At 72.6% G+C, this 54,357-nt stretch carries 54 protein-coding genes and 1 pseudogene (2 of these 55 cut by a window edge); 25 read left to right on the top strand and 30 right to left on the bottom strand.

The features are described 5' to 3' along the window. A protein-coding gene (locus ACFXAE_RS15005) for a cysteine hydrolase family protein (RefSeq protein WP_384713555.1) crosses the window boundary here: on the bottom strand, positions 1-114 show its 5' portion. 423 nt of this gene lie to the left of the window's left edge; the window shows 114 of its 537 coding nt (coding positions 1-114); its start codon is at positions 112-114; its stop codon lies off the left edge, out of view. A 164-nt stretch (positions 115-278) separates the two neighbouring features. Between ACFXAE_RS15005 and ACFXAE_RS15000 the strand changes: the two genes are divergently transcribed. After that, positions 279-725: a type II toxin-antitoxin system PemK/MazF family toxin gene (locus tag ACFXAE_RS15000; RefSeq protein ID WP_384713552.1), complete on the top strand. Its 447-nt coding sequence runs from the start codon at positions 279-281 to the stop codon at positions 723-725. On the opposite strand, the gene ACFXAE_RS14995 is transcribed toward ACFXAE_RS15000, so the two are convergent. Then, the gene (locus ACFXAE_RS14995; protein ID WP_384713549.1) at positions 679-1,554 is read right to left on the bottom strand and encodes a TIGR02452 family protein; all 876 of its coding nucleotides are present in this window, start codon (positions 1,552-1,554) and stop codon (positions 679-681) included. The genes ACFXAE_RS15000 and ACFXAE_RS14995 overlap by 47 nt on opposite strands. Before the next feature lie 299 nt (positions 1,555-1,853). On the opposite strand from ACFXAE_RS14995, the gene egtA reads away from it, so the two are divergent. From egtA to egtD, 4 genes are read left to right on the top strand one after another with little or no spacing between them, the layout of a single operon-like run. Further along, positions 1,854-3,176, top strand: a complete 1,323-nt coding sequence (gene egtA / locus ACFXAE_RS14990; RefSeq protein WP_384713546.1) for an ergothioneine biosynthesis glutamate--cysteine ligase EgtA — start codon at positions 1,854-1,856, stop codon at positions 3,174-3,176. Then, positions 3,173-4,489 carry an ergothioneine biosynthesis protein EgtB gene (gene egtB / locus ACFXAE_RS14985; RefSeq protein ID WP_384713543.1) on the top strand — a complete coding sequence of 439 codons (1,317 nt, stop codon included), beginning with the start codon at positions 3,173-3,175 and terminating at the stop codon, positions 4,487-4,489. Before egtA ends, egtB begins: the two co-directional genes overlap by 4 nt. After that, positions 4,489-5,292 carry an ergothioneine biosynthesis protein EgtC gene (gene egtC, locus ACFXAE_RS14980; protein WP_384713540.1) on the top strand — a complete coding sequence of 268 codons (804 nt, stop codon included), beginning with the start codon at positions 4,489-4,491 and terminating at the stop codon, positions 5,290-5,292. Before egtB ends, egtC begins: the two co-directional genes overlap by 1 nt. Next, positions 5,289-6,251 (top strand): L-histidine N(alpha)-methyltransferase, encoded by a 963-nt coding sequence (gene egtD / locus ACFXAE_RS14975; RefSeq protein WP_384713537.1) that lies wholly within the window; start codon positions 5,289-5,291, stop codon positions 6,249-6,251. The genes egtC and egtD overlap by 4 nt, the downstream gene beginning before the upstream one ends. 19 nt (positions 6,252-6,270) lie before the next feature. On the opposite strand, the gene ACFXAE_RS14970 is transcribed toward egtD, so the two are convergent. Then, positions 6,271-7,521 (bottom strand): extracellular solute-binding protein, encoded by a 1,251-nt coding sequence (locus ACFXAE_RS14970; protein ID WP_384713534.1) that lies wholly within the window; start codon positions 7,519-7,521, stop codon positions 6,271-6,273. A gap of 185 nt (positions 7,522-7,706) precedes the next feature. Here ACFXAE_RS14970 and ACFXAE_RS14965 point away from each other — a divergent pair, with 185 nt between their 5' ends. After that, positions 7,707-7,922 (top strand): dodecin, encoded by a 216-nt coding sequence (locus tag ACFXAE_RS14965; RefSeq protein WP_384713531.1) that lies wholly within the window; start codon positions 7,707-7,709, stop codon positions 7,920-7,922. A 24-nt stretch (positions 7,923-7,946) separates the two neighbouring features. Here the strand turns inward: ACFXAE_RS14965 and ACFXAE_RS14960 are convergent, their stop codons facing one another. Further along, positions 7,947-8,438, bottom strand: coding sequence for an HAD family acid phosphatase (locus ACFXAE_RS14960; RefSeq protein WP_384713528.1), 492 nt, complete (start codon positions 8,436-8,438; stop codon positions 7,947-7,949). 61 nt (positions 8,439-8,499) lie between these two features. Here ACFXAE_RS14960 and ACFXAE_RS14955 point away from each other — a divergent pair, with 61 nt between their 5' ends. After that, complete coding sequence (locus ACFXAE_RS14955; RefSeq protein WP_384713525.1) at positions 8,500-9,522, top strand: LLM class flavin-dependent oxidoreductase; 1,023 nt, start codon at positions 8,500-8,502, stop codon at positions 9,520-9,522. A gap of 39 nt (positions 9,523-9,561) precedes the next feature. Here ACFXAE_RS14955 and ACFXAE_RS14950 read toward each other — a convergent pair whose 3' ends face one another. The 6 genes from ACFXAE_RS14950 to ACFXAE_RS14925 form a co-directional block, all read right to left on the bottom strand. Continuing rightward, entirely contained in the window at positions 9,562-10,509 is a 948-nt protein-coding gene (locus tag ACFXAE_RS14950) for a DUF2382 domain-containing protein (RefSeq protein WP_384713522.1), read from the bottom strand. A gap of 103 nt (positions 10,510-10,612) precedes the next feature. Next, the gene (locus ACFXAE_RS14945; RefSeq protein WP_384713519.1) at positions 10,613-11,413 is read right to left on the bottom strand and encodes a lysophospholipid acyltransferase family protein; all 801 of its coding nucleotides are present in this window, start codon (positions 11,411-11,413) and stop codon (positions 10,613-10,615) included. After that, on the bottom strand, positions 11,413-12,183 hold the full coding sequence (locus ACFXAE_RS14940; RefSeq protein WP_384713516.1) for a GNAT family N-acetyltransferase: 771 nt from the start codon (positions 12,181-12,183) through the stop codon (positions 11,413-11,415). Before ACFXAE_RS14940 ends, ACFXAE_RS14945 begins: the two co-directional genes overlap by 1 nt. Before the next feature lie 301 nt (positions 12,184-12,484). Next, entirely contained in the window at positions 12,485-13,234 is a 750-nt protein-coding gene (locus ACFXAE_RS14935; protein ID WP_384713513.1) for a succinate dehydrogenase/fumarate reductase iron-sulfur subunit, read from the bottom strand. Then, complete coding sequence (locus tag ACFXAE_RS14930; protein WP_384713510.1) at positions 13,231-15,180, bottom strand: fumarate reductase/succinate dehydrogenase flavoprotein subunit; 1,950 nt, start codon at positions 15,178-15,180, stop codon at positions 13,231-13,233. The genes ACFXAE_RS14935 and ACFXAE_RS14930 overlap by 4 nt, the downstream gene beginning before the upstream one ends. Before the next feature lie 2 nt (positions 15,181-15,182). Beyond that, positions 15,183-15,854 carry a succinate dehydrogenase gene (locus ACFXAE_RS14925; RefSeq protein WP_384713612.1) on the bottom strand — a complete coding sequence of 224 codons (672 nt, stop codon included), beginning with the start codon at positions 15,852-15,854 and terminating at the stop codon, positions 15,183-15,185. A 119-nt stretch (positions 15,855-15,973) separates the two neighbouring features. On the opposite strand from ACFXAE_RS14925, the gene ACFXAE_RS14920 reads away from it, so the two are divergent. Next, positions 15,974-16,858: a LysR family transcriptional regulator gene (locus ACFXAE_RS14920; protein WP_384713507.1), complete on the top strand. Its 885-nt coding sequence runs from the start codon at positions 15,974-15,976 to the stop codon at positions 16,856-16,858. Between the two features lie 6 nt (positions 16,859-16,864). Here the strand turns inward: ACFXAE_RS14920 and ACFXAE_RS14915 are convergent, their stop codons facing one another. After that, positions 16,865-17,326, bottom strand: coding sequence for a universal stress protein (locus ACFXAE_RS14915; RefSeq protein WP_384713504.1), 462 nt, complete (start codon positions 17,324-17,326; stop codon positions 16,865-16,867). Between the two features lie 146 nt (positions 17,327-17,472). Between ACFXAE_RS14915 and ACFXAE_RS14910 the strand changes: the two genes are divergently transcribed. Then, positions 17,473-18,306, top strand: coding sequence for a polysaccharide deacetylase family protein (locus ACFXAE_RS14910; protein ID WP_384713502.1), 834 nt, complete (start codon positions 17,473-17,475; stop codon positions 18,304-18,306). 30 nt (positions 18,307-18,336) lie between these two features. On the opposite strand, the gene ACFXAE_RS14905 is transcribed toward ACFXAE_RS14910, so the two are convergent. Further along, the gene (locus ACFXAE_RS14905) at positions 18,337-19,005 is read right to left on the bottom strand and encodes a class F sortase (RefSeq protein WP_384713499.1); all 669 of its coding nucleotides are present in this window, start codon (positions 19,003-19,005) and stop codon (positions 18,337-18,339) included. Positions 19,006-19,338: 333 nt separating this feature from the next. Here ACFXAE_RS14905 and ACFXAE_RS14900 point away from each other — a divergent pair, with 333 nt between their 5' ends. Beyond that, positions 19,339-19,836 (top strand): hypothetical protein, encoded by a 498-nt coding sequence (locus tag ACFXAE_RS14900; RefSeq protein WP_384713496.1) that lies wholly within the window; start codon positions 19,339-19,341, stop codon positions 19,834-19,836. 101 nt (positions 19,837-19,937) lie between these two features. Here the strand turns inward: ACFXAE_RS14900 and ACFXAE_RS14895 are convergent, their stop codons facing one another. Beyond that, complete coding sequence (locus tag ACFXAE_RS14895; protein WP_384713493.1) at positions 19,938-20,702, bottom strand: DUF4239 domain-containing protein; 765 nt, start codon at positions 20,700-20,702, stop codon at positions 19,938-19,940. Between the two features lie 36 nt (positions 20,703-20,738). After that, a complete protein-coding gene (locus ACFXAE_RS14890; RefSeq protein ID WP_384713490.1) occupies positions 20,739-20,876 on the bottom strand; it encodes a hypothetical protein in 138 nt (45 codons plus the stop codon). 670 nt (positions 20,877-21,546) lie between these two features. Between ACFXAE_RS14890 and ACFXAE_RS14885 the strand changes: the two genes are divergently transcribed. The 6 genes from ACFXAE_RS14885 (at position 21,547) to ACFXAE_RS14860 (ending at position 28,710) form a co-directional block, all read left to right on the top strand. Continuing rightward, positions 21,547-22,476 carry an SCO0930 family lipoprotein gene (locus ACFXAE_RS14885; RefSeq protein WP_384713609.1) on the top strand — a complete coding sequence of 310 codons (930 nt, stop codon included), beginning with the start codon at positions 21,547-21,549 and terminating at the stop codon, positions 22,474-22,476. A gap of 459 nt (positions 22,477-22,935) precedes the next feature. Then, complete coding sequence (locus tag ACFXAE_RS14880; protein WP_384713487.1) at positions 22,936-24,426, top strand: FG-GAP repeat protein; 1,491 nt, start codon at positions 22,936-22,938, stop codon at positions 24,424-24,426. Between the two features lie 59 nt (positions 24,427-24,485). Next, complete coding sequence (locus tag ACFXAE_RS14875) at positions 24,486-24,776, top strand: hypothetical protein (protein ID WP_384713484.1); 291 nt, start codon at positions 24,486-24,488, stop codon at positions 24,774-24,776. A gap of 411 nt (positions 24,777-25,187) precedes the next feature. After that, positions 25,188-26,000, top strand: a complete 813-nt coding sequence (locus ACFXAE_RS14870; protein ID WP_384713482.1) for an SAM-dependent methyltransferase — start codon at positions 25,188-25,190, stop codon at positions 25,998-26,000. Beyond that, complete coding sequence (locus ACFXAE_RS14865) at positions 25,997-28,138, top strand: putative bifunctional diguanylate cyclase/phosphodiesterase (protein ID WP_384713479.1); 2,142 nt, start codon at positions 25,997-25,999, stop codon at positions 28,136-28,138. Before ACFXAE_RS14870 ends, ACFXAE_RS14865 begins: the two co-directional genes overlap by 4 nt. 185 nt (positions 28,139-28,323) lie before the next feature. Further along, entirely contained in the window at positions 28,324-28,710 is a 387-nt protein-coding gene (locus tag ACFXAE_RS14860) for a DUF4440 domain-containing protein (RefSeq protein WP_384713476.1), read from the top strand. 22 nt (positions 28,711-28,732) lie between these two features. On the opposite strand, the gene ACFXAE_RS14855 is transcribed toward ACFXAE_RS14860, so the two are convergent. Further along, positions 28,733-29,548: an alpha/beta fold hydrolase gene (locus ACFXAE_RS14855; RefSeq protein ID WP_384713473.1), complete on the bottom strand. Its 816-nt coding sequence runs from the start codon at positions 29,546-29,548 to the stop codon at positions 28,733-28,735. Between the two features lie 57 nt (positions 29,549-29,605). Between ACFXAE_RS14855 and ACFXAE_RS14850 the strand changes: the two genes are divergently transcribed. Continuing rightward, complete coding sequence (locus tag ACFXAE_RS14850) at positions 29,606-30,079, top strand: MarR family winged helix-turn-helix transcriptional regulator (protein ID WP_384713471.1); 474 nt, start codon at positions 29,606-29,608, stop codon at positions 30,077-30,079. A 6-nt stretch (positions 30,080-30,085) separates the two neighbouring features. On the opposite strand, the gene ACFXAE_RS14845 is transcribed toward ACFXAE_RS14850, so the two are convergent. Then, positions 30,086-31,240 carry a CapA family protein gene (locus ACFXAE_RS14845; RefSeq protein WP_384713468.1) on the bottom strand — a complete coding sequence of 385 codons (1,155 nt, stop codon included), beginning with the start codon at positions 31,238-31,240 and terminating at the stop codon, positions 30,086-30,088. Positions 31,241-31,451: 211 nt separating this feature from the next. On the opposite strand from ACFXAE_RS14845, the gene ACFXAE_RS14840 reads away from it, so the two are divergent. The 3 genes from ACFXAE_RS14840 (at position 31,452) to ACFXAE_RS14830 (ending at position 33,448) form a co-directional block, all read left to right on the top strand. Next, complete coding sequence (locus tag ACFXAE_RS14840) at positions 31,452-31,997, top strand: sigma-70 family RNA polymerase sigma factor (protein WP_217131500.1); 546 nt, start codon at positions 31,452-31,454, stop codon at positions 31,995-31,997. Positions 31,998-32,133: 136 nt separating this feature from the next. Next, positions 32,134-32,643 carry a hypothetical protein gene (locus ACFXAE_RS14835; protein ID WP_384713465.1) on the top strand — a complete coding sequence of 170 codons (510 nt, stop codon included), beginning with the start codon at positions 32,134-32,136 and terminating at the stop codon, positions 32,641-32,643. Positions 32,644-32,794: 151 nt separating this feature from the next. Continuing rightward, positions 32,795-33,448 carry a zf-HC2 domain-containing protein gene (locus tag ACFXAE_RS14830; protein WP_384713462.1) on the top strand — a complete coding sequence of 218 codons (654 nt, stop codon included), beginning with the start codon at positions 32,795-32,797 and terminating at the stop codon, positions 33,446-33,448. Between the two features lie 39 nt (positions 33,449-33,487). On the opposite strand, the gene ACFXAE_RS14825 is transcribed toward ACFXAE_RS14830, so the two are convergent. Continuing rightward, the gene (locus ACFXAE_RS14825) at positions 33,488-35,584 is read right to left on the bottom strand and encodes a SpoIIE family protein phosphatase (protein ID WP_384713459.1); all 2,097 of its coding nucleotides are present in this window, start codon (positions 35,582-35,584) and stop codon (positions 33,488-33,490) included. 135 nt (positions 35,585-35,719) lie between these two features. Here ACFXAE_RS14825 and ACFXAE_RS14820 point away from each other — a divergent pair, with 135 nt between their 5' ends. Next, positions 35,720-37,141, top strand: coding sequence for a lipase maturation factor family protein (locus ACFXAE_RS14820; RefSeq protein ID WP_384713456.1), 1,422 nt, complete (start codon positions 35,720-35,722; stop codon positions 37,139-37,141). Here ACFXAE_RS14820 and ACFXAE_RS14815 read toward each other — a convergent pair. Genes ACFXAE_RS14815 through ACFXAE_RS14800 form a run of 4 tightly spaced genes read right to left on the bottom strand, consistent with a single transcriptional unit; the run spans position 37,129 to position 41,034 of the window. Continuing rightward, positions 37,129-37,968: an amidohydrolase family protein gene (locus ACFXAE_RS14815; protein WP_384713453.1), complete on the bottom strand. Its 840-nt coding sequence runs from the start codon at positions 37,966-37,968 to the stop codon at positions 37,129-37,131. The two genes, ACFXAE_RS14820 and ACFXAE_RS14815, sit on opposite strands and share 13 nt — an antisense overlap. Continuing rightward, the gene (locus tag ACFXAE_RS14810) at positions 37,965-38,945 is read right to left on the bottom strand and encodes an aldo/keto reductase (RefSeq protein ID WP_384713450.1); all 981 of its coding nucleotides are present in this window, start codon (positions 38,943-38,945) and stop codon (positions 37,965-37,967) included. Before ACFXAE_RS14810 ends, ACFXAE_RS14815 begins: the two co-directional genes overlap by 4 nt. Next, positions 38,942-39,697: an SDR family NAD(P)-dependent oxidoreductase gene (locus ACFXAE_RS14805; protein WP_384713447.1), complete on the bottom strand. Its 756-nt coding sequence runs from the start codon at positions 39,695-39,697 to the stop codon at positions 38,942-38,944. Before ACFXAE_RS14805 ends, ACFXAE_RS14810 begins: the two co-directional genes overlap by 4 nt. Continuing rightward, the gene (locus tag ACFXAE_RS14800; protein WP_384713444.1) at positions 39,694-41,034 is read right to left on the bottom strand and encodes an enolase C-terminal domain-like protein; all 1,341 of its coding nucleotides are present in this window, start codon (positions 41,032-41,034) and stop codon (positions 39,694-39,696) included. Before ACFXAE_RS14800 ends, ACFXAE_RS14805 begins: the two co-directional genes overlap by 4 nt. A gap of 181 nt (positions 41,035-41,215) precedes the next feature. Here ACFXAE_RS14800 and ACFXAE_RS14795 point away from each other — a divergent pair, with 181 nt between their 5' ends. Beyond that, positions 41,216-41,917: a FadR/GntR family transcriptional regulator gene (locus tag ACFXAE_RS14795; RefSeq protein WP_384713441.1), complete on the top strand. Its 702-nt coding sequence runs from the start codon at positions 41,216-41,218 to the stop codon at positions 41,915-41,917. Positions 41,918-41,922: 5 nt separating this feature from the next. On the opposite strand, the pseudogene ACFXAE_RS14790 reads toward ACFXAE_RS14795, so the two are convergent. Both ACFXAE_RS14790 and ACFXAE_RS14785 read right to left on the bottom strand, forming a co-directional pair. Next, a pseudogene (locus ACFXAE_RS14790) lies at positions 41,923-42,471 on the bottom strand (glycosyl hydrolase-related protein); the annotation flags it as partial. A 283-nt stretch (positions 42,472-42,754) separates the two neighbouring features. Then, on the bottom strand, positions 42,755-43,183 hold the full coding sequence (locus tag ACFXAE_RS14785; protein ID WP_384713438.1) for a DUF3291 domain-containing protein: 429 nt from the start codon (positions 43,181-43,183) through the stop codon (positions 42,755-42,757). Positions 43,184-43,268: 85 nt separating this feature from the next. On the opposite strand from ACFXAE_RS14785, the gene ACFXAE_RS14780 reads away from it, so the two are divergent. Continuing rightward, positions 43,269-43,922 (top strand): MerR family transcriptional regulator, encoded by a 654-nt coding sequence (locus ACFXAE_RS14780; protein WP_384713435.1) that lies wholly within the window; start codon positions 43,269-43,271, stop codon positions 43,920-43,922. 208 nt (positions 43,923-44,130) lie between these two features. Continuing rightward, entirely contained in the window at positions 44,131-44,526 is a 396-nt protein-coding gene (locus ACFXAE_RS14775) for a VOC family protein (protein ID WP_384713432.1), read from the top strand. A 30-nt stretch (positions 44,527-44,556) separates the two neighbouring features. Here ACFXAE_RS14775 and ACFXAE_RS14770 read toward each other — a convergent pair whose 3' ends face one another. Next, on the bottom strand, positions 44,557-44,730 hold the full coding sequence (locus ACFXAE_RS14770; RefSeq protein ID WP_384713429.1) for a hypothetical protein: 174 nt from the start codon (positions 44,728-44,730) through the stop codon (positions 44,557-44,559). 470 nt (positions 44,731-45,200) lie between these two features. Between ACFXAE_RS14770 and ACFXAE_RS14765 the strand changes: the two genes are divergently transcribed. Then, a complete protein-coding gene (locus ACFXAE_RS14765; protein WP_384713426.1) occupies positions 45,201-45,650 on the top strand; it encodes a hypothetical protein in 450 nt (149 codons plus the stop codon). An 18-nt stretch (positions 45,651-45,668) separates the two neighbouring features. Here ACFXAE_RS14765 and ACFXAE_RS14760 read toward each other — a convergent pair whose 3' ends face one another. The 6 genes from ACFXAE_RS14760 to ACFXAE_RS14735 all read right to left on the bottom strand — a co-directional run. Next, entirely contained in the window at positions 45,669-47,162 is a 1,494-nt protein-coding gene (locus ACFXAE_RS14760; RefSeq protein ID WP_384713424.1) for an SDR family NAD(P)-dependent oxidoreductase, read from the bottom strand. A 106-nt stretch (positions 47,163-47,268) separates the two neighbouring features. Then, complete coding sequence (locus ACFXAE_RS14755; protein ID WP_384713421.1) at positions 47,269-48,696, bottom strand: wax ester/triacylglycerol synthase family O-acyltransferase; 1,428 nt, start codon at positions 48,694-48,696, stop codon at positions 47,269-47,271. A gap of 233 nt (positions 48,697-48,929) precedes the next feature. Next, positions 48,930-51,557, bottom strand: a complete 2,628-nt coding sequence (locus tag ACFXAE_RS14750) for a PA14 domain-containing protein (protein ID WP_384713419.1) — start codon at positions 51,555-51,557, stop codon at positions 48,930-48,932. A 205-nt stretch (positions 51,558-51,762) separates the two neighbouring features. Continuing rightward, positions 51,763-52,983, bottom strand: a complete 1,221-nt coding sequence (gene glgC / locus ACFXAE_RS14745) for a glucose-1-phosphate adenylyltransferase (RefSeq protein ID WP_384713416.1) — start codon at positions 52,981-52,983, stop codon at positions 51,763-51,765. A 51-nt stretch (positions 52,984-53,034) separates the two neighbouring features. Continuing rightward, a complete protein-coding gene (gene glgA / locus ACFXAE_RS14740) occupies positions 53,035-54,186 on the bottom strand; it encodes a glycogen synthase (RefSeq protein ID WP_384713414.1) in 1,152 nt (383 codons plus the stop codon). A 38-nt stretch (positions 54,187-54,224) separates the two neighbouring features. Next, positions 54,225-54,357, bottom strand: partial view of a (2Fe-2S)-binding protein gene (locus tag ACFXAE_RS14735; RefSeq protein ID WP_384713411.1) — the 3' portion only. It continues 605 nt past the right edge of the window; 133 of the gene's 738 nt are visible here — the last part of the coding sequence; the start codon falls outside the window, past its right edge; its stop codon occupies positions 54,225-54,227.

Below are 54,357 nucleotides of genomic sequence, written 5' to 3'. Positions count from 1 at the left end.
CAGCAGGGCGGAGACGACCGGTACGACCGACTCGGCGGAGGGGATCAGATGCTCGGCGTCCGGATGGTCGTAGGTGTTGATCATGTCGATGACGATCAGCGCGGTCTTGCCCATGCCCCCCGGGTTCCACCCGCGAAGGCAGGTCAGACATGTTTGCACGCACGACCGTGACGGCGCCCCCGCGGCGCCGGCGCAGTCGCCGGGCCCGGCGCGCAGCGAGCCGTCGGTGTCCCCGGCCTCGTGGGAGGCGCCTTCCGGGGTGCCGTACGGTACCGCCTGTGACCGCCTTCAGCCCCGAGAACGCCCCGGGCCGCCACGGCCCTTCCGCCACCGTCGAGGCCGCGCCCCGTGAGGTGGGCCGGGTGCGCACCGAGTACTCGCCCGCGTGCGACGGCGACCCCGATCCCGGGGAGATCGTCTGGACCTGGGTGCCCTATGAGGAGAACGACGGCCGGGGCAAGGACCGTCCGGTGCTGGTCGTGGCCCGTGAGGCGGGCGGGACGTTCCTCGCCGTGCGGTTGTCCAGCAAGGGGCACGACGGTCACCGGGAGTGGGTGCCGATCGGCAGCGGGCCGTGGGACCGGTCGGGCCGCGACTCGTGGGTCGGCGTGGACCGGGTGCTGCGGCTGCACGAGGAGGGCATGCGCCGGGAGGCGTGCGCGCTGGACCGGATGCGGTTCAACCTCGTGCGTCAGCGGCTGCGGGAGCGGTACGGCTGGAGCTGATGTCCGCCGCCTCGGGCAGCAGGTCCGCGAAGGTCCGCTCGAACGCGGCGCGGACCGCGCCGTCGCGGGTGCGGTCCAGGATGCCGAACACCACGTGTGCGAAGGCTCCCGCGAAGCGCCCGCCCGGTTCCAGGTGCGTCCTGAACGCCGCCGCCACGTGGGCGGGGTCGTTGCGGAACACCCCGCAGCCCCAGGCGCCCAGCACGAGCCGCCGGTAGCCGTGGGCGGCCGCGGTCTCCAGCACCCGCCCGGCCCGTACCACCAGGGCGTGCGGCACCTCGTCCGCCCGTTCCGGCGCCGTTCTCAGGATCACTCCCGCGTTGGGCGCGGGCGAGGTGAGGAAACCGGCCGTGAACGGCTCGTCCAGGAGGCGTCCGCGGTCGTCGCGGAAGACCGGTACGGCGGGTGAGTGGATCACGCGGTCCGTGTAGAACGGGTCGCGGTGGGCGCGGTGGTGGTCGTAGAAGCCGGCGGCCCGCAGCAGGCAGGTGTACAGCGCGGAGGCCCGGCACAGGGCCTCCTCCTGGGCCTGGGCCCCGTTGAGGTATCCGCCGCCCGGGTTGCGGGCGGAGGCGAAGTTCAGTACGGCCGCTCCGTCCCCGAGCCGCCGGGCGGCCTCCAGGCTGCTCTCGCCGGTGACCTCGAACCGGGTCCCGGCCGGCCGGAACGCCGGGACCGGGACCGGCCGCGGCCCGTACGTCCGTGTTCCGCGGGCCGCGGCCTCGATCGCCGCCGCGACGGACACCTCGTGGCCGCCGGGCGCACGGTAGACACCGGCCGCGACGATCTGCTCGGTCTCGCGTGCGATGCCGCGCAGACGCGCGCTCACGGCGCCACCCCCGTAGCCGCCGTGACCACGCGCCGCGCGGTCCCGCTCGTCGTGCTCATGCAGGCATCCTGAGCGATGCTGGTGATGCTCCGCAACGGAGTTTCGCCTCCCCGGACGGCCGGGAAGCAGGCGGGGAACCGCCCGGGAACAGGCCGGACGAAAGGATGACCGAACCGGAACGCCCCACCAGGCGCCCTTGTGCCCGCCGACGCGAAGGTTTTGGGTGGACGGGTTGGCGCCGGCCGGGACCGTTGCCGTTCCGGGCCGGTGACATGGCGGAATCTCAGGAGGATCCCTGCATGTCCGATTCGGCAGGCGGCTGTGTCGAGCCGCGTACCGCCATCACGGAAGCCGAGGTGGAAGCCCTGGTGCGGGGCATCTGCTTCAAGACCGGACCGCCGCGCCTGCTCGGCGTCGAGGTGGAATGGCTCGTCCACGAGCTGCGGGACCCGCGGCTCCCCGTGTCACCCGAACGACTCGAAGCGGCCTACGCCGCTCTGCGGACCGTGCCCCTGAGGTCGGCGCTCACCGTCGAGCCCGGCGGTCAGCTGGAGCTGAGCTCGCCGCCCGCCGCCTCCCTGACGGAGTGCGTCGGTACCGTCTCCGCCGACCTCGACGCCGTCCGCGCGGTCCTGCGCGAGGACGGTCTGGTCCTCGTCGGCCTCGGCCACGACCCCTGGCACACCCCCCGCCGGTTCCTGCGCGAGGCGCGTTACGACGCCATGGAGGCCTGTCTCGACCGCACCGGCCCCGCCGGCCGGGCCATGATGTGCACCTCCGCCTCCGTGCAGGTGTGTGTGGACGCCGGGTACGAGGAACCGGGCCCGCTCGGCCACGTACGGCGCTGGTGGCTGGCGCACCAGCTGGGCGCGGTCCTGGTCGCCGTGTTCGCCAACTCCCCGATCGCCGGTGGCCGGCCGACCGGCTGGCTGTCCACCCGGCAGCTGCGCTGGGCGCAGATCGGCACCGGCCGGGCGGGTGCCCCCGTGCTGGACGCCGACCCGCGCGGCGCCTGGGCCCGGCACGTCCTGGACGCGCCCGTGATGTGCGTACGGCGCGACGGCGGGCCGTGGGACGTGCCCCGGGGGCTCACCTTCCGGGAGTGGGTCAGGTCCGGCACGCCCGGGCCGCCGACCCGGGACGACCTCGACTACCACGCCACGACCCTGTTCCCTCCGGTGAGGCCACGCGGCCATCTGGAACTGCGCATGATCGACGCGCAGCCCGGTGACGACGGCTGGATCGTGCCGCTGGCCGTGACGGCGGCGCTGTTCGACGACCCGGAGGCGGCCGAGACCGCCTACCGGACGGTGAAGCCGCTGGCCGAGCGGACGCACGGCATGCCGGCACCGCACAATCCGCTCTGGCGGGACGCGGCCCGCGTCGGCCTGGCCGACCCGGAGCTGCGCGAGGTGGCCGCCGGCTGCTTCGCGGCGGCGCTGCGCGCCCTGCCCCGGCTCGGCGCCACCACCGAGGTCGTCGACGCCGTCGAGGCGTACCGGGACCGCTATGTCGCCCGCGGCCGCTGCCCGGCCGACGACACGCTCGACGAGCTGCGGGCGACGGCCCGCGGCGCGCACCCCTCCCCCACGCACCCGCACGGGAAGGACACCTCCTCATGACCGACCCCGCCCTCGACGCCGAAGCCCTGCGCGAGCGCGCGGTCGCCTCGCTGATCACCGCACGGGACCGCACCACGCTGCTCACCAGCTGTGTCGACGGACCCGACCTGACCGCCCAGCACTCGCCGCTGATGTCCCCGCTGGTGTGGGACCTCGCCCACATCGGCAACCAGGAGGAGCAGTGGCTGCTGCGGGCCGTCGCCGGCCACGAGGCGATACGGCCCGAGATCGACACCCTGTACGACGCCTTCGAGCATCCGCGCGCCGAACGCCCGAAGCTGCCGCTGCTGCCGCCGGAGGAGGCCCGCCGGTACGCGGCCGACGTGCGCGGCCGGGCGCTGGACGTGCTGGAGGCCGCCGCGTTCCACGGGACGCGGCTGACGGAGGCGGGTTTCGCCTTCGGGATGATCGCGCAGCACGAGCAGCAGCACGACGAGACCATGCTGATCACCCATCAGCTCCGGAAGGGGCCGCAGGCACTGACCGCCCCGGACCCGGAGCCGGTGCCGCTGTTCACGGGCCCGTCCGACGTCCTCGTCCCGGGCGGCCCGTTCTCCATGGGCACCTCGGACGAGCCGTGGGCGCTGGACAACGAACGGCCCGCGCACCGGCGCGAGGTGGCGCCCTTCCGCATCGACACCACTCCGGTGACGAACGCCGCCTACCAGGCGTTCATCGAGGACGGCGGCTACGGCGATCCCCGCTGGTGGACCGCCGAGGGCTGGGCCCATGTCCGCCGCAACTCCCTGGCCGCGCCGTTGTTCTGGCGCCGGGACGGCCGCCAGTGGCTGCGGCGCCGGTTCGGTGTCACCGAGGTGGTGCCGCCGGACGAGCCGGTGCTGCACGTGTGCTGGTACGAGGCCGACGCCTACGCCCGCTGGGCCGGGCGCCGGCTGCCCACCGAGGCCGAGTGGGAGAAGGCCGCCCGGTACGACCCGGCCGGCGGCCGTTCGATGCGCTATCCGTGGGGCGACGCCGACCCCGCGCCCGAGCACGCCAACCTCGGCCAGCGGCATCTGCGTCCGGCCCCCGCCGGAAGCTACCCGGCCGGTGAGTCGCCGCTCGGCGTACGGCAGTTGATCGGCGACGTGTGGGAGTGGACCTCGAGCGACTTCCTGCCCTACCCGGGGTTCAGGGCGTTCCCGTACAAGGAGTACTCGGAGGTGTTCTTCGGGCCGGAGCACAAGGTGCTGCGCGGCGGTTCGTTCGCCGTGGACCCGGTGGCCTGCCGGGGCACGTTCCGCAACTGGGACCTGCCGGTCCGGCGGCAGATCTTCTCCGGGTTCCGCACGGCGCGCTCGGAGGAGGTCTGATGTGCCGTCATGTGGCGTACGTGGGGCCCGAGGAGCCGCTGGGCGAGCTGCTCGTGAAGCCGCCGCACGGTCTGTACCGGCAGTCCTGGGCGCCCCGGCGGCAGCGGTACGGCACGGTCAACGCCGACGGCTTCGGCGTGGGCTGGTACGCCGGGGATGATCCGGTGCCGGCCCGGTACCGGCGGGCCGGGCCGGTATGGGCGGACCTGTCGTTCGCGGACCTCGCCCGTGTCGTACGGACCCGGGCGCTGCTCGCGGCCGTACGGGACGCGACCCTGTCGGGCGCGGACGCGGAGGCCGCGGCGGCGCCGTTCGCGGCCGGGACCTGGCTGTTCAGCCACAACGGGGCGGTGCCTGGCTGGCCGGGGTCGCTCGCGCCGCTGGCGGCGTCGCTGTCCGCCGAGGACGTGCTGTCGCTGGAGGCCCGCAACGACTCCGCGTTCGTGTGGGCCCTGGTGCTGGCCCGGCTGCGGGCCGGTGACGAGGAGGGGCAGGCGCTGGCCGACACGGTCCTGGAGGTCGCCGCGGCGGCTCCCGGGGCCCGGCTCAACCTGCTGCTCACCGATGGTGACACCGTCACCGCGACCGCCTGGGGCGACACCCTGTGGTACCTCGCCCGGGCCGGCGGCGGCACCGTCGTGGCCTCCGAGCCCTACGACGACGACCCGCACTGGTGCGAGGTCCCCGACCGCACGCTGCTCGCGGCGAGCCGTACGGACGTCCTGCTGACCCCGCTCAAGGAGCCCGGTGACGCCCTGACGTCCGCCGGCGCGCCCGCACCTTCGAGGGAGCCCTTTACGTGAGTCCGTTCCTTCTCACCCGCACCCTGCCCGAGGACGCCACCGACGCCGCCCTGCGCGCCGACGTCCGCGAGGGCCTGACGGGCAGCCCCAGGACGCTGCCGCCGAAGTGGTTCTACGACGCACGGGGCAGCGAGCTCTTCGAGGAGATCACCGCGCTGCCCGAGTACTACCCGACCCGCGCCGAACGCGAGATCCTGCTCGCCCGCGCCGGTGAGATCGCCGCGGTGTCCGGCGCCCGCACCCTGGTCGAACTGGGCTCCGGTTCCTCGGAGAAGACGCGGCATCTGATCGACGCCCTGACCGGGCTGCACACCTATGTCCCCGTCGACGTCAGCGAGAGCGCCCTCAGCCTGGCGGGGCGGGCGCTGGCCGCCGAGCGGCCGGGACTGGAGGTGCACGCGCTGATCGCCGACTTCACCGCCCTGCCGGCCCTGCCCGGCACGCCGGGGCCGCGGCTGGTGGCGTTCCTCGGCGGCACCATCGGCAATCTGCTGCCGGCCGAGCGGGCCGCGTTCCTCGCCTCCGTCCGCGCCCTGCTCGCCCCGGGCGACGCCCTGCTGCTGGGCACGGACCTGGTGAAGGACGAGCGGGTGCTGGTCCGGGCGTACGACGACGCGGCCGGTGTGACGGCCGCGTTCAACAAGAACGTCCTGACCGTCATCAACCGGGAGCTGGGCGCCGATTTCGACCCGGGCGCCTTCGACCATGTGGCGCTGTGGGACGCCGGGCACGAGTGGATCGAGATGCGGCTGCGCTCCCGTACCGCGCAGACGGTGAAGGTCCCCTCCCTGGGACTCGCCGTGGACTTCGCGGTGGGCGAGGAGCTGCGCACCGAGGTGTCGGCGAAGTTCCGCCGGGACGGAGTGCGTGGGGAACTGTCGGCCGCGGGGCTGGAGTTGGCCCGGTGGTGGACGGACGGGGAGGGGAGGTTCGCGCTGTCGCTGAGCGTCGCGCGCTGAGGAGGAGCGCCGCGTCGCCCTAGTCGAAGGCCAGGGCCTCGGTGATGCGGCGCGCGGCGCGCTCGGCCGCGGCGGCCGGGGCGGCCCCGGTGAGCACCTCGGTCATGTACTCCTTGATCGGGTTGTCCGCCTCGACCGCGGCCCACTGGGGCGTGCCGGGGGTCGCCCGGCCCTGTGCGGCTCCGGCCGCCATGGCCGCGACCCCCTCCTCCCCCGCCACCGACTCGGCGAGTTCGGCCTTGTTGGGGACGTAGTTCATCGTGCGGGCCAGGTCGGTGTTCCACCGGGCGCCGGTGAGGGCGGCGACGACCTCGATGGCGCCCTCCCTGGTGTCGGTCTTGGCCGGGACCACGAGGTCGGACCCGCCGGTGAAGACGGCACCGGGCTTGCCGGCGGTCCTGCCGGGGACGGGGAAGTAGCCCAACTCGTCCTCCAGGCGCGGGTTCTGCTTGACGATGGCGCGCGCCAGTCCCGGTACGGCCACGATCTGCGCGACCTCGCCCCGCGCGAACACGCCGGCCTGCGGCGGGTGTTCCTCGTCGGCGTCGACCGGTCCGTCGCCGAGCGCCTGGAGCCGGCGGTAGAAGTCCATGCCGCGCAGCGCCGCCGGGCTGTCCAGTGCGCCCCGCCAGAGGCCGGCCTGTTCCTCGGCGAGGTCTCCGCCCTCCTCCCAGATGAAGCCGGCGAGCGTGTACCAGTCCTGTCCGGCGAGGTAGATGCCCTGGTTGCCGCCGGTGTCGAGTTCCTCGGTGAGGGTGAGCCACTCGTCGCGGGTCTTCGGCGGGGCGGTGACGCCGGCCTGCCGGAAGAGGTCCTTGCGGTAGATGACGACGCGGTTGGCCGCGTACCAGGGGATGCCGTACTGCTGGGAGCCCCACCGGCCGGGTTCGGCGAGGCCGGGCAGCCAGTCGTCGCGGCCCCAGTCGCGCAGGGACTCCAGGGTGAGGTCGAGCAGTCCGTCGCCCTCCGCGTACGTGGCGACCTGGGTGTTGCCGACCTCGATGACGTCGGGGCCGTCCTCCTCGTCCGCCTCCAGTGCCTTCTGCACCTTCTCGCCGATGCCGGTCCATTCCTGGACGCGGATGTCGAGTTCGAGTGCGGGGTGCTCGCGCTCGAACTCCTCGGTGAAGCGGTCCAGGTACTCCTGCGAGGCGCTGTGCTGCATCAACCACACGGTGACCGTGCTCCGTTCGGCGTCGCCGGGCATCAGTCCACAGCCGCTGAGCAGGGCGGCGGACACACAGACAAGGGCGAGCAGACGGCGTCTCACGGGGGTCCTGTTTCTGTCTGACGGACAGGGCGGGGCCCGGCGTGGGGGCGAGCGGAGCTCGGACGGGTGCCCAGCATCTTGGTATGGACCAATGCGTAGGTCAAGGCCGCCGGGCGAACGGGGCCGACATCTCGCGCTCCGCCGTGGTGTGGGGCACGGTGGAGTGAGGCGAGAGGAGCACGTGTATGTCGAATCACACCTACCGGGTCACGGAGATCGTCGGCACCTCGCCCGACGGCGTCGACCATGCCGTACGCAACGGCATCGAACGCGCCTCGCGGACCCTGCGCAATCTGGACTGGTTCGAGGTGACCCAGGTGCGCGGCCAGATCGAGAACGGGCAGGTCGCACACTGGCAGGTGGGGCTGAAGGTCGGCTTCCGGCTGGAGGAGTCGGACTGAGCCGGGGCGGGACCGGGCCGCCGCTCAGGTGCGGCCTTCCCGCTCCTGCGCGTCCTTCAGCTCCCCGGACGGGGCCGTCCAGCGGGCGAGGACGACGGTGAAGCCGGCCCGCCGGGCATCCTGGCAGACCAGCTCGTCGTCGTCCACGAGCACGCGGATGCCCCGGGTCCGGTCGAGGCTGCGCAGGATCGCCAGCTTGGTGCGGCGGGCCGGCCGGCGGTCGGCGTCGCCGCGCATGTGCACGTCCCCCTCGGGCAGCCCCTGGGCGGCGAGCCAGTCCAGCGTGTCGCGGCGGCAGCGCTCGGGCCGCCCGGTGAGGTAGACGATCTCGCACTCCCGCGCGCTCTCCCGGACCAGTGCGACGCCCTCGGCGAGCGGCGGATCCTGCGGCGCGGCGGCGAAGAAGGCGTCCCAGTCGCGCGGCCTGCGCTCCAGGAAGTGCTGCCGGTGCGCCGTGTCGGCGAGGGTGTTGTCGAGGTCGAACACGGCCAGCGGCCGCTCGTCGTGGTCGGTCACACCGCCCAGCGTAGACACGGGGCGTGCGGAATCCTGAGCGCCGCCGGGCGTTGAACCCGGTATGAGTTCCGTGATCGCCTCGACCCGCTTCTCCGTACTCGACCGCTCCCGCATCCGTGAGGGGCACACCGGACCCGAGGCCTTGCGGGACACCGTCGGCCTGGCGCGGGAGGTGGAGCGGCTCGGCTACCACCGGTTCTGGGTCGCCGAACACCACGGGGTGCCGGGGGTCGCGGGTTCGGCGCCGACCGTGCTGGCCGCCGCCGTCGCCGGGGCGACCCGGACCATCCGCGTCGGCACCGGCGGGGTCATGCTGCCCAATCACCGGCCGCTGGTGGTGGCCGAGCAGTTCGGGGTGCTGGAATCGCTGTTCCCGGGGCGCGTCGACATGGGCCTGGGCCGATCGGTCGGCTTCACCGACGGGGTGCGCAGGGCGCTGGGGCGGGGCAAGGACGACGCGGAGGACTTCGCCGCCCAGCTCGACGAGCTGCTCGGCTGGTTCCGGGGCACCTCCCCCACCGGGGTGCACGCCCGGCCCGCCGAAGGCCTGACCGTGCCGCCGTTCGTGCTCGCCATGGGTGAGGGCGCCACGATCGCGGCCCGCGCGGGCCTGCCGATGGTCATCGGCGACCTCCGCGACCGGGACAGGATGCGGCGCGGCATCGACCACTACCGCGACCGGTTCTGCCCCTCCCCGTGGGCGAGCGAGCCGTACGTGGTCGTCTCCGGCACGGTCGCGGTGGCCGGCACCCCCGAGGAGGCCCGGCGGCTGCTGATCCCGGAGGCCTGGTCGATGGCGTACTCCCGCACCCACGGCAGCTTTCCGCCGCTGCCGCCCGCCGAGCGCGTCGAGGCGCGCTCCCTGAGCGCCAGGGAGCGCGGCTTCTACGAGTCGGGGCTCAGCGGGCAACTGGCCGGTACCGAGGAGGAGGTGGCGCACCGGTTGGAGGCGGTGCTGGAGGAGACCGGCGCGCAGGAGGTGCTCGTCACCACCAGCACCCACGACCGGGAGGCGCTGCTGGACTCCTACCGGCGGCTCGCCGCGATCGCCGGGCTGGACGGCGGCACGGCGACGCGCCGGTGAGACGACACCGGCGCGCGCTGGGGAAGGGCGGGGGCGGTGCTACTCGCGGCCCCGCTTGGGGACGTCACGGCCACGGCGGCCGGACTCCTCGTCCATCTCCGTCTCGGCCTCGATGCGCTCCTTGCGGACCCGGCCGTGGACGGTCTCGTCAGCGGTCTTCTCCTCCGTGGTCATCCGGACCCGCTCGACCGGCACCGCCTCGGTCTCCACGACCGGGCGCTCCTCGTACAGCGTGACCTCGTGCTCGTCCTCCTTGAAGGCAGGGCCCGACATGGCCTCGCCGCGGTTGGCGTCCGTGATCGGCTCGCGCTCCACGCGGACTTCCTCGTGGCGCACCGGCACGGTCTGCTGGACCTCCTCCGTGACCACGTACTTGCGCAGCCTGGCCCGTCCGGTCTCGTGCCGCTCGACGCCGACGCGCATCCGCTCCTCGGAGCGGGTCATGGCGTCGTCGTCGTGCCCCGGGGTCCGGGCTTCGCTCCGGCGGCCCGCCGTGCCCGCGGTGCCGGCCGTGCCCGGTGCCGGCCGGGAGGTGTCGCCCCGACGGCCGGCCATGCCCGCCGTACCGGCGGCGCCCGCCGCTCCGGCTGTTCCGGCGGCTCCCGCCGTACCGGCCGTGCCCATGCCGGGGGACCGGTCGCGTTCGCCGGGCTCGGCCAGCACGGAGTCCCAGTCGATCCCGTAGTAGTCGTACAGACGGTGTTCCTCGTCCACCGACAGGTGGCCGCCCGCGTCGATGTCGACGTTGGGCGCGCCCTTGATCTTGTCCTTGCGGTAGGGGACCTCGAGGTGGTCCTTCACCAGGGCGGCGTCACGGATGGGGATGAACGACTCACTGGAGCCGAACATGCCTGTCTTGACGGTCACCCACTCGGGGCGTCCGCTCGCGTCGTCGAGGAAGACGTGCTTCGCGTCGCCGACCTTGTTCCCGTCCCCGTCGTACACCGGATGATCCAGCAGGATCGAGATCTCTTCGCGGGTGATCATCTTCCATCACCCTCCTTTCGAAGGTCGCCTCTCACGGGTTCTCCCGAATCTCCTGCCAAAAACTGAATAAAGGCGACAAAGGGTACTTAATTTTCCACAGTGCTCACTCGTGGTGACCGCCCTCGTGTTCCGCCACCGCCTCCGGCTGCGCCGCGCGCGCCAGGGCGCGGCGGTCGATGTGGCTCCCCGGCGGGAGGGGAGCTCGCACCTCGACCTCCGCGACCACGCCACGGGCCGACGCCACGCGCCACAGCGAGGCGAGGAGCGTGTCGTCGCCGACGAAGGCCGGCGCGGTGGCCGGAATTCCGCACGCACTCCGGTAGCCGATGTGCACCGGCTGTACCGGAACCCGGGCGTCCAGCGCCGCCTGGAAGACCGCGCGGCGGAAGTTCCCCCGGGCCCGGCCGCACCAGGTGCTGCCCTCCGGGAACGCCGCGACCGCCGCGCCGGAACGCAGGACACCGGCGAGCGCGGCAACCGTGTCCGGCAGGGCGCGCAGCCTGTCACGGTCGATGAACAGCACGCCGCCGCGCGCCGCCAGCGCCCCCGCCACGGGCCAGCGCCGTATCTCGGTCTTGGCCAGCATCCGGGCCGGACGGACCGCCGCGAGCAGCGGCACGTCCAGCCAGGAGATGTGGTTGGCGACGAGCAGCAGTCCGCCCGTGGGCACCGCGGCCCCGGCGATACGGACCCGGACCCCGGCGGCCCGTACGATCCACCGGCACCACCGGCGTACCGCGCCCGCCGGGATCCGCCGCCCGAGCGGGAGCAGCGCGATCCCGGCGAGGACCAGCAGGCCCACCGCCGCCAGCCGCAGCACCGCCAGCGGTACGGCCGCCGCGGACGCCGTCGGTTCCACACAGTCCCGCGGGGTGCAGGGCGCGCCCGGAAGCCAGACGCTCATCAGGCGGGGACGAGGGAGAGGAAGTGCCGCAGATAGCGGGGGTTGACCCGGTCCATCGGCAGCAGCACATAGAGGTCGGCGACACCGAAGTCCACGTCGTGCGCGGGCTCGCCGCAGACCCAGGCGCCGAGCCGGAGGTAGCCGCGCAGCAGGGCGGGCAGCTCGGCGGGGGCGGCGGGCGCCGAGGGGCCCGGCCGCCAGGGCAGCAGCGGGCGTACCCGGTACTCCTCGGGGGCGAGGTGCCCCGCCCGCACCCGGTCCCAGGTGGCGGAGGCGAGCGTGCCGCCGTCGGCCAGCGGGACGGAACAGCAGCCGGCCAGCCAGGCGTGGCCGTGGTCGGTCATGTAGCGGGCGATACCGGCCCAGATGAGTCCGATGACCGCGCCGTCACGGTGGTCGGGGTGCACGCAGGAGCGGCCGACCTCGACGAGGGACGGCCGTATCGCGTCGAGCCCCGACAGGTCGAACTCGCCCTCCGCGTACAGCCGCCCGGCGATCCCGGCGCGCTCCGGCGGCAGCAGCCGGTAGGTGCCGACGACCTGACCGCTGACCTCCTCACGGACGAGCAGGTGGTCGCAGTACGCGTCGAAGGGGTCGACGTCCAGCCCGGGCTGTGGGGTGGCCAGCAGGGCACCCATCTCCCCCGCGAAGACGTCGTACCGCAACCGCTGAGCGGCACGCACGTCCTCCTCGTCGCGGGCGAGGGTGACGGTGTAGCGGGTGGGGGCGGCGGGCTGCGGGGGGTGGTCGACGGTCAGTACGCCGGTCATGGCTCTCTCCTGATCACGCGCCGGAGCGGGGGTGGGGACACCCCTGTTCTTCCGACCGGGGTTGGCGTGTACGTGACCGGAGCCGGGAGTACGGATGTGGAGATGCTGAATGCCAGGAGCGAAAAGCGAGACGGGGCCGGAAGGAGCACCTCTCCCGGCCCCGCCCGTCCGCACCTTCTCGGCGAACGTTCACCAAAACGCCCCGAAGGGGCGCGGGGCGCGACATCGCGCGGCTCCGCCGCGTGGGCGCGACAGGCCGCTGACGGCCCGCAGCCGGGCTGCGGCCCGCTGCCGTACGGCGCTACCGCTTGCTCACCTTACGAGTGGCCCGCAACCACTCCTTGTTCATCCCCGTGATGGACGTCAGCGGAATGCCCTTCGGACACGCGGTGGCACACTCCCCCGCGAGGGTGCACCCCCCGAACCCCTCCTCGTCCATCTGCGCCACCATGTCCAGCACCCGCGTCTCCCGCTCGGGCGCCCCCTGCGGCAGCACGTTCAGGTGGTTGATCTTCGCGGAGGTGAAGAGCATCGCCGCGCCGTTGGGGCAGGCCGCGACGCACGCCCCGCAGCCGATGCACTCCGCGTGTTCGAAGGCGAGGTCCGCGTCCGGCTTCGGCACCGGCGTGGCGTGCGCCTCCGGCGCGGATCCCGTCGGCGCCGTGATGTAGCCGCCGGCCTGGATGATCCGGTCGAAGGCGGACCGGTCGACCACCAGGTCCTTCACGACCGGGAAGGCGGATGCCCGCCACGGCTCGACGTCGATGGTGTCGCCGTCCTCGAAGGACCGCATGTGCAGCTGGCAGGTGGTGGTGCGCTCGGGCCCGTGGGCGTCGCCGTTGATGACGAGCGAGCAGGCGCCGCAGATGCCCTCGCGGCAGTCGTGGTCGAAGGCGACCGGGTCCTCGCCCTTGAGGATGAGTTCCTCGTTGAGGGTGTCGAGCATCTCCAGGAAGGACATGTCGGGTGAGATGCCGTCCACCTCGTACGTGGACATGGCGCCGTCGGCGCCGGCGTTCTTCTGCCGCCAGACGCGCAGGTTGAGCTTCATGCGTAGCTCCGCTGGGTGGGGTGGACGTACTCGAAGACCAGGTCTTCCCTGTGCAGGACGGGAGCCTCGCCGGTGCCGGTGAACTCCCAGGCGGCGGCGTAGGAGAACGCGTCGTCCCGGCGCGCGGCCTCGCCGTCGGGGGTCTGGGACTCCTCGCGGAAGTGGCCGCCGCAGGACTCGGAGCGGTGCAGCGCGTCGAGGCACATCAGCTCGGCGAGCTCCAGGTAGTCGACGACGCGGTTGGCCTTCTCCAGCGACTGGTTGAACTCCTCCCCGGTGCCGGGGACCTTGATGCGCCGCCAGAACTCCTCGCGGATCTGCGGGATGCGCTCCAGGGCCTTGCGCAGCCCGGAGTCGGTGCGGGCCATGCCGCAGAACTCCCACATGAGTTCGCCGACCTCGCGGTGGAAGGAGTCGGGGGTGCGGTCGCCGTCCACGGACAGCAGCAGGTTCAGCCGGTCCTCGGTCTCGGCCAGCACCTCCTGCACCACCGGGTGTTCGTCGGTGACCTCCTCCTGGTGCGGGTTGCGGGCCAGGTAGTCGTTGACGGTGGCCGGGAGGACGAAGTAGCCGTCGGCCAGGCCCTGCATCAGCGCGGAGGCGCCGAGGCGGTTGGCGCCGTGGTCGGAGAAGTTGGCCTCGCCGATCGCGAACAGGCCCGGGACGGTGGTCTGGAGGTCGTAGTCGACCCACAGTCCGCCCATCGTGTAGTGCACGGCGGGGTAGATCCGCATCGGCACCCGGTACGGGTCCTCGTCGGTGATCCGCTGGTACATGTCGAAGAGGTTGCCGTACTTGGCCTCGACGGCCCCCCGGCCCATCCGCTCGATGGCGTCGGCGAAGTCGAGGTAGACGCCCTGGCCGCCGGGACCCACCCCCCTGCCTTCGTCGCAGACGTTCTTCGCGGCGCGGGAAGCGATGTCACGGGGCACCAGGTTGCCGAAGGAGGGGTAGATGCGCTCCAGGTAGTAGTCGCGCTCGTCCTCGGGGATCCTGCTCGGCGGCCGGTCGTCGCCCTTGGCCTTCGGCACCCAGATCCGGCCGTCGTTGCGCAGCGACTCGCTCATCAGCGTCAGCTTGGACTGGTGGTCGCCGGTGCGCGGGATGCAGGTGGGGTGGATCTGGGTGAAGCAGGGGTTGGCGAAGTACGCGCCGCGCCGGTGCGCCCGCCAGATCGCGGTGGCGTTGGAGTTCATGGCGTTCGTCGACAGGTAGAAGACGTTGCCGTAGCCGCCGCTGGCGAGGACGACGGCGTCCGCGAAGTACGTGTCGATCTTCCCCGTGATCAGGTCCCGGGCGACGATGCCGCGGGCCCGCCCGTCGACGACGATCAGGTCGAGCATCTCGGTGCGCGGGTGCATCTCGACGTTGCCGGCGGCGATCTGCCGGGACAGGGCCTGGTAGGCGCCGAGGAGGAGTTGCTGGCCCGTCTGGCCGCGGGCGTAGAAGGTGCGGGAGACCTGGACGCCGCCGAAGGAACGGGTGTCGAGCAGTCCGCCGTACTCGCGGGCGAAGGGCACCCCCTGGGCCACGCACTGGTCGATGATCTCCACGGAGATCTGCGCGAGGCGGTGGACGTTGGACTCGCGGGCCCGGAAGTCGCCGCCCTTGACGGTGTCGTAGAACAGGCGGTGCACGGAGTCGCCGTCGTTGCGGTAGTTCTTCGCCGCGTTGATGCCGCCCTGCGCGGCGATGGAGTGGGCGCGGCGCGGGGAGTCCTGGTAGCAGAACTGGACGACGTGGTAGCCCTGTTCGGCGAGGGTCGCCCCGGCGGAGCCGCCCGCGAGACCGGTGCCGACCACGATGACCGTGTGCTTGCGCCGGTTGGCGGGGTTGACCAGCCTGGCCTCGAAGCGGCGCTTGTCCCAGCGCTCGTGGACCGGGCCGGCGGGGGCCTTGGTGTCGACGACCGGCTCACCGGTCGCGTACTCGGTGTAGGAAGTCATGGTCAGCTCACCACTCCGGTCATGACGCCCACGGGTACGGCGAGGAAGCCGGCCGTGAGCAGCAGCGCGAGGGCATTGGCGGTGGTCTTGAGGGCGCGGTCGCGGGTGCGGCTGCCGACGCCGAGGGTCTGGGCGGCGCTCCAGAAGCCGTGCCGGATGTGCAGGCCGACGGCGAGCATCGCGACGACGTAGACGACGTTGCCGTACCAGGTGGAGAAGGTGTCCACGACGTTCTGGTAGGGCTTGCCGGTCTCGAAGCCGCCGGAATGCACGGTGCCGGTGGTCAGGTCGAGGAGGTGCCAGACGATGAACAGGGCGAGGATGACGCCGCCCCAGCGCATGGTGCGGGTGGCGTAGCTCGCCCGCGCCTTCTTGTGCACGTACTTGCTGGGGCGCGCCTTGATGTCGCGGCGGCTGAGCTGGTAGGCGGAGACGGCGTGGGCGACCACGGCGACGACGAGCACGACGCGGATCAGCCACAGCGTCCACTCGTAGTGCATGAACGGTTCGCCGACGGTGCGCAGCCAGTGGGCGTAGTGGTTGAACTCACCGGCCCCGAAGAAGATCTTCAGATTCCCGATCATGTGGGCGACCAGGTACAACAGCATGATCAGGCCGCTGACCGCCATCACTGTCTTCTTGCCGACGGTCGAGTCCCACACGGTGCGTGCCATGGACGGCCGTCGGTCCGTCCGCGTTGCCAGAGCCATGCCACCGACGCTAGGGCCGGAGGGCCCCATCGGTCCAAGACATGGTCCGGCTGGTTTCGATAGGGAGACCCTATGATGGCCGGGTGCAGTTCCAGCAGCTCCAGTACTTCGTGGCCGTCGCCGAGACCCGGCACTTCACCCGGGCCGCGGAGTTGGTCCATGTCGCGCAGCCGTCGCTGTCGCAGCAGATCAAGGCACTGGAGCGGGAGCTGGGGGCGGACCTGTTCCGGCGGGCGCGCGGGAACATCACGCTGACCGACGCGGGCGAGGCGCTGCTGCCGCTGGCCCGGCGGATCCTCGCCGACGCGGACACCGCCCGGCACGAGGTGCAGGAGGTGGCACAGCTGCGCAGCGGGCGGGTGCGGCTGGGCGCGACGCCGAGCCTGTGCACCGGACTGCTGCCGGACGTACTGCGCGCCTTCCACGACCGCTACCCGGGCGTCCGGCTGCTGATCGAGGAGGGCGGCTCCCACGACCTGGTGCGGGAGCTGGCCCGCGGCGCCCTCGACCTCGCCCTGGTGGTCCTGCCGCTGCCGACCCCCTCCCCCGCGCTCACCACGGTGGAGCTGCTGCGCGAGGACCTGGTGGTCGTCTCCTCCCCGGACGCCCCGCGGCCGGGACGGGGCCGGCGCACCGTGCGCATCGCCGACCTGGAGGGCGAACGCCTGGTGATGTTCCGGCACGGCTACGACCTGCGCGAGCTGACCGTGGCGGCGTGCCGGGCGGAGGGCTTCGAGCCCGGATTCGCGGTGGAGGGCGGCGAGATGGACGCGGTACTGGGTTTCGTACGGGCGGGGCTGGGAGTGGCGGTGGTGCCGCGGATGGTGGCCGCCCGCTCCGGTCACGGACTGCGCGTCACCCCGCTGGCCCGTCCGGGCCTGTACCGCACCATCGCCCTGGCCCACCGCAGCGACGTGGCCCCGCCCCGCGCGGCCCGTGAGCTGCAGCGGATGCTGCTGGAGCGATGAGCCGCCCTACGGCACCACCGTCACCGGCCACCGGCCCGCCTTCACCAGGCGGATCGCGACCGAGCCGATGATCCGGTGTCCCGCCTGCTCCGAGGCGCCCACCACCACGGCGTCCGCCTTGAGGTCGTCGGCCGCCTTCACCAGTCCGTTGTAGGGGTCGCCGCGGAAGGTGTGGAACTCCCAGCGGATGTCGAAGATGCCCTTGATCCGCTCCATCGCGTCCCTGACCTGCGCCACCAGCTCCTCGGCTATCTCCTCGGTCGTGTCGGCCACCGGCGCGCCGAGCGCCGCTCCCGCGGCCAGCACCGGCTGCACGTACACGAGGGCGAGCAGCGCGCCCTGGCGCCGGGCCAGGCCGGCGGCGTACGCCGCCGCGCGCAGCGAGGAGTCGGAACCGTCCATGCCGGCCACGATCACCTTCGGGCCGTCCGTGCCCCGTTCGAACCGATGGGACTGCTGTTCCGTCACGGCAGCGAGGCTATCGGAGTCCGGCGCCCCGGCCTCCACCCGTCCTTCGCGGCCCGTCGCCCCGCGCTGCGCCGATCGGGTGAGATCGTGCCGCCGCACCGGTGTCGCTGAGGTGCGGCGGCCTCCGGTGGGGCGACTGATGAGTCATGCAGAAGGATCAGTTGCTGACCCGGCGCCGGGCGCTGCTCGCCGGCGCCGTCTCCCTGGGCGCCGCCGGTGTGGCCGCGGTGTTCGCGCCGGGCGCCGGGAAGCGGGCCGTGCCGCCGCCGGCCGCCGGCGCCCGGGCGGCCCGCCGCCCGCTCAAGCCCTCCGAGTACCGGCTGAGGCCCCTGACCGGCTACGGCCCGCCGCGTGCCCCGCACGGCAGGACGCCGGTACGGCGCGAACCGCTGCTGCGCGTGCCCGGACACGGCCGCACCATGGTGCTGAGCTTCGACGACGGACCCGACCCCCGCTACACCCCGCACATCCTCGACACCCTGGCCCGGTACGAGGTGCGGGCGATGTTCTTCGTGTGCGGGGAGATGGCGGCCGACAACCGGGACCTGCTGGCCCGGATGGCCGACGAGGGGCATGTGGTCGGCAACCACACCTGGACCCACCCCCTGCTCACCCGGCTGCGGCGCGCCCGGATCCGCTCCGAGATGGAACGCACCAGCGACGTCATCGAGCAGGTCTGCGGCGAGCGCCCCGAGTGGTTCCGCGCACCCTACGGCGCCTGGAACCGCGCCGCCTTCCAGCTCGGCGCCGAGCTGGGCATGGAACCGCTGGCCTGGACGGTCGACACCCTCGACTGGACCGAGCCCGGTACCCGCGCCATCGTCGAGCGGGTGGAGGACGGCGCCGCCCCCGGCGTCGTGGTGCTGTCGCACGACGCCGGGGGCGACCGCTCGCAGAGCGTGCGGGCCCTGCGCGCCTACCTGCCCGGACTGCTGGACTCCGGGTACCACGTCACCGTGCCCCGCCGGCAGTACGCCTGAGCGGTCCCGCCCGCCCGGCCGCGGGACCGCTCAGCGGACCTCGGCCAGGCGGGCGAAGGCGACCACGTTCCCGTCGTAGCCGTTCTGCGGGGAGAAACCGCCGCCGCAGGTGATGACCCGCAGTTCCGCGGTCCCCTTGGAGGCGTAGACCCGGTCGCCGGGGAAGTTGTTCTTCGCGAAGACCTCGATGCCGTAGATCTCGAACACGGCGGTCTTCCCGTCCTTGCGGGTGATCTCGACGCGGTTTCCCTTCTTCAGCGCTCCGAGCCCGTAGAACACGGCCGGTCCCTGCGCGTTGTCGACATGGCCGACGACGACCGCCGTGCCCTTCTCGCCCGGTGAGACGGCGCCGGTGAACCAGCCCGCCAGATTGGGGTCCTGGGGCGGCGGCGCGTCCACCCAGCCCTCCGCGTCCAGGCCCACCGGAATGACGGGTGCGTCCACCCGGATCGCCGGGATCACGACCCGGTCCGGGATCGCGTACGGCAGCGGCCGCACCGCCGCTGCCGTGGCGGTGCCGGGCATCCGGCTGTCGGCGGCGGCCGCGCCGGCCGGCTGCGGCGGGCCCACGTCGAATTCCCCCGAACCGTTCCGGATGAGCGCGAGGCCGGTGAGCAGAACCAGCGCTATCACGCCCCAGGGGGCGCGCTTCTTCCGCCGCGCCTCCCATTCGGCTTCGGCCGGCTCGAAAGCAGACATTCGCCTTCCCCTCTCGACACGGCCGTCGCCGTACCACTCGCGCATGAGGAAAACGCTAAAGGCCGCGTGCGCGACCGGCGACGGGGCGGCGGCGAACGGGTGGCCCGACGCGACCGGGTGCGCCATCCGGGGCGGTACCGGACGAAGATTTTCTGACGGTCCGTGACCTGCGGCGATATCCCCTCCCGGGGTTTTCCGCACGGGGTTCGCCTCACCGGTACGGACCATTCCCGAAATGCGGGCGTGCGCAGGGCAACTGAGGGTCTTTCCGGGAGGCGCTTTCTCGCCGATCGACCGGGAACGGGACCCGGGGCGTCTTCCGCGGAGGATCACATGCGCAATTCACGTGCCCTGGCGGCCGCCGGCGTCGCGGTCGCCGTCCTCGGGGTCGCCGCCCCGGCGGCGGTCGCGGACTCCGGCCGGGTGCCCAACCCGTCCAACATCGTCGCCCTGCCCAGCGTCATCGCCCGCGGCGGCCAGCTGACCATCACGGTCGACGGCTGCCCCAACGGCGGCACGGCGACCTCCAACGCCTTCCCCCGGACGGATCTGACGCCCATCAGCGGCGCCAACGACACCTCGAAGGGCACCGCCACCATCGACTCCGACGCCCGTCCCGGTCCCTACGACATCACGGTCCACTGCTCCGGCCGGAGCCTGACCCGGCCGGCCGCCTTCACCGTCATCGGCGGTGTCCGCGGCGGTATCGGCGGGAGCAGCACCAGCGGGGCGACCCCGACCGACATGGCCATCGGCGGGGCCCTGGTGACCGCCGCGGTCGTCGGCAGCAGTGTCTTCTGGATGCGCCGCCGCGCCGAGAAGCGGATCTGAACCGCTGTCCCCTCCGGGCCGCCGTTTCGCACGAGTTCGCACACCGCTCGCCCCGGATCCCGCGGGATCCGGGGCGACGTTCCACTGCTCCGCGGGTGGTGTCAGCCCTCGATGTCCGGGAAGAGTCGCAGGAACGGGTCCGCCGACGCGGCGAGGCCCCGGCTGTAGGGGGCGTCGAAGTCCCAGATGAGGAAGAGCAGGAAGGCGATCAGCGCGGAGAACAGCCCGGCGAGGACCATCTCCCGGGGAGTACGCCGGATCTGCAGCGCGAAGATCATCCCGATGGTGACAGCGGCCCCGGAGATCAGCCCGAACCACACCACGCCCGGCATGGTCTCCCCGGTCGACTCGGCCCGCGCGCTGCGCGCCTCGTCGGCGGCGGCCACCTGGTCCACGAGCGGCTGGTAGGCCTGCGCCTCGAAGTCCGTCCGCGGCTCGTAGTCGGTGACGTCCCGGCGGACCCGGTCGAGCAGTTCGGTGCCGCGCTCGGTGACCCGGCCGTCGTCGGCCATGGCCCGCCACTCGGTGGTGACGACGTGTCCGACATAGGCGTTGACATCGCCCCGGATGCGGTCGCGCACCTCGGCGGGATAGACCCGTACCCGCTCGGTGATCTCGTGCAGTGCCACCGCCTCCGCCCGTACGTGCTCCTGGGCGGCGCTGCGTCCCTCCCAGACGCCGGCGATGGCGAGGCCCAGGACGATGGCGTACACCACGCCGATCCACATCGTCATGTACTCGATGACGTCCGGGGTCTCGCTGGGATCCTCGTCGTCGGCCGCCCTGCGGTGCCGTACGAGGGTGATGACCACCACGACGACACAGGCGGCGAGCATCGCGAGGGTGAGAACAAGCCATTCCGGCAAGAGATGCCTCCAGAAGGGGTCGGATCGGTCCGGGCCTCAGCGCGGACGCAGCGCGGCGACGGCGACCACGGCGGGCACCGTGATGAGCAGGACGAAGGTGAGCGGCGACGTGGCACCGCCGGAGGTCCGCCGGACCGGGGCCGCGCGGTACCGCGGGTAGCGCACGGGCGTCACGGACGGACGCGGCTTCGGCGTGGCCGAGGGCGCCGGGGCCGGTGAGGGCGGCGGAGAAGGGCGCGGGCGCGGCGGCGGGACGGGAGCCGGCGCCGGACGGCCGGCGGACGGTGCCGGACGGGCGGCCGGCGGGGGCGGCGGCTCGGGGGGCGGGGCCGGACGGGGCTTCGGCGGCGGGGGCGGTGTGGCCGACGTGGGCTCGGGCTCGGGCTCGGACGGGGGCGGCGGGGACGGGGGCTTCGGAGAGGGCGTGGGAGTGGGCGTAGGTGTGGGTGTGGGGGACGGCGGCGGCGGTGAGCAGACCGGGGGGTCGGTCCAGGTGACGTGTCCCGCGATCGCCACCGCCTCCGTGCCGTCCGGCCCCGTCGAGGCGTACGCGCAGGCATCGGCCACGGCCGTGCCGGGTGTGCCGACGAGCGCCCAGATCAGCGTCGCCGCGGCCAACGCGCATGCGGCGGCGCGGGATGGGGTCGGTACGAGTGCTTGCACGACGAGGATCATGAGTCGTGTGCCGCCGGGCCACGCCCGGGATCCCGATGATTGCCCCGAAGGAGTTAACAAAAGAAATCCGGGCCACCGTTGAACACGACCCGTGCCTCCGTGCGTACCCATCGTCGAGCGGCGGCACAGCAGGGCGCTGCAAGACCCTTGCGATGATGTGGAGTTGACGATGAAGACCTCCTGGCGGACCGCCTCACTGGTGGCGAGCGCCGCGGCGGTGCTGGCCCTGACCACGGCGTGCGGGCAGGAAAGCCCACCGCCCGCCTCCAGCCAGAACGTCGGTGCCACGGCCGGGGCCGGGGACGTCGGCAACATCGGCGCGGGCCAGGCCGGAGACGGCGCCCAGGCATCGGCGAGTCCCTCCGACACGGCGGGCGAACTGAACGTCTCCACCAACGCCGAACTGGGCAAGGTGGTGACCGACAGCCTCGGTCTGACCCTGTACCGCTTCGACCAGGACACCGCCGAGCCGCCCGCTTCCAACTGCGAGGACGACTGCGCCAAGACCTGGCCGCCGGTGCCCGCCGACGACGCCACGGCCGGCGAGGGCATCGACAGGTCGTTGCTCGGGTCGGTCGCCCGGGCCGACGGCACCAGGCAGCTCACCGTCGCCGGCTGGCCGGCCTACCGCTACGTCAAGGACGTCAACGCCGGGGACGTCAAGGGCCAGGGCGTGGGCGGCAAGTGGTACGCGCTGAACCCCGAGGGCAAGAAGGCGCAGGCGGCCGACCAGCCCGGGCTGTCCACCCGCGAGGACCCGAAGCTGGGCGAGGTCGTCGTCGACAAGAACGGCATGACCGTCTACCGCTTCATGAAGGACGAGGCCTGGCCGAAGCCCGTGTCGGCCTGCACCGGCGCCTGCCTGGAGAAGTGGCCGGTGGTCTCGCCGGTCGACTTCGCCGACACCAAGGGCATCGAGAAGGAGGGCTACATGACCTTCACCCGCCCGGACGGCGCCGACCAGCAGACCATCGACTGCTGGCCCATCTACACCTTCGCCGGTGACAAGGCTCCCGGCGACACCAACGGTCAGGGCGTCGGCGGCACCTGGTACGCCGTACGGCCCGACGGAAAGCCGGTCGGCGCGTCGGAGAAGTAACAACCTCCCCAGGGTGTCGTCCGCTCCGGATGCCGCCGGCCCCGTGTCCGCCCCTCCGCAGCCCGCGGAGGGGCGGACCGTTCTGCCGCGATTCACCGGTACCCATGGAAGTGCAGAGGGCCATGTCGTCCAAGGTGAGAACGCACAGGACCAGGGGAGGGAACCCGGTCCGCCGTGACTTCACCGCGGATGCCCCCAACCGGCTGTGACCCGCGGACATCACCGAACACGCCACGGCCGAACTTCGGCCTGCCGCACCCGACGCATCCGAAACCGTCATGACCACACCGGCCCTCCGGGTCGCGTGACCCGCCCTGTCACCCGGACCTGCGTCAGCCCCCTCCCGGCATCAGTGTCACCCCTCTGTCACAGAAGACCGGCGGGCCGCAACTTTCCCTGTGCGCCATGGATCCAACCTGTGACCGCGACCCGCCGTTGCCCCGCGCATGGGAGCAGATCATGACCCACAGACGTTCCACTGCCGTTGCTGCCGCGTCCTTCCTGCTGCTGAGCGGTGTGACCCTCACCGCCGTGCCCGCAGCCTTCGCGGGCGCGCCCGAAGGCACCTACGCCGAGGACCGCGACAGCGACTTCGACGGCGACGGCTACGACGACGTCCTGACCGGCGCTCCGGGCGGCACCGACGGCGGCAGGAAGGGGGCGGGCTACGTCACCGTCCAGTACGGCGCCGCGAGCGGCATGGGCACCGCCACCAGCATCCCCCGGGTCCGCACCGCCGTCTTCGGTCAGGCGGCCGCGGGCGTCCCGGGCTCCGCCGAGTCCGGTGACGGCTTCGGCACCGCCGTGGCCACGGGGGACCTCGACGCCGACGGCTACGACGACGCGATCGTCGCCGCGCCGGGTGAGGACGAGGGTTCCGTGAGCGACGCGGGCCGGGTGACGGTCCTCTACGGATCCCCGGCCGGGCTGACCCCCGCCCGCAGCGTCACCCTGATGCCGGACGCGCCCGCGGCGGACGCCCGGTTCGGCCTGGCCGTCGCCGCCGCCCGGCTCTCCGGAACCACACCGGGCGACGTCCTCGCCGTGGCCGACCGCGGGGGCGCCTCCCTGTTCACCTACGACGCCGGCTCCCTGGAAGGGACGGGCCGGCTCGACACCGCCGGTGTCCCCGGCCGCGACTCCATACGGCCCGCTTCCCTGACCACCGGGAACTACGACGGCGACGGATACGCGGACCTGCTCGTGTCCGGCAGCAGCCTGGAGGAGGACTACAGACCACGGTCCTCCCTGTACATGGGCGCCGCGGACGGGCCGGTCTACACCCGCGGCCTCGTCGGCGGCTCCGCCACGGCGTCCGGCGACATCAACAACGACGGATACGACGACCTGGTCTACGGCAAGCCCGACAAGCCCGAGGACGAGAACGAACCCCTCACGGGTGGATCCGCCGGCGTCTATCTGGGCTCCGAAGACGGCATGGAGAACGTGGACGGACTCGGCACTCCCGCCCAGGTATGGACCCAGTACACCGCCGGCGTGCCGGGCACCGCCGAACTGGGCGACGGCTTCGGCGCCGATGTCTCCCTCGCCGACATCGACGGTGACGGTTACGCCGATCTGGCCGTGGGCGTGCCCGGCGAGGACATCGGCACCGTGGCGGACGCGGGCGGGGTGCGGATCCTGCGCGGCTCGGCCGCCGGGCTGACCGCGGTGGGCGCGGAGTCCTTCGACCAGAACTCGGCGGGCGTACCCGGCACGGCGGAGAAGGGGGACCGCTGGGGCGGACAGGTCCGGCTCGCCGACACGGACGCCGACGGCCGCTCCGAGCTGCTGGCCGCGGCACCCGGCGAGAACACCGACGACGGGGTGGTCTGGTGGCTCGCCGCCTCCACGACCGGAACGGTGAGCACCGGATCGTGGTCGTACGGCGGAGGCTCGCTCGGCGCTTCCGGAACCGACGCGCGCTTCGGTACGTCGATCGACGAGTGAGCCGATGCCTGTGCCGCTCCGCTGATCATGTGGCGAACAGATCCGCTCGCCTCTGACGCGTGATCGGGGCGGAGGCGATCGGCTCGAAGTCATCGTTCGCGTCCGTCGTACTTCTTGCCGACACGGCCGCCGGGGCCGGCGATGACGGCCCGCGTGATGTCGGCGACGTGCTTGGCGCCCATCAGGTTGCGGTCGGTCAGGGTCATCCGGTCCCGCTCGATGTCGATCTTGCCGAGGAAGAGGGGTGGGCGACGATGCCGCTGAGCGTGCGGTCGGCGATGCGCGAGGTGTCGAAGCGGGACCGGACGGCACCGGAGATGCCCTTGGCGTTGTCCGCTCAACAGGTTTGACGGGTGGTGCGTCGTGTTCGCCGTTCCCGACGAGAGGTGAGAACAGGTCACGCCCCAGCCGTCGGCCCAGGTGACAGCCACGGAGATCTCCCGTATCGCGGGAGTGGCACGCGCCACCGTCGGCAACCGGTGCCGTCGGCGCGGCGACTTCCCGGCGCCCGACCGGCGGCACCGGGACCAGCCGCGCACAAGGGAGATTGCCGGCACCCTCCTCCGCGCACTTCCCGGCGTGCCGGAACTCTCCGGAACATCACGGACACACGTCGTCACGCTTTCACGGAAGACCGAACAGGCACGTGCCGCTGGCAGTGACCGGGAACGGATGGTCAATTTCCGTTTGGGGTCGCTCCTTTGGCGGGCGATCAGTAGCCTCTGCTCGAACACCGGATCGCCTACGCCTTGGAGAGCTACATGGAGCGTCCCGCCTGGGCCCCGCGGAGCATCGACATCTCGGTGCCCAGCGTCTCCCGGATGTACGACTACTACCTGGGCGGTTCGCACAACTTCGAGGTCGACCGGGAAGCGGCCCGCAGGGCCATGGAGTTCATGCCGGGCCTGCCCAAGATCATGCAGGCGAACCGTGCCTTCATGCGGCGGGCGGTGCGTTTCGCGGCCGGCGAGGGCATCACCCAGTTCCTGGACATCGGTTCCGGCATCCCGACGTTCGGCAACGTCCACGAGGTGGCGCAGGCGGCCGTACCGGGCGCACGGGTGATGTACGTCGACCACGACCCGGTGGCCGTGGCGCACAGCCAGGCCGTTCTGGAGGGCACCGACGGCGTGGGCGTCGTCGCCGCGGACCTCCGCAAGCCGCAGGAGATCATCAGCAGTCCTGAAGTGCTGCGGCTGATCGACCTGAATCGGCCGGTGGCACTGCTTCTCGTTGCCATACTGCACTTCGTGGAAGACGCGGACGACCCGTACGCGGCGGTGGCCGAACTGCGCCGGGCCCTCGCGCCGGGCAGCATGCTGGTGCTCACCCATGCCTCGTACGAGGGAATCCCGCTGCCGGCGGAGCGGGCCGAGGGGGCGGTGGACGTGTACCAGGACATTCGCAACCCGCTGATCATGCGCACGCGCGAGGAGATCGCGCGGTTCTTCGAGGGGTACGACATGGTGGAACCCGGACTGGTGCCGATGCCGCAGTGGCGGCCGGACACCGCACCGAAGGACGAGGATCCTTACGCGTTCTCCGGTTTCGCGGGCGTGGGGCGTACGGCGTGAGCGCGGAGCCGGACGGGCCGGAGGACAGACTGCGCCGGTTCGCGACGATCTGGAGCCGGGCGGTCTTCCCGGTGACCTCGACGTCGTCGACCCGCCCGGAGTTCGAGGAGCTGCTGCTGCCGCTGGCCCGGCTGCTGAGTGAGGCGCTGCGGGCCCGGTCGTTCGACGCGGACGCGGGCCGGACGGTCGGGGCCGCGCTGGTGGAGGCGCACTGCACCGACCCGGAGGCACTCAGCCGGACCCTGGACTGCGTGGACGCCTATCTCGTCCTGTACTGCGGCGGGGACGGCGACCGGGAGGATCTGCGGGCGCGCTCCGGCAGGCTCCAGCACGCCATGGCCGCCGGGTTCGCGCAGGCGCTGCGCGAGCGGACGCTGGCCGAGCAGGAGGCCGTCGCGCGGGCCGCGCTGGAGGCCCAGGGCGTGGTGGCGCAGGCGCTGCACGCCACCGAGGCCCGGTTCCGCGCGGTGTTCGAGGGCGCGGCCATAGGAATCGGCATCGCCGACCTGGAGGGCAACGTCCTGCAGGTCAACGGCGCGCTGCGGCGCATGTTCGGTCTGTCCGAGCAGGCCTTGCGCGGCCGCAGGGTCAAGGAGTGGGTCCACCCCGACGACGCCCCGCAGACGTGGCGGCTCTACGACGAGCTGGTGAGCGGCGCGCGCGAGCACTACCACCTCGAGAAGGCGTTCTACCGCCCGGACGGAACGGTCCTGTGGACCAACCTGACGGTGTCCCTGCTGCGCGACGCCGACGGCGACCCGCAGTACCAGCTCGCCCTCATGGAGGACACCACCGAGCGGCGGCTGCTCAACCTCCGGCTGCGGTACGAGGCCACCCACGACGCGCTGACCGGGCTGCCCAACCGGGCGTTCTTCTTCGAGCGGCTGGAGAAGGCGCTCGGCGCCGGCGAGGGCCAGCGGTTCGGGCTGTGCTACCTCGACCTGGACGGCTTCAAGACCGTCAACGACAGCCTCGGGCACGCGGCCGGCGACCGGCTGCTCGTCGAGGTCGCCGACCGGCTGCAGGCCTGTGCCACCGCGTCCGGCGAGATGGTGGCCCGGCTCGGCGGCGACGAGTTCGTGGCGCTGACCACCGGCCCCGACACCGAGCGCACCGTCGACGAGCTCGCCGCCCGCATCATGAACGCGCTGCTCGCCCCGATCAGCGTGGACGGCCGGGAGCTGACCGTGCGCGGCAGCATCGGCATCGTCGAGGGACCGGCCGGGGAACGCAGCGCGGCGGAGGTGCTGCGCAGCGCCGACATCACCATGTACCGGGCCAAGTCGGCGGGCGGCAACCGGTTCGAGCTCGCCGACCCGGAGGCCGACGCCCGCGCCATCACCCGGCACGGGCTCACCACGGCGCTGCCGACGGCCCTGGACCGGGGCGAGTTCTTCATCGAGTACCAGCCTCTGGTGCATCTCGGTGACGGCAGTGTGCGGGGCGCCGAGGCGCTGGTGCGCTGGCTGCACCCGCAGCACGGGGTGCTGTCCCCCGACCGGTTCATCCCGCTCGCCGAGCACACGGGGCTGATCGTTCCGCTGGGCCGCTGGGTGCTGGAGCAGTCGGTGCGTCAGGCCCGTGAGTGGCGGGACCGGCACGGGGGTGAGGCGCTCGGTCCGCTGCGCATCAACGTGAACCTGTCGCCCTGCCAGCTCACGCATCCCGGGCTGGTCCAGGACACGGTGGACATCCTGGAACGCACCGGCGTGGCCCCCGACGCCCTGTGCCTGGAGGTGACCGAGTCGGCGCTGATCGGCGCGGACGACGACCTGCTGAAGCCGCTGCGCCGGCTGGCGGAGATGGGCGTCGACATCGCCCTGGACGACTTCGGCACCGGCTACTCCAACCTGGCCAACCTGCGCCGGCTCCCGGTGAGCGTCCTGAAGCTGGACCGCTCCTTCACCCAGAGCATGCAGCAGTTCCCGGCCGACCCCGTCGACCTGAAGATCGTCGAGGGGATCGTCTCCCTGGCCCACAGCCTCGACCTGGCGGTGACGGTGGAGGGCGTGGAGACGGGAGCCCAGGCCGAACAGCTCCGCATCCTCGGCTGCGACACGGCCCAGGGCTGGTACTACGCCCGCCCGGGCCCCCCGGACCGCCTCCACGACCTGGCGCTGGTCGACGCGACGGGCTGAGCCCGGGGCTCCCGGTGGCTCGGGGCGCGCGGGTCACGCGGCGGCCACGGGTGCGCTGTGGCTGGTCGCGCGGTTCCCCGCGCCCCTGGGGGCGCGGGACTGTGCCGGCATGCGGCTCCGCCACTCGGGCGCGAGTGGGGTCCGGAGCGTGAAGGGGCTGCAGGGGCGTATGCGACCATGCGCGGATGACCGACGAGACAGCCGCGGTGAACGCCGCGATCGAGGGCGAACTGCGCCTGCTGGACCCCGCCGTACGCTCCTCCCGCGCCGAGGTCGCCCGCCTGCTGGACCCGGAGTTCACCGAGATCGGCGCGTCCGGCCGGCGCTACACATACGCGGAGATGCTCGCCGAGCTGCCCGACCATCCGGGCGGCGAGGCCGACGGCCCGCGCTACGAGCCGTCGGAGATCACCGGCGTCCTCCTCGCCCCCGGCCTGGTACATCTCACCTACAAGACCCGCTTCTGCGGACACTGGGCCCGCCGCGGCTCCCTGTGGCGCAAGCGTGACGAGGGGACCGGCTGGCGCATGTACTACCACCAGGGCACACCGGTGCCGCCGGACGTCGGCTGACCGACCGCCCGCCGGCGCGGTGTCACAGGGAGCGGAGGAAGTCCAGGAGGATCTTGTTCAGCTCCTCGGGCCGCTCCATGTTGGGGTAGTGCGCGGCGTCGTCGATGATCACGGAACGGCCGTTGCGGACGGCACCGGCGAACCGTTCCGCCTCGGCGATCAGGTCGGGGGCGTCGAGGGCGCCGTTGACGATGAGCACCGGAACGTCGATCTCCGGAACGCGGGCCCAGGTGTCGGTCATGGGCACGTGGTGGTCCTCCTCGTCCGGAGTGTGCTTGGCGAGAGTGCCCAGGGCCATCTCGCGCAGCCGGCTCGGGATGTCCGGGTCGATGTCGGCGGCGGCACGGTGCTCGCCGGGTACGTGGCGCAAGAACGCGGTGAGCCAGCCCTCCATGTCGCCCGCGCCCAGGGCCGCGGCCTGCTCGGCCAGCACCTGGCGGACCCAGGGGTCGGTGTACTGGAAGTCGCTGGTGGCAGCGCCGCAGACCACCGCCGCGCGCACCAGCTCCGGGTACTCCACCATCGTGTCGGTGGTGATGGCGCCGCCCATCGACACACCGACGAACACGGCCGGACCGGTGTCCAGGTGGCGCAGCAGCCCGGCGAGATCGTCGGCCCAGCGGAACGGCGCGGTGGCGTTGGCCGAGGCGCCGTGGCCTCGGACGTCCGGTGCGATCACCCGGTACTCGGCGGCCAGGGCCGGGATCTGGGCGTCGAAGATCCGGTGGTCGGTGAAGCCTGAATGCAGCAGGACCACCGGGTCGCCGGTTCCGGTGTCGAGGTAGGCGAGATCGCCGTCGGCGGAGGGGAAGAAGCGCAGATCCGAAGCACCAGTCATGACAACCAAGGTGTCATCTTCATTCGAGTTTGGCAACCTAGGTGTCATGATGGTGAGGTGACAGACATCGACGCCCCCCTCCCCCCGGACGAGCTCGGCCGTCGCCTCACCGAGGTGTACGACCTGGTCGGCCCCCTCTACCGGCGCGCTCAGCGCAGCGTGGAACAGGGTCTGACCGCCGACGACCTGTCCGTGGGCGTACGTGCCGTGCTGACCCTGCTGCACCGCAACGGGCCGATGACCGTGCCGCAGATGGGCAGGGCGCAAGCGATCAGCCGGCAGTTCGTGCAGCGCATGGTGAACGACGCCGCGGCGCAGGACCTGGTGGAGGCCGTCCCGAATCCCGCCCACCGACGGTCGTCGCTCATCCGCCCGACCGCGAAGGGCTCCGCGGCGATCTCCGCCGTCCTGAAGCGTGAGCACCTGCTCCTGCGGGAGGTCGGCGGTGACCTCACGGACGCCGATGTGACGGCCTGCCTGCGGGTGCTGGGCGAGCTGCTGAGGGCGCTCGACCACGTCGACCTCGGCTGACGGTCCTCACTCCCCCATCACGAGCCCGTCCTGCGCGGCGCCCCGGCTCAGCACCACGTTCCGGATCCGGTCGCGCACGGACCGCACCTCGGCGCCCCGGGCGAGCGCCCGGTTGAGGTTGACGACCCGGCCGGCGTCCACGTCGAAGAACTGCGGGACGAACTCGGCCCGGGCCACCTCCCAGCGCCCGCCGGGACGCCTCGGCGGGGCGAAGGTGAAGCGTCCCAGGGTGGACTGGTTGCCGCGCGGGTCCCGGACGCCCTCGTGGTTGGTCATCTCGCCGGCGATCTGGTCGCCCATGCCGTAGATCACCCAGGTGCCGTTGACCTTCTCGTAGGCCTGCGGGACATGGGCGTGGGTGCCGAGGATCAGGTCGATGTCGGGGCGGCCCCCGGTGGCCGAAGCGGTGAGCAAGCGGGCGAGGGCGATCTGCCGCTCGTCGGGGGCCTCCTGCCATTCGGTGCCCCAGTGCAGCGAGACCACGACGACATCGGCTCCGGCCTCCCGGGCGGCCCGTGCGTCGGCGACGATCCGCGCCTCGTCGACGAGGCCGACGGCCCAGGGCCGGTCCGGCGGCAGCGGGAGGCCGTTGGTGTCGTAGGTGTAGGCGAGGTGGGCGACCCGCGCCGGGCCCGCGCGCAGCACGGCCGCCGTGCGGGCCTCCCGCTCGGTGCGCGCCGAGCCGGCGTGGCGCACGCCGGCCCGGTCGAGGGCGTCCAGCGTGCGGCGGATGCCGTCCACACCGTCGTCCAGGGAGTGGTTGGAGGCGGTGGAACAGCCGTCGTACCCGGTGGCCGCGAGGCCGCGGGCCACCTCGGGCGGGGACTTGAAAAGGGGGTAGCCGGTGTAGTCGCCACCCGTGCCGTACACGGTCTCCATGTGGCAGAGCGCCACATCCGCGGAGCCGACGACGGAGCGGACGCCGGAGAGCATCGGCCGGAAGTCGTACCCGGTGCCGCCCGCGTCGTAGCGGGCGCGTTCGATGATCGAGTCGTGGGGCAGCACGTCCCCCGAGGCGACCAGGGTGAAGCCGCGGGGCCCCGCGGCGGAAGGGGCCGGACGCCCCGGTTCCGGCGGTCGGTGGTCACGGGCCTGGCAGGCGGCGCCCGCGGCGAGGACGACGGTCAGGACCAGGGCCACCTGCCGACTGCGTGTGATCATCACTTCACCCCGCTGTAGTCGTATTTATGGATAAACAGGTAAGGAGCCGCATCTCGCCCACCGTCGTTCCGACACGCCCTTTAGGCCGTCCGGCGTGCGCGAACGCCCGCCTCGACCGTTCGTCGAACCGTTCGTCGACGCGATCGACCGTCCGCCGCACGCTCCTGTGCGCGCCCTGTCCCCGCGTCGCGCCGTGCGCTGCCATACGGCCATGACGGCCGGAATCACACTCATGAACGGGACGACCGCCGAGCACGAGCTCGCCGCACTGCAGCGCGAGCACGGCCGGCCCCTCTTCGCGCTGCTGCTCCGGCTCTGCGACGGGGACCGGCAGCGCGCGGAGGATCTGGTCCAGGAGACCCTCGTGCGCGCCTGGCAGCACCCCGAGGCCCTGCGCGCCGAGAACTTCGACTCCGTACGGCCCTGGCTGCTCACCGTGGGACGACGGCTCGCCATCGACGCGCGACGGGCCCGGCAGGCCCGGCCGGCCGAGGTCGGGGACGCCGTGCTGGAGAACGCCCGGGTGATCTCCGACCACGCCGAGCGGGCCGCGGCCGCGCTCGACGTCCGCGAGGCTGTGAAGACACTCACTCCGGAGCACCGTGAAGTCCTGGTGCTCGTGTACTTCCAGGGGGCGAGTGTGGCGGAAGCCGCGACGGCCCTCGGGATTCCGCCCGGTACCGTGAAGTCCCGCGCGTACTACGCGCTGCGCGCCCTGCGCCGGGTGCTTCCCGGATACGCCTCCGACATGCGGTGAAACCGAGGGCAGAGTCAAGCCTTCGCAAAGCGCCTTGCCGAGTGCCCCGGTTGAGTAATCGGCTGTCCTCATCCGTGTTCCGGACCGGGGGCCCGGGTTCGGGCGACGCGCACGCACCGGAGGAAGGCAGGAAGGGATGCTGCACAGAGGTCGAGAGAGCACGGACGGCACCGGTGACGGTGAACTGACCGTCCCCATGGCCTGGTTGTACGCCGAGTACATCGCCGACGAGCTGCTGCGCAGCGGCGATCTGATGCCGCCGACGTCCTTCGAGTTCCGCGCGGGGCGGGACGCGCTGGCGCTGACCGTCTTCCTGTCCGACACCGACGGCGAGCTGTCCGGCATCCGGGTGGTCACCCAGCTGGAGACCTGGCTGTCGCTGACCGCGTACGACCAGCCGTGGCAGGAGTGGGTGCAGCGGCGCCTGCGGGACCTGACCGCGGCCGGCCGGAGCGCGCCGGACCCGGACCTGGAGCTGGCCCGGGAGGCCTGGCGCTGGCTGCGGGAGACGGAGCTGCTCGCACCCGACCTGAACGCGGTGCCGGGCGGCGGCGCGGTGGCCGGTGAGGACGAGGGACCCAAGGTGTGGACACCGGCGTGGCAGCTCGGGCTGCCGCTCGGCCACCTCGCCATCCATCTTTTTTAGGTTTCCCGCCGATCCGGCCAATCCACGGGCCGGTCGGCTCCGAATCCCATGGTTACGATTCGGCACGTCGCTTGAGTGATTCGGCTGCCTGGTGCGTACCGGTGGGAGCAAGGAGTAACCCCACCCGCACCCAACGGCACGAGGATTCGGCATGAGGTCCCTGGAGAGGCATCGCGACGTCGGCGCCTACGCGCTCGGCGTGCTGGACGAGGCGGACGCGTTCCGCTTCGAGGACCACCTCATGGAGTGCCCTCAGTGCGCTGTCCAGGTGACCGAATTCGGCCCTGCGGCACGCCAGTTGATGCTGTACCGGAGTTCCACCCCGCGGCTGGTGCACCCGCTGGCCAAGCCCGGCCCGAGGATGCTGGACCGGCTGCTGTCGCAGGTGGCGGCCCGCAACCGCGCGGGGCGTCGCCGGCTGCTGCTGGCACTGGCCGCCTCGGTGGTGGTCGCGGTGTCCGCGCCGGCGGTCGCGATGATGGCGCGGGACGACGGCGGGAGCGCCGTGCGCATCGCGGCGACCGGCGAACGGTCCGGGGTGTGGGCGCAGGTGACCGCTCAGGACAAGGCCTGGGGCAGCGCCATGGAGATCGAGGTCAAGGACGGTGCCGGTCCTCGCACCTGCCGTCTGGTGGTGGTCGGCCGGGACGGCTCCGAGGAGACGGCGACCAGTTGGAGCGTGCCCCGCCACGACGCCCGCCCCAACACCGTACTCGGCGGCTCCGCCATGCACCCCGAGGACATCGACCGCTACGAGGTGCGTACGGCGGAGGGCGAGAACCTGGTGACGCTGAAGCCCCGGTGAGGCCCCACGGGCAGCACGGTGCGCGGCGACCGCACGGGCTCAGGCCCGGGCGGAGCCCTTCCCCACCACGAACTCGCTCCACACGCACTTGCCGCCGCCGCGTGCCTCCACGCCCCATACGTCCGTGAGCGTCTCGATCAGGAGCATGCCCCGTCCGGAGACGCCCGACTCGCCCGCCTCCCGGCGGCGCGGCAGGGCGCTGGAGGAGTCCTCGACCTCCACCCGCACGCGCCGCTCGCTGCCGTCGAGGACCCGCAGGACGACGGCCGCGGAACCCTCGGTGTGCATCAGCACATTGGTGATCATCTCGTCGGCGACCAGCTCGATCTCGTCGGCCCGGTCCCCCGCGCCCCAGGAGCCCACCGCCGTACGGATCATGCGCCGGGCCTCGGCGAGCGCCTCCGGATCGCCGGGCGTCACCCACTGCTTGAGCCGGCCGCCGGGCCGCGCGCTGTCCAGGGCACGGCGGCGCAGCAGGAGCAGCGCCACGTCGTCGCCGCCGCCGCGTTCCCCGGCCACGTCGATGAGCCGGTCGGCGAGGGCGCGTACGTCGTCGGGGCCGGCGGCGATCAGCTCCGAGAGGGTCTCCATGCCGTCGCCGAGGTCGGCACCGGGCTGCTCGACCAGGCCGTCGGTGCACAGCAGCAGGGTGTCGCCGGGGTCGAGTTCCATGGTGCCGACCGGGTAGTCGAGCCGTCCGAACTCCGCGGACAGGCCGAGCGGCAGCCCGCCGGGGACGGGGACGCGCCGGCAGGAGCCGTCGGTGCGGCGCACCAGCGGGTCGAGGTGGCCGGCCCGGACCACCTGGAGCATGCCGGTGGACAGGTCGGCCTCGGCGTAGAGGCAGGTCGCGGAGCGGTCGGTGTCGAGCTCGTCCAGGAAGACGGAGGCACGGGCCATCACGGTGGCCGGCGGGTGGCCCTCGGCCGCGTAGGCGCGCAACACGATGCGCAGCTGGCCCATGACGGCGGCGGCGTGCGTGTCGTGGCCCTGGACGTCGCCGATGACGGCGCCCACCCGGCCCCCGGGCAGCGGGATCAGGTCGTACCAGTCGCCGCCGATGTCCCGGCCGAGGGAGCCGCCGATGCCGGCGGCGCGGTAGCGCACGGCGAGGTCGGCGCCGGGCACGCTGGGGATGGTGCGCGGCAGCATGGCCTGCTGCAGCCCCTGGGCGAGGTCCATCTCCTGCTCGTAGAACATCGCGCGCTGCAGACTCTGGGAGATACTGCTGCCCAGGACGACGAGGATGTTGCGCTCCTCGGCGGTGAAGCCGCGCCGGTCGTTGTAGAGCAGGCCCATCGCGCCGATGGGGCGGGCCTGGACGATCAGCGGCAGATAGGCCGCCGAGGTGATGTGCAGACCGGTGATGCCCTGCCACAGCCGCGGATAGCGCTCGGCGAACTCCTCCGGGGACTCGATGAAGCGCGGGCTGAGGGTGCGCACCGCCTCGCTCATCGGGTACGGCTCGTCGATCCCGGTGACCTCGGTGCCCGGGACGAAGCTGCCCTGGGGTCCCTCCGCGATGAGCCGGATCCTGCCCGCCTCGACCAGACCTATCACGAGGCTGGTCGCACCCAGATGGGTGAGACCGTGGGTGTCCTTGAGGACGTCGATGACGTCCTGCACGGTGCGGGCATGGGCGAGGGCGGCGGTGGTGAGCTGGACGACGTTGGTCTGGTGGCGGCGGATGTCCTCCTGGAGCGCCTGATCGCGTCTGGCCTCGCTGTCGCCGAGCTCCTGGGTGGCGTCCCGGACGATGCCGATGATGCGGCGGGGCCGACCGGTCTCGTCCCGGCGGATGTAGCCCTGGGTGTGGGTCCAGCGCAGGGAGCCGTCGCGGCGGCGGACGCGGAAGTAGGCGCCGTAGTTCTCGCGGCCGGCCTTCAGTGCCTGCGACACGGTGTTGTCCAGGCGCAGCGCCTCGTCCGAGGGGACCCGGCTCCCCAGGGACTCGGGCCGGTCGTCGTACTCGTCGGGGCGCAGGTCGAAGATCTCGTGCGCCTGGACGTCCATCTGCATCACCCCGGCGTCCAGGTCCCAGTCGAAGCTGCCCATGCGGTTGAGCGCCAGGATCGGATCCGGGTGGTCCGGCCAGTCGTCCGGGAGAGACAGGGGGTTCGCTCCCCGATCAGCCATGGGCCCACCTTGCCAGGGTTCACGCGATTCTTCGACCGCTGGGCGCCTTCCGCCCGTGGGTCGCGCGGCCCGCCCGGTGGTATACGGAGAGTCACAGAGGTCCCGTCGGGGCGGGGCAGGAGGGAGCGCGCGGCCGTGGAGTGGTTCACCGCATCCGAGTACTGGACGGGCCGGCTGGTCTTCCAGCGGGCGCTGGCCGGGCTGTACCTGGTCGCGTTCCTGACGGCGGCGCTGCAGTTCCGTGCGCTGATCGGGGAGCGCGGCATGCTGCCGGTGCCGTGCTTCGTGGAGCGGGTGCCGCTGCGCCGGTCGCCGAGTCTGTTCCACTGGCACTACTCGGACCGGTTCTTCGCGGTGTGCGCCTGGGCGGGCTGCGCGGTGTCGGCGGCGCTGCTGGCGGGGCTGGACTCGCTGCTTCCGCTGTGGGGCGGGATGCTGCTGTGGCTGGTGCCGTGGGCGCTGTACCTGTCGGTCGTCAACGTGGGGCAGACCTGGTACTCGTTCGGCTGGGAGTCGTTGCTCCTCGAGGTCGGGTTCCTGGCCGTGTTCCTCGGCAACGACGAGGTGGCGCCGCCGATCGTGGTGCTGTTCCTGCTGCGGTGGATCCTGTTCCGGGTGGAGTTCGGCGCGGGGCTGATCAAGATGCGCGGCGACGAGTGCTGGCGGAAACTGACCTGCCTGGACCACCATCACGAGACCCAACCGATGCCGGGGCCGCTGAGCTGGTTCTTCCACCATCTGCCGAAGCCGCTGCACCGGATCGAGGTGGCCGCGAACCATGTCACCCAGCTCGTCGTGCCGTTCCTGCTGTTCGCCCCGCAGCCGGTGGCCTCGGTGGCCGCCTCGCTGATGATCGTCACCCAGCTGTGGCTGGTGCTGTCCGGCAACTTCGCGTGGCTGAACTGGATCACGATCGTGCTGGCTCTGCCGGCGGTCGCGTTCCCCTCCGATGCGCCGGCGGTGTCCGACGCGCCGCTGTGGTACGTGGTGGTCGTCCTCGCGGTGTCCGCGCTGCTGCTCGGTCTCAGCCACCGGCCGGTCCGCAACATGCTCTCCCGCCGCCAGGTGATGAACCGCTCCTTCGACCCGCTGCACCTGGTCAACACCTACGGGGCGTTCGGCAGCGTCAGCCGGATCCGGTACGAGGTGGTCGTGGAGGGGACGGCGGACGAGGTGCCCCGGAAGGACTCCGGCTGGCGGGAGTACGAGTTCAAGGGCAAGCCGGGTGATCCGCGGCGCTGGCCGCGGCAGTTCGCGCCGTACCATCTGCGGCTCGACTGGCTGATGTGGTTCGCCGCGCTGTCGCCCGCGTACGCGGACCCGTGGTTCGGCGCGCTGGTGGAGCGGCTGCTGGAGGGCGACCGGGACACGCTGAGGCTGCTGCGCCGCTCCCCGTTCCCCGCGGAGGCGCCGCCCCGGCACATCCGCGCCCGCCTCTTCCGCTACCGCTACACGACGTGGCGGGAGCTGCGGGAGACGGGCGCGTGCTGGGAACGGACGTACGTGCGGGAGTTCCTGCCGCCGACCCGGCTGACGGGGGCGGATCAGAGGCCGTAGACGCGGGTGGCGGTGGTCTCGAAGAGCTGGTGGCGTCCGGTGTCGTCGAGGCTCCCGGTCAGCGCCCGTGCGGTGGCGAGGACGTCGCCGTACGACGCCGCGAGGGTGCACACCGGCCAGTCCGAGCCGAACATCAGCCGGCCGGGACCGAAGGCGTCCAGCACGACGTCGGCGTACGGGCGCAGGTCGTCGACGGTCCAGGAGGCCCGGTCGGCCTCGGTGACCAGGCCGGAGAGCTTGCACACCGTGTTGGGCAGCGCTGCCAGGGCGCGGACGTCGGACGCCCAGGGTTCGAGCGCGCCCGAGGCGACGGGCGGCTTGCCCAGGTGGTCCAGGACGAAGGTGAGCCCGGGCAGCGACCCGGCCGCCGCCGCGCAGGCCGGCAGCTGGTGGGGCAGGACCACGAGGTCGTAGACCAGACCGGCGTCGGCCACGGCGGCCAGTCCGCGCCGTACGTCCGGGCGCAGCAGCCACTCGGGGTCGGGTTCGCCCTGCACCTGGTGGCGGACGCCCTTCAGATGCCGTCCGCCGGGCAGTTCCCGCAGCCGGGCCAGCTCGTCGGCGACGCCGGGGCGGGTGAGGTCGGTCCAGCCGACGACCCCGGCGACCACCTCGTGGGCCGCGGCGAGGGCCAGCAGCTCAGGGGTCTCCTCGGGGACCGTGACGGTCTGCACCAGGACGGTGCGGCCGACACCGGCCGCGCTCGCCTCGGGTACGAGGTCGGACAGGCCGAAGTCCCGCCGCAGCGGCCGGAGTCCGGGGCCGGTGAGCCAGTCCTGGTCGCGCACGGACAGGTCCCAGACGTGGTGGTGCGCGTCGACGGTCACGCCGGCTCCCCCTCGGCCGGCAGCAGGCCGTCTGCGCGCAGTTCCCGCCAGAGGGCGGCGGGCACCGGGGCCGTGAACCGGTCGGCGCAGTCGTGGACCTCGGCGGCCGAGCGGGCGCCGACCAGCACGCTCGCGACCGCCGGGTGGGCGGCGCAGTAGGCCAGGGCGGCGGCGCGCAGGGTGCTGCCGTGCCGCTCGGCGGCCTCCTTCAGCCGCAGGGCGCGGTCCAGCAACTCGGCGGGCGCCCGGGTGTAGTTGTACGTGGCTCCCGGTCTCGGGTCCGCGAGCAGGCCGGAGTTGAAGGCGCCGCCGACGACGACGGACGTGCCCTGTTCCAGGGCGGCGGGCAGCAGGCCGGTCAGGGCGCCGTGGTCGAGAAGGGTGTGGCGGCCGGCGCACAGGACGACGTCGACGTCGGTGTCGCGGACGAAGCGGGTGAGCATCGCGGTCTGGTTCATGCCGGCGCCGATCGCCCCGACGACACCCTCCGCGCGGAGCCTCTCCAGGGCCGGGTAGCCCTCGCGGAATGCCTGTTCGGCGTGGTCGTCGGGGTCGTGGAGGTAGACGACGTCGACCCGGTCCAGGCCGAGGCGTTCCAGGCTCGCCTCCAGGGTGCGGCGTACCCCGTCGGCACTGAAGTCCCAGACGCGGCGGTGGGTGGCGGGAACGGCGAAGCCGTGGGCGAGGTCGTCGCCGCCGGTGTGCGCGACAGGTTCGAGGCGGCGGCCCACCTTGGTGGAGACCGTGAACGCGTCGCGCGGGTGCTCGCGCAGGGCCGCGCCGAGGCGGCGTTCGGCGAGGCCGAGACCGTAGTGCGGGGCGGTGTCGAAGGTGCGGATGCCGCGCTGCCAGGCGGCCCGCACCGCCTCGTGCGCCGCCTCCTCGCCGACCTCGGTGTACAGGTTGCCGATGCCCGCGGAGCCGAAGGCCAGGGCGGTGACCTCGACGCGGCTGCGGCCGAGCCGGCGGCGGTTCACCGGGCCTCCGGGCGCGGCCGCAGTCCCTGCATGCCGCCGTCGACCGCGAGGGCCGTGCCGGTGGTGGCGCCGGACAGCGGGCTCGCCAGGTAGGCGATGGCGCCGGCGACCTCGGCGGCCGAGACCAGTCGGCCGACGGGCTGGCGGGCCTCCAGGGCGGCGCGTTCGGCGGCCGGGTCGTCGGCCGCGTCCAGCAGCCGGCCGATCCAGGGGGTGTCGACGGTGCCCGGGTTGACGCAGTTGACGCGGATGCCCTCGCGGACGTGGTCGGCGGCCATGGCGAGGGTGAGGGAGTGCACGGCGCCCTTGGTGGCGCTGTACAGGGCCCGCTGCGGCAGGCCCGCGGTGGCGGCGATGGAACAGGTGTTGACGATCGCGGCGTGCGCGGAGGCACGCAGGTGCGGCAGGCAGGCGCGGGCGGTGCGCACCATGCCGAGGACGTTGACGTCGAAGACGCGGTGCCATTCCTCGTCGGAGTTGGTCTCCACGGTGCCCTGCGCGCCGATGCCGGCGTTGTTGATCAGTACGTCGAGGCCGCCCAGACCGGCGACGGCGGCGGCCACCGCCGCACGCACCGAGGCGTCGTCGGTGACGTCGGCGCGGTGTCCGGTGAGGGGCTCGTCGACCGTCGAGAGGTCGAGATCGAGTACGGCGACGGTGGCGCCGCGCTCCGCGAGGAGGTCGGCCGCGGCCCGGCCGATGCCGGAGGCGCCGCCGGTCACCAGGGCCGTCAGGCCCTCGAAGTCGCTCATGCCGTCCGCTCCTTCCGTGTGTTCGCGTCCGCGGCCCAGAACTCGCCGTCGGGATAGGTGTAGCGCGCCAGTGACTCCGGTCGCACGGCGGCGGAGAACCCTGGCGCGAGGGGTGCCGTGTAGTGACCGTCGCGGATCACCACCGGGTCGAGGAAGTGGTCGTGCAGGTGGTCGACGTACTCGATGACCCGGTCCTCGGTGGTGCCGGTCAGGGCCACGTAGTCGAACATCGACAGGTGCTGGACGAGTTCGCACAGGCCGACCCCGCCGGCGTGCGGGCACACGGGGACGCCGTACTTGGCGGCGAGCAGCAGGATCGCGAGGTTCTCGGGGACGCCGCCGACCCGGGCGGCGTCGATCTGGACGATGTCGAGGGCGCCGGCCTGGAGGAGCTGCTTGAAGACGATCCTGTTCTGCGCGTGCTCGCCGGTGGCCACCTTCACCGGGGCGACGGCGCGGCGGACGGCCGCGTGGCCGAGGATGTCGTCGGGGCTGGTGGGCTCCTCGATCCAGTACGGGTCGAACTCCGCGAGGGCCTTGGTCCAGCGGATCGCCTCGTCCACGTCCCAGCGCTGGTTGGCGTCGACCGCGATGCGCACGTCCGGCCCGACGGCCGCGCGGGCGGCCCGGCAGCGCCTCAGGTCGTCGTCGAGATCGGCGCCGACCTTGAGCTTGATCTGGCGGAAGCCGTCGGCGACCGCCTGTGCGGCGAGCCGGGTGAGCTTCCCGTCGTCGTAGCCGAGCCAGCCGGGCGAGGTGGTGTAGGCGGGGTAGCCGCGCTCCAGCAGCAGGGCGGTGCGCTCCTCGGCGCCTTCCCGGCCGCGGCGCAGGAGGGTGAGGGCCTCTTCGGGGGTGAGGGCGTCGGTGAGGTAGCGGAAGTCGATCTGGCGCACCAGCCACGCGGGGTCGGCCTCGGCGAGCAGTCGCCACAGCGGTTTGTCCGCGCGTTTGGCGGCCAGGTCCCACAGGGCGTTGACGACGGCCCCGATCGCCATGTGCATCACGCCCTTCTCGGGTCCGAGCCAGCGCAGCTGGCTGTCGCCGGTCAGGTCGCGGTTCAAGGCGGAGGGGTCGGCGCAGAGTTCGTCGGCGGACCGTCCGACGAGATGGCCGCGGAGCGCTTCGATCGCGGCGACCTGGACGTCGTTGCCCCGCCCGATGGTGAACGCGAACCCGTGCCCCTCGTGTCCGTCGGCGGCGTCGGTGCGCAGCACGACGTAGGCCGCCGAGTAGTCGGGGTCGGGGTTCATGGCGTCGGAGCCGTCGAGTTCGCGCGAGGTGGGGAACCGGAGGTCGTAGGTGTCGACGGCGGTGATGCGGGCGGGTTGCGGGGGCACGGAGGACCTTTCGGCGGGCGACGGGGACGGTAGGGCGTCAGTCCGGGGCACGGCCGCATACTTATCAGACCACTTGGCGAGTACAACAGCCCTCGCACGCGAATCTTGCGGCTTTCGGCCCGTAGTGGTCGGACCACTCCCATCGTTAGACTGCGGCCGACCGGGTGAGTGGAGGAGTGGCGTGGAGGAGACGGCCCCGCAGAAGGGCACGGTGACGCAGCGCGCCATCGAGCGGATCACGGCGATGATCCGCGAAGGGGAACTGGAGCCCGGTGAGCGGCTGCCCACCGAGCGGGAGCTCGCCGCCCGGCTGGGCATCTCCCGCAGTTCGATGCGGGAGGCGATCCGCGCGCTCACGGTGCTGGGCGTGGTCGAGGCCCGGCACGGCTCGGGCATCTACGTCACCCGGCTGGAGGCCGGGGACCTGCTGGAGACGTTCGGGGTGGTGGCCGATCTGTCCCGGGGGCCGCGCCTGGTCGAGCTGCTGGAGGTGCGCCGCGTCCTGGAGTCGACGGCGGCCGCGCTGGCCGCCGCGCGGATCACCCCGGAGCGGCTGGCCGAGGTCGAGAAGCACCTGGCGGCGATGAACGCCACCGACGACCCGGAGGAGATCCTCGCCCACGACCTGGGCTTCCACCGCGAGATCGCGGCGGCCGCCGGCAACGAGACGATGGCCGCCATGCTGGAGGGCCTGTCCTCACGCACCTTCCGCGCCAGGGTCCGGCGCGGCCACCAGGAGGAGGGCGCCTTCGCCCGCACCCGGCGCGAACACGCCGCGATCCACCGCGCCCTGGCCGCCCGCGACCCGGAGGCGGCGCGGGCGGCGGCGGCCGCGCATGTGGGCGCGGTGGAGGAGTGGCTGCGCGGCCGGCTGGAGGACTGAGCCGGTCAGGCCCGCCTCAGCCGCGGCGTCATCAGCTGGAAGGGGCGCAGGCGTACGGTGATCCGGTCGCCGTCGAGCGGGGGCGCCGCCGTGTCCGCGAGCGGTCGTTCCAGCAGGTCGGTCACCTCGACGCCGGTGGCGGCGAAGCCGGTGGTGGGGGTGGCGCGGGCGCGGCTGCCGTGGGCCTCGTGGAAGCGGACGACGACGTCACCGCTGCCGTCGTCGGCCGGTCCGACCGCCGTGATCACGACCGCGTCCCGGTCGGCCGTCACCAGCGGGGCGACCTCGCCGGCTCCGGTGAGCCGCCGCTCGGAGGGATCGACCCGCCGGACCTCGCGCACCGCGTCACCGATGGCGGACGCCCGGCCCCCGGCGCGTGCCGGAAACGGTGCACGCCCCGGTCGGCCGGGGGCGGGGAAACGCGGGGCGCGCAGCGGGGAGACGCGGACCGTGGTGCTCGTACCGCCGTCGCCGTCGGTACGGACGGTGCGCGTCGCGTCGTGGCCGTACGTCGAGTCGTTGACGACCGCCACGCCCCGGTCCGGCTCCTGGAGCTGGAAGCCGGGCATGTTCTCGTCGAAGCCGAGGACCGCCTCCCCGGTCCCCCGGACCGGGCCTCGGGCACGGTCCCGGTGACCCGGAACCAGCCGGTGCCCGGGGCGCGCCCCGGCGGGCGCCCGCCTCGACGGGCTCGGGTCCGGCCGCGGGGCCCTCGGCGACGGGGACGGGTCCGCCCGGGGTGCGGTCGTCGTGCATGCGGGGCGCTCCATGGGTGAGGGCGGGTGATCATCAGGGGTACGACTCCCCCGCACGCACCCGTTCGCACCGGGCCGCCGTTCAGTGGGTGGTGCCGTGCCCGTCCGGGGCACCGGCCCGTGCCTGGGCCTCGAGGCGGCGCTTGGCGTCGTCCCAGTCGACCGGCAGTCCGTCGACGGGCACCTCCCAGAAGGTGAACGTCGAGTCGCGCATCGTCTCGCGCAGACCGGTCATGACGCTCCTGTGCGGTTCGGTCCGGGCGTAGGTGTGGAGCGCGTCCCGGCTCTCCCACGCGGACAGCGTGTAGAAGACCTTGCCGAACGGCCTGGCCTCCAGGGAGGCCCCGAGGGCGCCGGGTGCCTTGCGGACCTGGCCCCAGGCGGAGAGCGACTTCAGGAAGAAGCGGGGGACGTCCTTCAGCGACCGCACCTCGAAGCGGGAGGCCATGACGAAGGCGTGGGTGGTGTCGGGGCCCGCCGGGCGCGGCGTGACCCAGGGAAGAGTAGGCACGGTAGTCTCGCCTCCATAATTGGTGAGTGGCACTATCCAGATTAGACAGTGTCACTGTCCAAGCGCCAGAGGAAGAGTGGAGAACGTGAGAATCTCGGAGCTCAGCCGCCGCAGTGGGGTGCCCAACGCGACGATCAAGTACTACCTGCGCGAGGGGCTGCTGCCACCCGGCCGGGCCACCGCGGCGACCCAGGCCGAGTACGACGAGACCCATCTCAGAAGACTCCGGCTGATCCGCGCGCTGACGGGGGTACGGGGCCTGTCCGTCGCCTCGGCCAAGCACGTCCTGGACGCCATGACCGCACACCGGACCGACCTGCATGAAATGCTCGGCATCGTCTTCGGCATCCGGCCGCCCGGCAGCGGCACGCCGGACGCGGCCGAGGGCGGGGCCCCCGCCGAGGCGAACCCCGAGGCCGCCGCCCTGGTCGACGCGATGGGCTGGTCGGTCTCCGAGCACAACCCGGCCCGGCGGACCATCGACGAGACACTGCGGACCCTGCGCTCACTGGACATCGCGTACGACTGGGAGGCGCTCCTCCCCTACGCCGAGCTCGCGCAGCGGACGGCCCGGCACGACCTCGACCGCCTGGAGACGGTCACGGACCCGATGGAGAAGGCCGAACAGGCGGTGCTGCTGACCTTCCTCCTGGAGCCGGCGCTGATGGCCCTGCGACGGCTCGCCCAGGAGAACGAGTCGACCGCGCGCCACGGCGGCGGCGGGCACAACTCGGCCTGACGGGAACGGCGTTGCGGCGATCGACCGCGAGGGTCTAGGGTCGGGCGGGTGACTGCCGGGTCGGCCGTAGGCCATGCACGCAAGGCGCCCCCGGCCTCGGTGTGAGGCCGGTGCGGGGCGTGCCCCCGCGCACGCGAGGCCGTGGCCCGCCCTTCCTCTCCGTGTTCCCGTCCCACCTTGGAAACCGACACCGGAGACGAATCCAGCCATGTCCGCAGCACAGCACGTCCAGTTGAACCACACCGCCGTCTACGCCAGTGACCGCCGGCACTCCGCCGAGTTCCTCGCCGGAATACTGGGACTGGAGGTCGGCGCCCCGTTCGGCCCGTTCCTGCCGGTCGACCTGGGCAACGGCGTGACCCTCGACTACTACGAGAAGCGGGACGAGCCGGTCCAGGGCCAGCACTACGCGTTCCTGGTGCCCGAGGAGCGGTTCGATGCCATGATCACGCGCCTGGAGGCGGCCGGGATCACCTACTACGCGGACCCGGGCCACACCGAGCCCGGCAGGGTCAACGACCTCTTCGGCGGACGCGGCGCCTACTTCGACGACCCGGACGGCCACAACATGGAGATCATGACCCGGCCCTACGTCCGGCCGTAGCGACGGAGTGCGCCCCGCCCGCGCGTGCCGTCAGTCGACGCTGGGCAGGATGTGGGGCTCGGCGAGGTCGTCCTCGTAACCGGCGAGGCGGATCGGGGCCGAACGGGCCCACACGTCGAGACTGCCGAGCTCCCCCGGCCGGCGGGCGGCGCGCTCCACGCGTTCCTCGGGGCGCTGATCACTCTTCGTCTGCTCCGGTGTCACCGCGCACTCCTTATGTGTCGGTCACCCTCGGGACGTACTGCGTCGGCCCTGCGCCTGGCGCCCGACGTCCGCTCGGGTCTGGGTGGAAAACCGTTCGGACGCGGTGGCGCCGGCAACTCGAGGGAGAGCAGGCCGTGGTGAACCGGCTGGTCCCATGACGGACCGTGGGTGCGGGTGGAACCCTGACTGCTGTCCGTCCGGATCAGAGTAACCAAATGAGCGGCCCCCCGCTCGATGGGGCTCAAAACCGACGGTAACAATCACGCGTCGGACGGTACCCAACGACCGGAATATGCCCCTATTTCCGTACGAGCGCACCTGACTGTAGTCACTCGTTCGAAGGACACGGGCGTCGGCGCCTTCGACCGGGCCGCATGGTCGGGGCGCAGTTCAGGTCCCGTTGGCCGGTACGCAAGCTCGTCATGGTCTGCTGCCGCACGGCAACGGCCTACTCCCGGGAGGACCGGCGCATGGAACTGCGCACCGTCGAGGAGCTGATGGACCTGCTGTACGCGTGCCGGGGCACGCGGGACGTCCGGGGCCGTGGCGGCACCCCGGCCGACGCGTACGACCACGCCCTGCGCACCGCCGCACTGCTGCGCCGCGGCCGGCCCGCGGACAAGGAACTCCAGGTGGCGGGCCTGGTACGGCCCGTCGGCCGGCTGCTGTGGCCGGGCGAACCGGCGGCAGGGGCCGACCGCGCGGCGGACGCGATACGGGCACTGCTCGGCGAGCGGGTGGCCGGACTGGTCCTCCGGCACGCCCGGTACGACCTTCCGGCCGACGACGACCTCCTCGCCCTGCGCGCGGCGGACGAGGAGGCCCGCACCGCCTGCTTCGACGCCGGTGTCCTGGAGGACTGGCGTACCGTGCTGGAGCTGCTGGCGGCGCGCAACTCCCGGCTGGGCATGGTCGACTGACGACTCCTCGGGCCCCCGTCACCACCGGCCGGGCGCGTAGTCCTTCATGAAGACGCCGTACAGGTCCTCGCCCGCCTCGCCGCGCACGATCGGGTCGTAGACACGGGCGGCGCCGTCGACCAGGTCGAGCGGGGCGTGGAAACCCGCGTCGGCGAGGCGCAGCTTGTCGAAGTGGGGTCGCTCATCGGTGATCCAGCCGGTGTCGACCGAGGTCATCAGGATGCGGTCGGCGTCGAACATCTCCTGCGCGCTGGTCCGCGTCACCATGTTCATGGCCGCCTTGGCGGCGTTGGTGTTGGGGTGTCCCGCGCCCTTGTAGCCACGGTCGAACACGCCTTCCATCGCGGAGACGTTGACGACGTAGGCGCGCCCGGCGGACGCCCGGCGCGCGGCCTCGGCCATCGCCGGACGCAACTTGCTGATCAGGATGAACGGCGCCGTGTAGTTGCACAGCTGGGTCTCCAGCAGCTCCACCGGAGAGATCTGCTCGATGGTCTGCACCCAGGTGTTGGTGTCGACGACGTCGGGAAGCAGGCCGCCCGCGTCGATGGCGGTGCCCTCACGGTGCCGGACCACACTGGCGTTGCCCGCGACCAGGGCCAGGCCGGCCACCTTCTGCGCGTCGAGTCCGCTGACGCCGACGGGCAGCGCGGTCAGTCCGTCGACCGCGCCGGAGTTGAAGGCGCCGATGACGTGGTGGGCGGGCAGCTCACCGGCCGGCAACGGGGCGCTCTCGCCCTCGACGAGCGCGGCGTACGCGGACGGCAGACGGCGTACGGTCTGGGTGGCGTTGTTGATCAGGATGTCGAGCGGGCCCTGCTCCGCGACCCGGTCGGCCAGCGCGACGACCTGCCCCGGATCGCGCAGGTCGATGCCGACGACCTCCAGGCGGTGCATCCAGTCCGCGGAGTCGTCCATGGCCTTGAAGCGGCGGATGGCGTCCTTGGGGAAGCGCGTGGTGATCGTGGTGTGCGCGCCGTCGCGCAGCAGTCGCAGCGCGATGTACATGCCGATCTTGGCGCGTCCGCCGGTGAGCAGCGCCCGCTTGCCGGTGAGGTCCGCGCGGGCGTCGCGCCGGGCGCGGTTCTCGGCCGCGCAGTTCTGGCAGAGCTGGTGGTAGAAGTAGTCGACCTCGGTGTAGCGGGTCTTGCAGGTGTAGCAGGAGCGGGGGCGCTGGAGTATCCCCGCGATCTTGCCGGACTCGACGCGGGAGGACGGCAGGATGCCTTCGGTCTCGTCGTCGATGCGCTCGGCGGAGCCGGTGGCGGTGGCCTCGGTGACCGCCTTGTCGTGGGCGGTCTTGGCGGCCCGGCGCTCCTGGCGGCGGCGCTGCTTGACCGTGCGGTAGATGTGCGAGGTGGCCCGGCGGACCAGGATCGCGTCCGGGTGGTCGACGTCGAGCGTGTCGAGTTCTTCGAGCACGCTGAGGCAGACGGCCAGCCGCTCCGGGTCGATGCCGGGCCCGTATGCCACCGCGTCCATGGCCTCGGGGCCGTCCTGTGTCACCGTCATCGCCGCTGCCGTTTCCCGCTCTGCTTCTCGCGGCGCTCCGTTCGCATCCGCTGTCGAACGGGGGATTTTACTTCAGCACCGGGCCGCGGCACCAAACCCGTGCCCGTCAGTGATCGCAGGCAGCGGTCAGCGTCGTCACCTCCTCGGTCAGCGCGCGGGCCAGCCGGTCGAGGTCCGGGACGGCCGCGCCGTCGGCGACCAGGCCGTAGTGGACGCGCCCCCGGTACGTGGAGACCGCGACCGCGAGGGAGTGGCCGGGGGCCAGTGGCGCGAGCGGGAAGACGGCGCCGAGCGGGTCGCCGCCGAGTCTCAGACCGAATCCGGGCAGCGGCACGCTGGTGACCAGCACGTCGAACCAGAGCCGGGCCGCCTGGCCGAGCAGCGGTCCGCCGAGCCGGTGGCCGAGCGGCGGCACATGGTCGGCGAGCAGGGCGACGGCGCCCGCGCCCCGGTGCGGACCGGCGTCCTTGTTGCGGTCCATGGCGGTGCGCACCAGGGCGAGGCGGACGAGCGGGTCCCGCTGGTCGACGGGGAGCCGTATCAGGTACCCGGAGAGCCGGTTGCCCTGTGGGTGGGCGGTGCGCGGCCGGCGCCGGGAGACGGGGACGAGGGCGCGGGGTGCGACACCCTCACTGCCGTCGCCGCGCTCGTCGAGCCAGCGGCGCAGGGCGCCGGCGACGACCGCGATCGTGACGTCGTTGACGGTGCCGCCGGCGCTCTTGCGGATCCGGTGCACGTCGTCGAGGTCGACGACCGCGCCGGCGGTGCGGCGGGTGCCGCTGGGCGCGCAGGTCAGCGCGGGTGAGGAGCGCATGTCGAGGGTGGAGCGGGCGACGGCGGCACCGATGTCCAGGGCCCGGCCGGCGTCGGCGAGGGCGTCCCGGACGAGACCGGGCACCTCGCGCACGTCCGGGAGGAGTCCGCGCGGGGGCTCGGCGGGCCGGGGCCGGGGGGTGGGGAGGTCCATCGGATCCATCAGCGCGGCGGCGAGGGTGAGGGCGCGCAGCCCGTCGGCGAGGGCGTGGTGGAACTTGAACAGGACCGCGAAGGAGGTGCCGTCCTCCCCCGGCAGCACATGAGCCTCCCAGGGCGGCCGGGTGCGTTGCAGCGGGCGTCCCATGAGCCGGCCGGCCGTGGTGTGGAAGTCGGCGGCCGGGGAGTGCAGCCGGACGTGGTCGAGGGGGTCGAAGCCCGGGTCGGGTTCGCGGGCGGCGCCGCCGAAGGCGAGGGACCTGCGCAGGGCGGAGGCGAGCGGCTGCCGCAGCGCGGCGGTCAGGGGCTCGCCGGACGCCGGCCAGGTGCGGCGCAGCGCCGCCAGCGGCTGGCGCAGGGTGAGCGGCTGCCAGGTGTCGCGGATGCGCATCCGCAGCCCGGGCACGGCGGCGGCACGGGCGGCCAGCAGATCCGCCGCGTGGGCTGCCGCGGAGGGCGAGCCGGCGGAGAAGACCCCGAGCGCCGCGAGGTGCATCGGGTGACCGGCGGACTCGATGTTCCAGAACGCCAGGTCGAGAGGGGCGAGCGGGTCTGCGGTCATGGACGGGGCCTCGCATCGACGACGGGAACGGATCAGCAGTCAATCGCTCCCGGCCGATTACGGTCAAGCACGATATCGCTACACATAGTTAACAGCATGTGACGTCTTCGCCCCTCCCGCCGGTGCGGCGGAAGGGGCGGGACGGGAGTGGCGGACGGGGTTATCGCGGCGCGATCACCGCCTCATGGGTGACGGACGCCACCCGGACGGGCGCGGCCCGCCGGAGGAACGGTTCATCGCGTGGCGCCCTCCGCCGCCGGGCAGCCCGCGGGCCGCGCCCGGGAGGCGTCCCGGATCAGGGCCTCGTGGGCGGCCTTCACCCGGGCGACGTCCGGCTTCATCACGCGCCGGTCGTAGGTGAGCAGACCGTTGAGCTCGCCCTCGACGTCCGTGATCTGGGTGTACACGGCGCCGTTGCCGCCCCGGCACACCAGCGCGCGCACCTCGTCCAGCTTGGTGAGGTAGTCGTCGGTGTAGGTCGCCGGGTCGACGTCGACGTACGACTGCTGCACCGGCCAGGCGTGTCCGGGCACGGCGAGACCGAGGCCGCCGTACTCGCCGCTGACCAGGGCGCGTTTCCCGTCCGGGCGGGGCGGGAGCGCCGGGCTGGGATAGCCGTGCTCGTCCATGATGTCGCCGGCGTCGCCGTCGGCACCGAGGTTGAGTCCGGACTGGTTGTTGACCAGCCGGGTCGGGTCCCAGGCCTTGGCCTGCTCGGCGATCCGGCCGATGTCGTACTGACCCCAGCCCTCGTTGAAGGTGACCCACATCACGATCGACGGGCTGCTGATGTGCTCGTCGATCATCTGCTTCATCTCGTGCTCGAAGCGGTCGCGGGCCTCGGCGTCCGGGTTCTTCCCGGCCGTCATGGAGGGCATGTCCTGCCACACCAGGAGCCCGAGCCGGTCGGCCCAGTAGAACCAGCGGTCCGGTTCGACCTTGATGTGCTTGCGCACGGAGTTGAAGCCGAGTTCCTTGTGGGCCTTCAGGTCGTACGCGAGGGCCTCGTCGGTGGGCGCGGTGTGCAGGCCGTCGGGCCAGAAGCCCTGGTCGAGGGTGGCCATCAGGAAGACCGGCTCGCCGTTGAGGACCGTGCGCGGCACCCCGTCGATGTTCTCGACGGCGATGGAGCGCATCCCGAAGTAGCTGCCGACGCGGTCGGCGCCGACGGTCACCTCCAGGCGGTACAGGAACGGGTCGTCGGGCGACCACAGGCGCGGGTCGTGGATCCTCAGGGTGAGCGGCTCCCCGGTGCGCCCCGACGCCGTGGCGACCTTGCGCCGTCCGTCGTACGCGGTCGCCCTGACCGGTACGCCGTCCCGGACGCCCCGCGCCTCCACGGTGAGCCGCTCGCCGGGCACGTCCGGAACGAGCTTGAGGGAGTCGACGTGGTCGCGGGCGACCGGCTCCATCCAGACCGTCTGCCAGATGCCCGAGCTGGGCGTGTACCAGATGCCGCTGGGGTCCAGGCGCTGCTTGCCGATCGGCGGGTTCTCGCCGTCCGCGGCGTCGGTCGGGTCGTACACGCCGACGATGAGTTCCTGGGTGCGGCCGGGCTTGAGCGCGTCGGTGACGTCGGCGCCGAACTTGTCGTAGCCGCCCTCGTGCGTGGCGACCTCGGTGCCGTTGACGTACACCTCGGAGCGCCAGTCGACGGCGCCGAAGTTGAGCCGGAGCCGTTTGCCGGAGCCGATGTGCCAGTCGCGGGGCACGGTGAAGGTGCGGCGGTACCACATGCGGTCCTCGTGCCGCTGGACGCCGGAGAGCCGGGACTCCACCGGGTACGGGACGAGGATGCGCTCCTTCAGCGTCCTGCCGACGGGCGGCTGCTCGCCCTCCTCCGCGGCGGCGAACTGCCAGCGGCCGTTGAGGTTCTGCCACTTGTCGCGGGTGAGCTGCGGGCGCGGGTACTCGGGGAGGGCGTTGTCCGGGCCCACCTCGTCCGCCCACCCGGTGCTCAGCTCGTGGGTGGAGTGGTTGGGGCCGCTGCTCAGGAACGCGTCCACGGGGTCGCCGTCGGCGGCGGTCAGGCCGCCCTGTCCGTCGTAGCGGATGTCGGCGCTGCCGCGGGCCGTGCCGGTCTTGTTGCCGACGACGGGCTCGGCGAGCGTGACGAGCAGCGCCTTCGGGTCGGCCGGGTCGGGCTGCGCCGACTTCAGGGGCCAGTCGGCGCCGCCGATCACCGCGTCGAAGTGGTCGGTGAATCCCGCCGGGGGCGCGGCGAGCGGCCGGGGGAAGTCCAGCTTCAGCGTGCGGCCGGAGGCGAGGACCGTGGCGGCGAGGGCGCCGTCGTAGTCGAAGCCGTCCGGAAGGCGGAAGGCGGACTGCGGTACGGGTTCCTTGCTGCCGCCGGGCTCGGTCCAGCGCAGGTGGAAGTTGGAGCCGCCGTAGTGCTCGAAGTACTCGACCTTGATGTCGTGGGCCCGGCCGGCCGTCAGCTCGACCGGTTCGGCGGTCTGTTCGCGGTCCCAGTCGTCGATCCAGTGGTCGATGGCGATCTCGCCGTCGATCCACAGGCGGAAGCCGTTGTCGGCGCTGACCGAGAAGGTGTGGGCGCCGGTCCGCTCCGGCACGATCTTCCCGGTCCAGCGGACGCTGACGTCGTCCGACCGGCCGGTGGTGAGGTTCAGGCGCGGCTCCAGATTGCCGAAGTCGAGGCCGGAGTCGAAGGCGGTGGCCTTGAGCTCATGGAAGTCGAAGGCGCCGGGGGCGGAGGCGGTGTAGTACTCGCCCTTCAGCCCGTGGATCTCCACCGGGTCGCCCTCCGCCGCCGCGGTGGGGCCGGCCGCGGTGAGTCCGGTGACTCCCAGGGCGGCGGCCAGCAGAAGCGTGAATCGGTTTCTGAGTCGTCTGATGCGCACGGATCCTCCGTCGGTGAAGAAGGTGACGGCTCGCTGCTCAGTACGTGGATCTGATGCTGTGCGTGTTCTGTTCTGTGCGCTGCACTCGCCCGTACAACGTTGTCAAAGAACAGCACTTGGCATAACAGCACGGATTCCGTCATCCGTCCAGGGACATGACAGAGGCCTCGGTGGCCACAGCCGACCGAGGCCTCCCCGTACGCCCCTACGGCACGAGCTGTCCCTTGCCGAGCGCGATCACCCCGCCCTTGGACACCGTGTACAGCTCCGCGTCCCGCTCGGGGTTGACGCCGATCGTCGCGCCCGGCGGCACCTCCACGTTCTTGTCGAGCACGGCGCCGCGCACCACCGCGCCCCGCCCGATGTGCACGTTGTCGTGCAGCACCGAGCCCTGCACCACCGCGCCCGGATCGACGACCACGCCCGGCGACAGCACGGACCGGGTGACCTGTCCCCGGATCAGACAGCCGGCGCTGATGATCGACTCGCTCGCCATGCCGCCCGCGTTGAAGCGGGCCGGGGAGAGCTGGCCGGAGTGGGTGTAGACCGGCCACTGCCGGTTGTAGAGGTTGAACGCGGGGCGCTCGGCGATCAGGTCCATGTGCGCCTCGTAGTACGCGTCCAGCGTGCCGACGTCCCGCCAGTAGCCCTGGTCGCGGCTGGTCTCGCCCGGCACGTGGTTGGCGCTGAAGTCGTACAGCGCGGCCTCGCCCCGCTCGGTGAGCTGGGGCAGGATCGAGCCGCCCATGTCGTGCGCCGATCTCTCGTCCTCGGCGTCCCGGTGGAGGGCCTCGATGAGCGCCTTGGTGGTGAAGACGTAGTTGCCCATGGACGCGAACACGCACTCGGGGTCGTCGGCGAGTCCGGGCGGGTCGGCCGGCTTCTCCAGGAAGCGGTCCACCGACTGTCCGTCCGGGCCCGGGGTGATCACACCGAAGGCGGAGGACTCCGAGCGCGGCACCCGTATCCCCGCCACCGTGACCCCCGCACCGCTCTCGATGTGCTGGGCGAGCATCTGGCGCGGGTCCATGCGGTACACGTGGTCGGCGCCGAACACCGCCACGTACTCCGGCTGTTCGTCGTAGATCAGGTTGAGCGACTGCAGGATCGCGTCGGCGCTGCCCAGGTACCAGTGCGGCCCCAGGCGCTGCTGGGCGGGGACCGGGGTGACGTAGTTGCCGAGCAGGCTGGACATCCGCCAGGTGGTGGTGATGTGCCGGTCCAGCGAGTGCGACTTGTACTGCGTGAGCACGCAGACGCGCAGGATGTCGCCGTTGACCAGGTTGGACAGCACGAAGTCGACCAGACGGTACGTGCCGCCGAAGGTGACCGCCGGTTTGGCGCGGTCCGCCGTGAGGGGCATCAGGCGCTTGCCCTCGCCGCCCGCGAGCACGATTCCCAGGACCGAAGGACCTCCACGACGCACGGCCGCTCCCCTCACGCCGAATTTTCCCAACACTGCCCCGAACGGGCGGGACTAAGCCTGTTTGAGGATCTCCTCGTAGAGTCCGGCCGTACGGCGGGCCACCGCGTCCCAGCCGAACTCCGAGACGGCGCGTTCCCGGCCCGCCTCGCCCATCCGCCGTGCCGTGGCCGGGTCGCCGAGGACCGAGTCGAGCGCCCGCGCGAGGCCCGCCTCGAAGTCGTCGTCCGCCTCCACGAGTACCCCGGTGGAACCGTCCGCCACCACCTCGGGGATCCCGCCGACCCGGGAGGCGACCACCGCCGTGCCGCACGCCATGGCCTCCAGGTTGACGATGCCGAGCGGCTCGTACACCGAGGGGCAGACGAACACGGCGGCGTGCGTCAGCAGCTGGATCACCTCGGGCCGCGGCAGCATCCGCGGGATCCAGTGCACGCCCTCGCGGACCCGGCTCAGCTCCTCGTACAGCTCGCGGAACTCCCGGTCGATCCCGGGCGTGTCCGGGGCGCCGGCGCACAGCACGACCTGCGCGGCGGGGTCGACGCCGCGCACCGCCCGCAGCAACTGGGGCACGCCCTTCTGCCGGGTGATCCGGCCGACGAACAGGACGTACGGGCGGGAGCGGTCGAGGCCGATCCGGTCCAGGGCGTCGGTGCCGGGGTCGGGGCGGTACAGGTCCGTGTCGATGCCGTTGTGCACGACATGCACCCGGGCGGGGTCGAGCGCCGGGTAGGAGGCGAGGATGTCCTCGCGCATGGCGCCGGAGACGGCGATCACGCCGTCGGCCGCCTCGACGGCCGTGCGCTCGGCCCAGCTCGACAGGGCGTAGCCGCCGCCGAGCTGCTCGGCCTTCCAGGGGCGCAGCGGTTCCAGGGAGTGGGCGGTCATCACGTGCGGGATGCCGTACAGCAGCTTGGCGAGGTGGCCGCCGAGGCCCGCGTACCAGGTGTGGGAGTGGACGACTTCGCGGCCCTGGAGGGCGGCGGCCATGGCGAGGTCCACGGAGAAGGTGCGCAGCGCGTCGTTGGCGCCGTCGAGCGCGGTCCAGGACCGGTGGCGCAGCACGCCGTCCGCCTTGCCCTCGCCCCAGCAGTGGACCTCCAGGTCCACCAGGGGCCGCAGTTCCCGGGCGAGGAACTCCACATGGACTCCCGCGCCGCCGTACACGTCCGGGGGGTATTCCCGCGTCAGCAGTCCCACTCGCACCCGTGAACCCCCTGTCTGAGCGGACGTTGTTCTCATGGTCACCCAGACGGGGCGCGTGGGGAAGAGCGGGGCGGCCGTACGAAGCAGCAGTCGCCGCAGACGCCCCCGCCGGGCACCCGGTAGTACAGGCAGCAGCTGCGGCGCCGGAAGGCGGTGCCCGTGCGAGTTCCG

It is taken from the genome of Streptomyces sp. NPDC059454, from assembly GCF_042749965.1.
Lineage (GTDB): Bacteria > Actinomycetota > Actinomycetes > Streptomycetales > Streptomycetaceae > Streptomyces.
The sequence above is the reverse complement of the archived record's forward strand: the minus strand, read 5'-3'. Positions and strand labels throughout refer to the sequence as shown.

What these genes read in the sequence shown, in the direction of transcription:
- ACFXAE_RS14835 (WP_384713465.1), top strand. Translation starts at nt 32,134, where the DNA reads ATGCTGCACAGAGGTCGAGAGAGCACGGACGGCACCGGTGACGGTGAA.
- ACFXAE_RS14945 (WP_384713519.1), bottom strand. Translation starts at nt 11,413, where the DNA reads ATGAGCGTCTGGCTTCCGGGCGCGCCCTGCACCCCGCGGGACTGTGTG.
- ACFXAE_RS14935 (WP_384713513.1), bottom strand. Translation starts at nt 13,234, where the DNA reads ATGAAGCTCAACCTGCGCGTCTGGCGGCAGAAGAACGCCGGCGCCGAC.
- ACFXAE_RS14905 (WP_384713499.1), bottom strand. Translation starts at nt 19,005, where the DNA reads ATGTCTGCTTTCGAGCCGGCCGAAGCCGAATGGGAGGCGCGGCGGAAG.
- egtB (WP_384713543.1), top strand. Translation starts at nt 3,173, where the DNA reads ATGACCGACCCCGCCCTCGACGCCGAAGCCCTGCGCGAGCGCGCGGTC.
- ACFXAE_RS14925 (WP_384713612.1), bottom strand. Translation starts at nt 15,854, where the DNA reads ATGGCACGCACCGTGTGGGACTCGACCGTCGGCAAGAAGACAGTGATG.
- ACFXAE_RS14900 (WP_384713496.1), top strand. Translation starts at nt 19,339, where the DNA reads ATGCGCAATTCACGTGCCCTGGCGGCCGCCGGCGTCGCGGTCGCCGTC.
- ACFXAE_RS14930 (WP_384713510.1), bottom strand. Translation starts at nt 15,180, where the DNA reads ATGACTTCCTACACCGAGTACGCGACCGGTGAGCCGGTCGTCGACACC.
- ACFXAE_RS14965 (WP_384713531.1), top strand. Translation starts at nt 7,707, where the DNA reads ATGTCGAATCACACCTACCGGGTCACGGAGATCGTCGGCACCTCGCCC.
- ACFXAE_RS14855 (WP_384713473.1), bottom strand. Translation starts at nt 29,548, where the DNA reads ATGACTGGTGCTTCGGATCTGCGCTTCTTCCCCTCCGCCGACGGCGAT.
- ACFXAE_RS14955 (WP_384713525.1), top strand. Translation starts at nt 8,500, where the DNA reads ATGAGTTCCGTGATCGCCTCGACCCGCTTCTCCGTACTCGACCGCTCC.
- ACFXAE_RS14845 (WP_384713468.1), bottom strand. Translation starts at nt 31,240, where the DNA reads ATGATCACACGCAGTCGGCAGGTGGCCCTGGTCCTGACCGTCGTCCTC.
- ACFXAE_RS14840 (WP_217131500.1), top strand. Translation starts at nt 31,452, where the DNA reads ATGACGGCCGGAATCACACTCATGAACGGGACGACCGCCGAGCACGAG.
- ACFXAE_RS14880 (WP_384713487.1), top strand. Translation starts at nt 22,936, where the DNA reads ATGACCCACAGACGTTCCACTGCCGTTGCTGCCGCGTCCTTCCTGCTG.
- ACFXAE_RS14775 (WP_384713432.1), top strand. Translation starts at nt 44,131, where the DNA reads ATGTCCGCAGCACAGCACGTCCAGTTGAACCACACCGCCGTCTACGCC.
- ACFXAE_RS14870 (WP_384713482.1), top strand. Translation starts at nt 25,188, where the DNA reads ATGGAGCGTCCCGCCTGGGCCCCGCGGAGCATCGACATCTCGGTGCCC.
- ACFXAE_RS14940 (WP_384713516.1), bottom strand. Translation starts at nt 12,183, where the DNA reads ATGACCGGCGTACTGACCGTCGACCACCCCCCGCAGCCCGCCGCCCCC.
- ACFXAE_RS14760 (WP_384713424.1), bottom strand. Translation starts at nt 47,162, where the DNA reads ATGACGGTGACACAGGACGGCCCCGAGGCCATGGACGCGGTGGCATAC.
- ACFXAE_RS14765 (WP_384713426.1), top strand. Translation starts at nt 45,201, where the DNA reads ATGGAACTGCGCACCGTCGAGGAGCTGATGGACCTGCTGTACGCGTGC.
- ACFXAE_RS14885 (WP_384713609.1), top strand. Translation starts at nt 21,547, where the DNA reads ATGAAGACCTCCTGGCGGACCGCCTCACTGGTGGCGAGCGCCGCGGCG.
- ACFXAE_RS14825 (WP_384713459.1), bottom strand. Translation starts at nt 35,584, where the DNA reads ATGGCTGATCGGGGAGCGAACCCCCTGTCTCTCCCGGACGACTGGCCG.
- egtA (WP_384713546.1), top strand. Translation starts at nt 1,854, where the DNA reads ATGTCCGATTCGGCAGGCGGCTGTGTCGAGCCGCGTACCGCCATCACG.
- ACFXAE_RS14860 (WP_384713476.1), top strand. Translation starts at nt 28,324, where the DNA reads ATGACCGACGAGACAGCCGCGGTGAACGCCGCGATCGAGGGCGAACTG.
- ACFXAE_RS14950 (WP_384713522.1), bottom strand. Translation starts at nt 10,509, where the DNA reads ATGATCACCCGCGAAGAGATCTCGATCCTGCTGGATCATCCGGTGTAC.
- ACFXAE_RS14830 (WP_384713462.1), top strand. Translation starts at nt 32,795, where the DNA reads ATGAGGTCCCTGGAGAGGCATCGCGACGTCGGCGCCTACGCGCTCGGC.
- ACFXAE_RS14805 (WP_384713447.1), bottom strand. Translation starts at nt 39,697, where the DNA reads ATGAGCGACTTCGAGGGCCTGACGGCCCTGGTGACCGGCGGCGCCTCC.
- ACFXAE_RS14910 (WP_384713502.1), top strand. Translation starts at nt 17,473, where the DNA reads ATGCAGAAGGATCAGTTGCTGACCCGGCGCCGGGCGCTGCTCGCCGGC.
- egtC (WP_384713540.1), top strand. Translation starts at nt 4,489, where the DNA reads ATGTGCCGTCATGTGGCGTACGTGGGGCCCGAGGAGCCGCTGGGCGAG.
- ACFXAE_RS14755 (WP_384713421.1), bottom strand. Translation starts at nt 48,696, where the DNA reads ATGACCGCAGACCCGCTCGCCCCTCTCGACCTGGCGTTCTGGAACATC.